This window comes from Methylophaga sp., assembly GCF_048266885.1.
Lineage (GTDB): Bacteria > Pseudomonadota > Gammaproteobacteria > Nitrosococcales > Methylophagaceae > Methylophaga.
In genome coordinates, this window is the sequence record NZ_JBLWYR010000010.1 from 1 (window position 1) to 56995 (window position 56995).

Here is a 56995-nt window from a genome sequence, read left to right on the forward strand (position 1 = left end):
TCCTGCGGAGTATAGCGACGACGACGCTGTTCGCCAGTAAAAATTTCAATACGTTCCATAGTCACTCCTTAAAGATAGGTCTAATCCTATCGCTTAATAATTGAGTGTCCGTTTTAAAAGGGGGCTATTACACTGATATTGGGTTGCCTTGCCTGGTGAGCAGTGTTTTGCCTGTCCAGATGGCACGCACCCCATCGTATTTTTCACTGACCAAATAGTTACTAATGTCACTGACATTATCCTGGTCATAAACGTTTGCCAGTTGAACCTGTGGTGGTGTCTCTGCCTCAACGACAAAAACTTGAACGGTGAGAAACAAAATCGCTAAAGATAAAAGAATCTGTTTTGACATAAATGCATCCTTGCTTGTCAGTTATGGTGGTAATCACTAGGTGAAAGATAATCGGTCGAGAGGACTTATTGCTCCTGCATAATGTTGGTCAATAATGTGTAAATAGATATTTGTTATGCCTGCATCGCGAATCCAGTTCAGCTTTTAATATAGCCTGATCATTGATCTCAATTCCGCAAATCATGTCTCATAGTTAGTCATTTCATCGCTGATAAAGCTGTCTTAGTTTCAAGAACATAATGTAACCAATGTGAGAGTTATCAGGCATCGCGATAAATAGCAGATGAATATTCTTGCGGATACACTAGGAAAGGTTAGGAGTGCTCATAAAGATGCCGATCACTCTAATTGAAGCGCCGCGAGATTGCGAAGAGTTGGTTTCAAATTTGATGCTTAACTAATATTCTGAGAGGGTAGTAAGCCTTGATATGCACGACCGCAGTATTTCATAACACTTCTCTAAAAAGCGCGTCATAATATTACAGGTCAGCATCTGGATTGGGCCCTGACCCTTAATTATCACGCTTTAATCATTGGAACATCGAATGAAACATATTGGATGGCTGCTTTTCGTCTTGTACAGTTCGAACGTGCTGTCTGCGGACGAAGTTGAAATCCCTTTGCTGGCTGAAACCGCTCATCTCCAGACTGCAATCAGTCGCGCCCTTGAATTTGATGAGAATGGCCAGAGCACCATTAGCAACGACCCATGCAATCGGATTGAGCTGTCCGATATGCTGGTGGTGACCGAGGATGCCCAATTATCTGTAGGCATGGCATTGACCGCCACGACCGGTGCCTATGTACTCGGAGCTTGCCGGGGGCCGAAACCATGGCAGGGCCGTCTTGCACTGAAACTGACTCCCCAGGTTATGGCATCGGGACAGGCCATAGAGTTTGTGCCTGATTCAATCGTATTGTTACGCCCAGATAGTAGCCCTGGCCTTTTGAGTAAACCCGTTCAGCTCATTGCCGATACGCTGATACTGCCGCGCATGAAGAGCGTGCAAATTGACCTGGCCGGGCCACTGAACGGCCTTGATGGATTGATCGTGCAAATGCTGGGTCAGAGTAGTGTGCAAGGTGGTGAGCCATCTCTGGTTCAGCGAACCCATATTACCCGCCTGCAAACTGAAGAAACAGGCGTCAGGGCCTGGCTGGCTTTCCAGGTTCGGGCTCCTGAACCTACAGATCAAGTGCCCGAACCCATTTTGGATGACAGCGAGTTTGCTCAATGGCAAACACTTGAAGATGAGTTAGACGGCTTTCTGACCACCATTATTTCGGCGCTGGCTTACTCGACGGAGTCCCGTGCCTTACGGCTTAAATTACTCGCCGTGCTGCTGGACGCCCGACACGCGATTGCTGAGGCGCTGACGGTCGATGATCCTGAATATGATCCGGTTCGAGAACTTTTTCTGTCGACGTGGGATAGCTTGCGGCCATTGATGAGCGAACTTGAACGTCTGAAGACTCCAGGTTTGGATGCTGATTTCAAGCTTGCTACGTTTATAGCAGGTGGTGACGCTTTGCGTGCGCTCGACGCCCTCGGGCCAGAGTATGGATTTGAAATCACCCGTGATGGGCTGCGTCGGCTTGCTCGATTGCTGCTCGCCGAATCGGTGCCTCCGAGTTTTACACCTTTGCCTTTGGAGGTCGATCCAGAGTTTCGTGATTTATTTGGGCTAAATGCCAAAGAAGAGGCCGTATTTACTCCTGTAGAACTGACGGGACAAATTTCCAGTTGGTTAGGGTCTTGGCTGTTGCCGGCCGCTCATGCTGACAGCATCTCACCAGCTGAGGCATTAAAGGGCTTATTTCCGCGAAAGGATAATCTTACTGACTACCTTGAGCTGGTCGATAGCTTACTGCAAGAACAGTCCAATGCCTGGCTGGCTAAAAATGATGGCATTCCGGACATGATGGCAGAGCGACTCGATCCTATGGTTCGTGCCACAGCATGGAAAGAATCCTGCTGGCGTCAGCTTGTAGATTCTAATGGCGAGCCCAAAGTTTTGCGTTCAGCTGGTGGAGCTGTTGGCATGATGCAGATCAACGGCCGAGTTTGGCGACAAGTCTACGATCTGGACCGCCTCGTTGACGAGGTCGATTACAATGTGAACGCCGGTATCGATATTCTGACCCATTACATGATTGACTATGCGATTCGGAAAGGCGAGCACGAACAGCCTGGCGGTGAAGACAATTTGGTAAAAGCAACCTATGCCGCTTATAACGGCGGTCCGGGACACTTGGCACGATACCGTCGTGAAGACACCCCCGCCCAATTAAAGGCCATCGACTATGAGTTCTGGAGGCACTACACCGCCATAAAGGAGGATAAATGGCCAGATATCTCAAGCTGCTACGCAGTTGGTGGTTAATTACCAAATAGTACCGAGAGTGTTCAATAAACTCCTGTTAAGCAATCAGGTTGATTCATCAATAAGCAAAAAGCCCTGTTAGAATGAACAGGGCTTTATGTCTTAGAATTTATCGATTAATTATTTCTGTCTAAAGCTATCAAAACGGGCAATATGTTCTTCAAGGTTTTGATTTAGCATTTCAGCATAACGTTGGGTGAAATATTCAATTGCGGCTTGTTTTTCGGCTTGTAGATTCTCTGCACTCTCAACAGAACGGGCAACGCTGAAAGCATTAAAGCGAGCGGCTGAAAATAGAATTGATGTATTGACGTCGTCTACACTGCTGTCTGCTGCTTGTTGATTCGCAACGGCAATGAATTCATCGACACGTTGTTGAAATGTTTTTGTTGGGGAATTTTCACTCATTCTTTCTCTCTCATTAATGTTATTGATTTGAAATTTGATAGCAGTCGTGATGAGGTTTTTATTGGCTATGTAAGCCGATTGAACGGAACATATAATATCAGAAAGAAAAACCTGAGCAGTTTTAGGTTAATCGAAGCCAGTAAAAATCGTCAGATTTTTTTGGGACTAGAGCTCATCAGTTAACTCAATCTGTTCTCCTTAAGAGTCCTTTATTAAATCATTAGACCGAATATGAACTATGCGTAAAACGGATAAAAATATTGATAACGAACTTCGGCAAAAATTGACCGATGTATGTGAGCAGGCATTAAAAGATATCGCTGGTTTTCAGTGGCTAACGCACTTGGTGAACTATGATGATTATCCAAATAGCTTAATGGTGGTTTGTGTATTTGATACCAACGAGAATTTGAAAAATTACCTCCAATCAGATGACAGCCAAGCATTGATATCCCTAATTGAAGCTGAATTTAAAATGATGGATATCAAGCTCAAACGCCTTGGTGATCATATCGCATACGATTCTGAAGAGAACTGTAATCAACATCACAATGGTAATTGGGCACTTAGATTGGGTTAAAGTAAACTTCAATTGTGCTTTGTAAAATATGCTTTCATCAGGCCTCGCCGTTCTAAACAATCGGCTGTAGTCTATACTGACCCGTATCTTTTACTGGATACGTCTGAGCGATAAAAATCGAACAATGAAAATACCAAAACAAATTCAGCCGCTTGTTGATGATGGCCTTGTAGATGAGGTGATTAGTCGCTTAATGAGTGGCAAAGAAGCCGATGTCTATGTCGTGAGATGTGGTGATGAAATACGCTGTGCCAAGGTCTATAAAGACGCCGTCAAGCGTAGCTTTAAAAAAGCCGTTCAATATCAGGAAGGACGAAAAGTACGTAATAGTCGCCGGGGCCGGGCGATGGAAAAAGGCTCCAAGTTTGGACGTCAGCAACAAGAAGAGACCTGGCAAAATGCCGAAGTCGATGCCCTGTATTTGCTTGCTAGTGCCGGTGTGAGAGTGCCTCAACCATACGATTGCATGAACGGCGTGTTATTGATGGAGTTGATTACGGATGAGGAGGGTGATGTCGCGCCTCGCCTCAATGATGTATCGATGTCTGCCGAGCAAGCCATCGAAGACCACATGATGGTAATGCATTCGGTGAAAAAAATGCTCTGTGCGGGTTTAGTCCATGGGGATTTATCAGAGTTTAATGTGCTGGTCGATGCGTATGGTCCCGTGATTATCGATCTGCCCCAGGCAGTCAATGCAGTGGCGAATAATAATGCACAAGCCATGTTAACTCGTGATGTGCAAAATATGACGCGTTACTATTCTCAGTTCGCTCCAGAATTACGTAAAACGCATTTTGAAAAAGAAATATGGTCGTTATTTGAGAATGGAGAACTACAACCTGATACAGAGCTCACTGGCCTATTTGAAGAAGACACGCAAGCCGCAGATGTGGATGCTGTGATGTTAGAAATTAAAGCGATCCTGGAAGAAGAACAAGAAAGGCAATTGTGGTTACGTGATAAGGATGATTAAGGTTTAACTATAATTAAGTTAAGAAACAATCAAGCTGAGCCCGACCAAGAGTAGTTGCTTTGTAGATCACGTTTTTTTACCCTTTAGAACAGCACTATAAATAAAGCTCATGTATTATTTTTTTGAATACATGCAGCATGCCGTAAGAATGGCCTGAATAACCTAAAGGGTAAAAAATATCATGGCGAGTTTGGATACTCAGCAATGGGTTATTGAAAACAGCAAGGTAACAATTGGACCATGTACCTATGGCTATGAGTACTTGGAGGTATTCGGCGCCGAGAGCGTTTCGTTGACGATAGGCAGTTTCTGTTCAATTGCGATGAAAACCACTATATTTCTTGGTTCAAATCATCGAACTGATTGGATCACTACCTTTCCATTTGGTCATCAAATGGCTGATGAGTTAGGAGGTCGGGAAATAAAAGGGCATCCGGCTAGTAATGGCGACGTCGTCATCGGCCATGATGTTTGGATTGGATATGGCTCAACTATTGTATCTGGCGTAACAATTGGAAGCGGAGCTGTAATTGCTGCCAACGCACACGTTGTAAAGGATGTTGCTCCCTATGAAATTGTCGGTGGAAATCCTGCAAAACACATTAGATACCGATTCGATGAGGAAATAAGAGAGTTACTTTTGGAGCTGAGATGGTGGGATTTGCCCATCAGCATAATAAAGGAGCTAAGCCAAACCTTTTCATCTGAGCCATCGTTGGATTTACTTAAGTCTCTGGTTGCTTCTTTTAGAGCCTGATAATGATTGATGGTCGGTACAACTTCAAAGCTGTCGTTCTAATATGACGTCGAGCCTGATTTGGTGGGAATAAAGGGGCAGCCAACATGATTCATGATTGTGTGATGTGAGTTTATTTCTTTATTAACTTCATTTATTGTTTACAGGGATAGGGAAGTAGCCGTCTCCATAATTCCCACCTCTGAATAAAGGCGTCAAAGGCGACGCTCATACCCCGCAAGTTTTATGCGGGCGTTATCAACCTCTATTAATAGAAGAGATCCTATGAGCAGCCTTAATGCCTTTCCTAATGTAATTCCAGTAGATGACCAAAACATCTTTGAAAGTATTTCCAGCCGAATGTCCGGCTTTTTGTATCGTTGCCGCATGGACGATGACTACACAATGCTTAACATGTTTGGCAATGTTGAAGAGCTTACTGGGTATAAACACCATGAGTTGATTGGTAACAAATTTACCTCATACGTAAACCTGATCCACCAAGATGATGGACAAGCTGTCGATGATGCCGTGGCGGCGGCTATCGAACAACACAAGAACTGGGATGTTGATTACCGCTTAAAATGCAAAATGGGAGAGCCTATCTGGGTTAATGAGAAGGGCGGCCCAGTATTTGACGAGAATCAGCAAGTGGTGTTTCTTGAAGGAGTGGTGACCACTATCCAAGCCCGGAAAATGCAGGAGTTGGAACGGCAATCTAGGATGGAAGAGGTCGAAGGCCATAGCTCAGACATCGTCAAACAAACCCAAACTATTTTGGATATGTTGAAAACCCTGCGCCTGCTTAGCTTGAATGCCAGTATTGAAGCCGCGCGGGCAGGGGACGCCGGTCGAGGTTTTGCTGTCGTTGCATCCGAGGTCAAAAAACTGGCCGAGAACACTGGTCATGCCACTACTGAAATTACCCGGTTAACAAAAGAACTGGACGCACTGCTCAAGTGATCCTTTATCTTACAATCATAAGTAGACCCCGATGGTGAGCGAACAAAAGGCAGTCAACGTAATTTAAGTTTGATTGAATAAAAGGGTAGCTCCCACTTTTACTTAGTTGGGTGTTCCTTTTGGCCCTTCTGAGCCTCTAAGTACTTTGCCTTTACTACTTTCCAAAGTATTGTTTCAGTTCGTCTTGTCCACCAATACGTTTTCCGTTGATAAATGTCTGGGGTGTCGTTTCTACATCATGCTGCTCTTGGAACGCGTCAGTTTGCTCGCGGGAAGTCAGCCATTTATCCTCCACCTCGAAACCTTCACTCTTAAGCAGTTCTAGAGATTCCTGGCCATAAGGACAGACCTGCTCGGCCATGACCATACGGTAAAGCGTTGCTTGTTTTGTTGACTCAGATGACATTGGTTTTTCTCCTAATTTATATTCAGGGCTTTGTCTTTTGGGTTCTGACACGCCTCATAAGTTCCTATAGATTAAGCCGATGCTGACCATAATTGATCACATCTATTGCAGCATGACGCTTGTCTTAAAAGTACCTGAACATCCAAAGTCCCATTACGATCATCATCAGGTTTTCGGTCAGCGATACAAATCCCAGTGGTACCTTGCTGCCACCCCCCACACATGCACATTTGAGTTCACGTTTATCTATATACACCGCTTTAAGTACTGACACCGCGCCAACCGTACCGATAAATAATGCTACTGGGATAGCCAGCCACAGCATTGCCCCAGCCACCATCAGCACACCCGCCAACAATTCACCAAAAGGATATACATAGGAGTAGGGCACGACGCGACGAGCCAGCAGGTCGTAGTTGAGAAACATGGTCGAAAAGCTTTCAACATCTTGCAATTTGAGCAGCGCCAAAATGCACATGCTGATGGCGATAAACAGTTCGGCAGTACGGATATTCAAGAGTCCTTCACCCAGCATCCAGCTTATCGCCAAGGCCAGTAGGGCGGCTACGCCAAATACCGCCAATACTGGCTGGTAACTGGTTTCGTCCTTGGCCTTTACATTCTTTCCGAAGTGCCGTCTAAGTTCATCATAGCCACCAATGCGTTTTTCGTTGATAAACGTTTGAGGTGTTGTTTCCACATTATGCTGCTGCTTAAATGCGTCGGTTTGCTCGCGGGAGGTCAGCCATTTATCCTCCACCTCGAAACCTTCACGCTTGAGCAGATCCAGAGATTTCAGACCAAACGGACAAACATGCTTGTCCATGACCATACGATAGAGCGTTGCGTGTTTTGCTGAATCAGATGACATCGAATCATTCTCCTTGTTTTTAGGCTGATGACTTTCTCTTGGGGCCGTGGCATGCCTTAGAAGTTCCTCTCGGTAATGATATGGCGTGACTTCACCCATTGGTCTTACACGAGCAGCAGTTGTACTTCATCATGGCAAATCACCTGCATTTATTTTTTTCCCCAAAGACAATAAAGAAATAGTAGTATTTGCAACATCGAGATGGCTGGTTAAGCCCTTGATTTGTTCACTCCCACAAACGTCACGTAAGGACACACTATGACTAAAAGAATCCTGTTGCTTATCGCCATCACCCTGTTAGCTGGCTGTGCATCAAATCCCATGGTAGTCGCACCTCAGCAAGAATTACTTAAACCACAAAATAATGAGTCACAAGTTGTTTTCATGCGCTCATCGTTTGTGGGAAGTGCTATCAGCGCATCGTTATACGAAGTGACCAATGGCGATATAGAGTTTATTGGGGTAATTGTTAATGGAACAAAAGTTTCCTACAAAACGACTCCAGGTAAGCATGTATTTATGGTCGTTTCCGAAGCAGCGGATTTTATGGAAGCAGATCTGAGTTCGGGTAAAAACTATTACAGTATCGCTACACCAAGAATGGGAGCTTGGGCTGCCAGATTTTCACTGTGGCCTATAAAAAATGATCCTAATGCCGATTTCCACACAGATATGCCCCAGTTTGATGGTTGGCTAAAGGATACTAAATTGGTTGAAAACACCGATAAGTCGTTGGCTTGGTACGAAGCGAATAAAGAAACTGTTAGGCAGAAATATGAAAAGTATTGGCCAGTATGGAAAACCAAGTCGGATGCCGATCTTTTAAAACGAACGCTAATGCCAGAAGATGGAATGTAATAAGCACGATAATGATGACGCCGGCAGGCTCTCGTCTATTACATAAGTAGAGTGAACTTGTTTGGATATCGATCGCCTCATTTCTTTACTGGTCCGACAGAGGACCAGTAAAGAAATCAACGCGGTAAGGTGGTAGCAAGATCGATTTCCAAAGTTACTCACTTAAAAAGAAGGCACCAAATTCGATTGAAAATGGTGCCTATTTTACGTGTTATTACACACTAAGCTGTTTGATAATGGCTTCTCCAACTGCGTGGGCACTAGCCGGGTTTTGACCGGTTATGACACGACCATCTTCAATGACAAAGACTTGCCAAGGTTGTACTTTGGTGAATTTTGCCGCTTTTCGGGTCAACGCCTCTTCTAGTAAAAAAGGGATATGCTCAATCGTCCCGTAGTCAATTTCTTCTTCACGTGTAAATCCCGTCACGGATTTACTGGCAAGCAAGGATTCACCTGATGACAGTTTAATCGGCAAAAGACCGGCGGGTCCATGGCATACTGCACCCAGAATTCCCCCATCCTCATAATGGGTTGCCGCCAGCTTGGCAAAACTCTCATTGGTGTTTAAATCGGATAACAGACCAAAACCACCGGGATAAAATATGGCATCGTAATCGGCAATGTTAAGTTGAGAAACCGGGATAGTGTTATTGATACGGTTTTGAAAATCTTCATTACCCAGCACATTGTTATTCACCGCATCATCTTCAATATCGGTACCATAGATGGGTGCCTTGCCGCCTTTAATGGAGGCAATATCATAATCTACGCCATGTTCGGTAAATACATGGATCGCATGGGTTATTTCGGGTGCATAAGTCCCATTTGCTTGGTCGGTATCGCCAAGCGTGGGATGGTTGGTTACTGGGATTAATATTTTTTTCATGATCATTCCTTTTTTAATGGATGGTTAGTGAATGTTTTTTTCCACGATGTCACTTTAAAATATTTCTATATAATTGATAATATGCTGTTTATGGTAAACACTATTGCTATATAGCAATAATAGGGTGCTGAATGGAGAGTTTTGAGGGAGTCATTGAGTTTGTCGCGGTTGCTGAATCTCGTGGCTTTTCAGCAGCAGCCAAGCAACTGGGATGCAGTACCAGTCATGTCAGTCGGCAAGTGGCCAGACTGGAAGAGCGATTGGGGTGTGCTTTGCTGGCGCGTTCGACTCGCCAAGTCAATTTAACGGAAAACGGCACGGACTATTACCATCAATGTAAAGAACTGGTGATTGGTTTACAGCAGGCGAATGAGCAGGTCAATCAGCAACAGTTACAGCTAAATGGAACATTGAGAGTAAGTGCTGCTGGTGGATTTGCAGAACATTTTGTTGCACCTGCACTAATGACATTTGCTCAACAACATCCTCAATTGACGGTTGAAATAGACTTTAATAGCAGAATGGTTAATTTTGTAGATGACGAAGTTGATTTTGCCGTGCGTTATGGTGAGTTAGCAGACTCCAGCCTTATTGCCCGTAAATTGATCAGCCGTCCGATGATGGCTGCCGCCAGTCCCGAGTATTTAAAGCAGTATGGCACCCCAACGCATCCAAACCAGTTAAAAAATCACAGCTGCATCATTTCCAATAATGATCATTGGTTATTTGCTGTTGATGGAAATCAGAAGAATATTCGGGTTAGAGGTCGCTGGCGAAGTAATAATGCCAATGTGGTCGCCAATGCCTGTGAACAAGGTTTGGGTATAGCGTATATGCCTAAAAGCACTTTTAACGAGGGCATTAAAAGCAACAAACTTGTCGCCATACTTGAGCCATTTTGGGGCAAAGGGGCAAGCAGCTGGATCGTTTACAAAAACCGCCATTTTCAGCCACTTCGTGCCCGCTTAGCGATTGATTTTCTGATAGAACATTTTTCCAATTGGGACGATGTTTAATTTTGAGGTAAATCATCAAACAGATCCACATCGACACACTTCAAGTTTAGCGATTTTGCCAAAAAATATATGCCAATCTTCCAGCACTATGTTATTAGTTTATCTAACGCGGATGACATTTTGGCAAGGCATTCATTTTTGCTCCCTTTATTGAGCGCAGCCATTGCATTATCCGATGAGTATGAATTATTGGCGCTATGTTATCGGAGAGCGATATGGAGTTTGTCGATAAATTATTAGATGGCAACTTTATGCCACATGGACATTGTCTCAAATGGCTTCCCGATCTCTTATTTCTTCATGTGATGGGTGATGTATTAACCGTCATAGCTTATTTTGTTATCCCCACCGCACTGATTTATTTAGTTAAAAAAAGGACTGATCTCGCTTTTAACTGGATATTTGTCATGTTTGCTGCATTCATTTTTCTCTGTGGCGTCACCCATTTAATTTCTTTAGTAAATATCTGGCAGGGATTTTATTACATTGAAGGCATCGCGAAATTTACTACGGGTCTTGTTTCCATTTTAACAGCCATCATGATCTGGCGATTGATCCCCAAGGCCCTCGCTATTCCGAATAATGAAGAGTTTCGCACTAAAAATGAGGCATTACTTCAGGCGAAACATGAGTTGTTAGAAGCCAATCAACTATTAGAACGTCGAGTACTGGACCGTACTAAAGAGCTTGAACATTTAGCCCATACTGATGCGCTCACAGGCGTAATGAATCGTGGCGGATTAATGGATGGTTTGGCTATAGAGATTGATCGAGCAGTTCGATATCAACATAAACTGAGCTTATTGATGGTCGACCTCGATCATTTTAAAGAGGTGAATGATAAGTTTGGGCATCTTTATGGTGATACCGTTTTAATTGAAGCTGCCACCATATTGTCAGATGCGTGTAGAAGCATGGATATATTAGGCCGCTATGGTGGTGAAGAATTTCTTTTATTATTACCAGAGACCAATAATGAGGAAGCAAGAAAGCTTGCAGAACGCATTAGGAAAAATATTGAGCAGCATCAATTCTGTAAAGAGGATGGATTTGAGATTTCTCTGACATGCAGTATTGGCGTCACCGAATTTGAATTAGATCAGACTCAGGCAAGCTTACTTCAAAGTGTGGATCGTATGCTCTATAGCGCTAAAGATTCAGGCCGGAATAGAGTTGTTGTAAATGAAAATTGAAAAGCTAATCATGAATTCCTAAGAAGATTTTCCTCCTTTATGAGGAGGGTGCTTAATTTTAAATTGACGATAAATTAGTTATATAGTTAAATTTAATTGTGAGCTAAGTCACAATTTATAAATTGCCAAACTTGATGTGAATCAGGGACGGAAAGCTTCAGATCTTCAGAGCTAGAAGATGGCTGAGTTGCAAAAATATGGAAATACATAATGAATCCTAAACATATTGCAACAACTCTATTTGGAGCCCTCTCACTGGTCTCAATATCAGCAAATGCAGCAACAATTGGTTGGACTGACTGGACAAAAACATCAAACAAAACAGCTACTGGAACGATGGCTTTTGGTGGTGATAATGTTGGTGTGGACTTCACCTCAAGTTCTGATACCTACTTCATTGAATCTGGTGCGGCAGATACTTGGTGGGGTAATGCATACACCAAAGGAACAGTTAGTAATTTACCTGACTCCCGTGAAATTATTGGTTTGGGTCTTGGCGGTACAGTCGAAATAAAATTTTCAGAAACTGTCTTAAATCCTTACATTGCGTTAGTTAGTTGGAATGCAAACAATGTAGATTTTGGCGATACAAAAATTAAATTTGATAGTATCGGTCTTGGTAAATATGGTTCAGGATCGCCGAGTATTTTCCCAGACGCTACAGGGTTTTCGACGACCACCTTTGCTGAGCTACATGGTGTAATTATCCTGGAAGGCTTGTTCGACTCATTCAGCTTCACTCATCTTTCAGAAGGTTGGCACGGCTTCACTGTTGGTGCATCGGCAATTGCTCCTCCATCAGAAGTACCCGTTCCAGCCGCTGTATTTATGTTTGCCCCAGCATTGTTTGGTTTGATGGCATTGCGTCGAAGAACAAAAAATATCACAGCTTAAAAAATTCATTTTTTTTTAATAAAAGCCCAAAGCCGAAATGATTTAGTTCATTTCGGCTTTTATTTTTTTATATACGACTTTATATAAATCAGGGATTAAAACATATTGACGCAATGCATATTTTTTTGACTATCCCGGAACTGTTGCATTCTCCCTGATATAGCGGGCTCTCAGAAGTTACTTGGTCGAATGTTGCAATGTCAGCTTGGTGAGTAGCAAAGCTGAAGCAGCCTTTCTTGTATCGTGTGACCTTTACACGATGACCCAGCACGATATCGACAACGTACGAGAGATTTCTCTAATAAGCTTAGCCATATGCAGATCCGGTGGGTCATAATTCCAAATCGCAGAGTGTGAGTGCAATGTAGCAATTGCTTAACGGCTAGACATTGTTGAAAAAACGGTGAAGTCGCAGGTGAGTGGTTTTTAGATAAGCTGGGTATGTTTAGCCAATTACATTTGTCAGTATGTTCATAACATCTCAATGCTGGAGCCGCTTCTCACAATTAAACTCGAAAGTAGTACTCATTAAGTCTGGTATCGGTCTTTAGACCTATACGGTAACCTATCATTTCACCCAAAATGCCCCCATAGCTTTATCCATCGATGGTTAAACGCTTTACTGCCTTTGAACTGTTTGGAGCAGACTCTATGATGCTGTTTTTCGGTCTGTTGACCGCGTTAAGTTTTGGAATAGCCGATTTTCTCGGTGGGTTGGTGGGGCGAAAATTGTCTCCAATGACTTTGACCTTGTACTCACAATCCATCGGATCGGTGGTCATTACTTTGTTGGCAGTTATGTTTGGAGGGATGCCAAATCTTACCGATCTCGCTTGGGGTGCGGCGGCAGGCGCCACGCTCGGTTCAGGCTTTATTCTCTATTATCGTGCCCTATCTAATGGAAGGATGGGGGTGGTGGCAGCTGTTACGGGTGTGTGGACAGCCATTATTCCTTTTGTGGTTGGTTATTGGCTGGGGGAGCGTCCTTCGACGATGGCAATATTAGGGATAATGTTAGTGGTTATGGCCATTGCCTTGGTCAGTAGCGGCGAAAAAAACACAACTGAAAACGCCTTCAAACAGGTAAAGCAACCGGCAATACTACCCAAATTTTATGCGTTGCAACGCGGATTTCTGGCTTATGATCGCAGCATTCTGCAAGCCACAGGCGCGGGTTTATGGTTTGGGCTTTTCTTTGTTTTTCTTGGGCAAGCCCAATCCAGTTCTCCGTTATGGCCAGCAGCGTCAGCGACTATTACATCAGCATTGATTGTCGCGGTTTTGATCCCGGTGCTGAAACCTGATTTGTTTTTTGATAGGAGCAATTTGCCGATAGTCGTGGTGGTTGGCCTGTTCCAAACTTTTGGCACCCTTACATTCGTTATTGCTGCCAATTTAGGCATGCTTTCCGTGGTAGGAGTTGCCGGTGCTTTATCTCCGATTCCCACAGCCATTCTCGCTTTTATAATACTCAAAGAGCGAGCAACTTGGGTTCAAATGACTGGGGTTGCTGCTGCGCTGGCCGGTATCGTGATGATGCAAATTTAACGGAAAATAATAAACCAGCGAATTTGATTTACAGACCGCTTGCTAGAATATATGATCCGTATACGTTTCGTATGTTTGGATAGGCAATGGGTATCGTTAAAATTAGTGAAGAGCTACACGAAGAAATTCGAAAGTCCAGCTCGGTTATGGTCCGCTCCATCAATGCTCAAGCGGAATATTGGATAAAAATAGGCATGCTGGCGGAGACTAACCCGAGCATGTCTTTCTCTGAAATTATCCGTGCACAAATGAAGCATGCCGATGTCGATATAAAGAAGATTGTTGGTGGCTAAGGTCACTTTGAAAACAACCGCGGAATTAACATTGATGCGCGAAGCCGGGCGGCTGCTGACAAAGGTTTTCAGTTATCTCGATAATCATTTGCAAGCTGGTATCTCTACAATGGAAATCAACCATCTGGCCGAGAGATATATTGTTGATCAGCTAATGGCTCGTCCAGCAAGTAAAGGGCAATATGGTTACCAGTATGTATTAAACACCTCAGTTAATCATGTTGTGTGTCATGGAGTTCCTTCCGACAGCCAGACACTAAAATCGGGCGATATTATCAATGTGGATATCACACTGGAAAAAGGGGGCTATATCGCTGACTCCAGTAAGATGTACATGATTGGTGAAGTCAGCCCATTAGCACGACGGTTAGTGAATAAAACCTATGAAACGATGTGGGAAGGAATTCGAGTCGTAAAACCTGGAGCAACATTAGGTGATATCGGTTATGCGATTCAGCACTTTGCCGAGAAGCATGGATATTCAGTTGTACGTGAATACTGTGGCCACGGCATCGGTCGGGAGATGCACGAAGAACCTACGGTTTTACATTTTGGTCAGCCGGGAAAAGGCTTGATGTTGCAAGAAGGGATGACCTTCACCATTGAACCAATGATTAATCAGGGTAAGGCAAAAGTGAAAGTAAAAAAGGATGGTTGGACAGTCGTCACCAGTGATAAAAAGTTATCTGCACAATGGGAGCACACCATTGCGGTGACTTCAAACGGTTATGAAGTGCTAACGCTTCGAGATGAAGAGCGGTAAATTTTGCTAAGACGGAACCGGTGCATTGTCCTCGATCAATCCTTGTCGTTTAGCTGCTTCCCAAAATTCGCTTGGTACGTTGGTGGAAAGCGAAGCCATATTTTCACGAATATGTTCAGGTTTGCTAGCACCGGGCAAGATGGCACTGACAACATCGGGTGTATTACAAAACTGCAAAGCCGCTGTGCGTAAGTCCACATCCATTTCTTTTGCTAGCTTTAGATATTGCTCACGCCTTTGATGGATGTGTTCGGGCGCACCTTTTTTATAGTTGTAATAATTGTTACCGGCTAAATAACCAGAGTTAAGCGGTGCGCCCAGCACAAACGACACATCACGTTGTTCGGCCAGTGGGAATAAACGATTCAGCGCATCATCATGCTTAAGCAACGAATATTGTGTCGCGAGAAGGATCACATCAGGATCGGATTGCTCAATGGCGGCTCGAGCGGGAGGAATCGTGTTAACACCCATACCCCAACCTTTAATCAGGCCTTCCTCACGCATTTTGTTCAGTTCTGGCATAGCGCCTTTTAGGGCTGTCTGAAAGTAGTCTTTCCAGTTCTCACCCATATCTTCGTTATCGGGCGATAAATCGTGAATAAACACCATATCCAGACTGGGCACACCCATACGTTGCAAACTATCTTCGATAGAGCGGCGAGTGCCGGAAGCGCTGTAATCATATTTGTAATTAAAATTGTTAACCCCTTTCCAACCCTCATGGTTGTAGCCAGGGTCCGGCTCTAGCAGGCGACCAATTTTAGAAGAGATCTCATACGAGCCTAATTCCTGAGCAGCAAGCAACATAGCGTGTCGGCGTTCACTGATGCCTAATCCATACCATGGCGAGGTGTCATAGTAGCGAATGCCTTCCTCCCAAGCAGTTTGTAACAGTTCAAACGCTTCTCTTTCAGTTAATACACGACGCATGTTGCCCAATCCAATCGCGCCGCCCAAACCAATACGGTATTTGGGACGATAGCGTTTGGACCCGCCACTATTCATGGGTAATGCTTCGGGTGCTCTTACTGAACCCGATTTCGCTTGTGCTACTGAAAGTAAGGGTGACAATGCCAGGCCAGTGCCTGCGATAGCCGTCAGAAAATCTCGTCTTTCCATGCTTTACCTCCGGTTGTGGAATGGTTCGCTCGGTGGGTTTTAAATAAGATAGTAATTTTGAATGTTCAGGATAAAAATAATTGGGTCATACCCAAACTTAAATGGGATATATTTGTTGTAATCTGATGGTAACACTACCTACATTTTGGATGAAGAATGAATCGACAACTTAGTAAAAAAGTCATTATTTCGCTGGTCATACTGTGTATTGCTGCTGCATGCATAGGTTTATATTTAGCGATATCCAACCAAGACTTGTGTGGCGTCAGTACGGATAACGTTATGGCGATGCTGTCTATTGGTTTGGGGCTGGGATGTATGCCGTTGATTCCAGGAACAGCTGGCGCGTTGGGTGGCGTTGTACTCAGTCTTTTGATCAGTCGACTTAGCATCACAAAACAATTTGTAGCCGTCGTTTTGCTAATTCTTGTCGCCATTCCGATAAGTGACAAAGGTGAAAATTACTTTGCTAGTAAAGATGCCTCAACTATTGTGGCAGATGAGTTACTGACCTTTCCGCTGGCAACGCTTGGTCTTCCCGTTCATCAATATCCTGTGATGCTGGCAGGTATTTTTATCACCAACCGAATTGTTGACTGGACCAAACCTCCACCGGCACGAGCAGCTGAATCCATCCCCGGAGGCGTGGGGATTGTGCTGGACGATGTGGTTGCCTCCTTATGGGCATTGCTGATATTTAGCATTGGCTGGCGATGGTATCGTCGAAAATTGAAGCAGAATTTAGTTGGTTGAAAACAAGAACAACTATTTTATTGGATTATTCTTATATAATTTGAAAGAAAAATAATCATCAAAACGATCAGAATTACGTTATAAGAAGGAACTTAAAAAGTGTTGAAGAACAAAATGATGTTGATGAGTCGCTCAAGTTATTCTCTGGTCTTTGTTGGTGTTTTAGGTGTTATGACCAGCGCTCAGGCCCAGACCCTTCAGAATTATGATTGGTCTGGACCATATATCGGGGGAAGTCTTGGGGTAGCCCATAGTCGTACCTCATTTGATGCGTCAACATCTGATGGTTTTCCGAGGTCTTATTTCACCACCCCTGATCCTGAGCAAATTGCCGGGGAGGCCGATAAAAGTGCTTCGCAATCACGTCTAAGTGCTGGTTTATATGGTGGCTATGGTCAGCAGTTTGATCAGTTATATCTCGGGATTGAGGCGGGCGTGAACAGTTTAAGCTTTGATGAATCCTCTTCATCAGCCGGCATCTACGAATCAAATCCAGCGAACTTTAACAATAAAATCTCTGTAAAGGCTGACTGGCAAGCATCACTTCGAGCTCGTTTAGGCTGGGCTGAGAAACGCTGGTTGGCGTACCTTACTGGTGGTGTAGCAGCAACAAAAATCAGAATGGATGCAACATTTTCAGATGACTTTTCTGGGGCAGGCGCATTTGGTCGTAATTCAGATAATGAAACCAAACTAGGCTGGGTAATTGGTCTGGGTGGTGAATATGCGCTTACCGATAGTTGGACCATTCGAGGAGAGTATCTCTACGCAGATTATGGAAAAGCCGACACCACAGCAGTTGTAACCAATCCAGCTTTTCCAACGCTTGCTAATGATCTGAAAAGTTCTGTTGATGTTAAAACCCAGATTCTTTCAGTTGGTGTTTCTTATCGTTTCTAATCATGGATCTTTTCAGTAGGAACTGCACGACAGTATCTACATAACTGTAAACCACGGGTATCACCAACAGACTGAGAAAGGTCGAGGTGATCAAGCCGCCAATAACAACAATGGCCATTGGCGCACGAAAGCTGGGATCACCGCCCATTCCCAATGCTATAGGTAGCATGCCTGCACCCATGGCAACGGTTGTCATCACAATTGGTCTGGCACGTTTGCGACAAGCGTCAATGATGGCATCATGACGTATAAGCTGGTGATCGCGGGTGGCAATGATGATGTAATCAATCAGCAGGATAGAGTTTTTGGTCGCAATTCCCATTAACATGATTAAGCCGATCATGGCAGGTAGAGAAAGTGTCGAATTCGTCAGAAACAATGCCAGAAAAGCGCCGGGTACCGATAAAATCAACGCGGTAAGAATGGTGACAGGCTGTATAAAATCTTTAAAGAGTAATACCAGCACCATATAAATACAGATAACGCCGGTGAGCATTGCTATGGCGAAGCCGGTGGCTAATTCCCCCATCATTTCCGCATCACCCAAAGTTGTTTGCGAAACGCCGGGAGGTAGTGTTTGCAGACTGGGTAAAGCCATTACAGCCTGCTCAACAACTCCCAATGGCTGATTATTTAATTCCACTTCGAAATTGATATTACGCATACGGTCAAACCGGGCTATTTCTGCCGGACCGCTGCCTATTTCAAGGCTGGCAACATTCTCCAATGCAACTGGTCCACGTGAGCCGGGCACTGGCAAACGTTTGAACGTCTCAAAATCTTCACGGGCGATATCACTCAGGCGAACCACTATCGGAACCTGACGTTCACTCAGATTCATTTTGGGCAGATCCTGATCATAGTCACCAACGGTAGCAACACGCAGCGTATCGGCAATGGCGGACGAGGTTACACCGAGATCGGTGGCGCGGGCAAAATCTGGCTTTATGATTAATTCTGGCCTAACCAGGCTGGCACTGGATGTCACCGCACCAATACCCGGAATAGTGCGAAGATCGCGTTCAACCTGAAGGGCATATTGCTGCAAAATTCGGCTGTCTTCGCCGGCAAGTACTAGCTGGTAGTTTTCACTTGAATCACCCATACCTACTTTAATTCTTGCGCCTGGTAAGACGCTCAGCGTTTCACGTAATTGCTGTTCAATCTTTTGTTTGCTTAACTCTGGACGTGCCTTGCGATGGGTAATAGTCAGGGTAAGCACTGCGGTACGAACATTTGTTGCTGCGCCACCCGGTTCTTCTGACTCACCAGTGCTACCACTGCCGATAGCAGTGTAAACCTGTTTTATATGCTCATTCTGCTGCACCATTATGCGAGCCTGTTCTGCCAAAGCGACGCTGTCTTCAAGTTTACTGCCGGGCTGCAGTGTCAGGGTAACCTGTGTTTGTTGATCATCATTTGCTGGTAGAAAGTCGCCGGGTAATATCATGGCCAGCATGATTCCGCCTGCAAAGAATAGGACAGCTGCGCTGATGGTGATGCCTTTGTAGTGTAAACACCAGTTCACCACATTCAGGTAATAGCGTATCCAGCCAGGTTCCGGCTTAACCAGATTTTTGGGTGAGCGCAGCAGATAGGCGGCCATCATTGGAGTAAGTATTCGGGCAACCAGCAGCGAAAACAGTACGGCAATAGCTGCTGTCCAGCCAAACTGGACGAAGAATTTGCCTACTACACCACTCATAAAGGCGGTGGGCAGAAATACCGCGATCAGCGTAAAAGTGGTGGCAACTACCGCCAAACCAATTTCATCAGCTGCTTCCATAGCTGCCTGAAAGGGTGTTTTACTCATCAATAAGTGACGCTCGATATTCTCTATTTCAACGATAGCATCATCGACCAGTACGCCAATGACCAGTGACAGCGACAACAGCGTGACCATATTCAGCGAAAAGCCCAGCATATGTATAACAGCGAAGGTAGGGATAATTGATAGTGGCAGTGCTACTGCGGAAATAAATGTGGCACGCCAGTCACGTAGAAACAGAAATACCACCAGCACTGCCAGCAGGGAACCTTCATACAGCAGCTGAATGGATCCATCATAATTCTCTGCTACCGGGTCAATAAGGTTAAAAACTTCAGTGATGCGGATATCCGGCCGCTGCATTTGCAGCTGTAGCAATGCTGTACGCACCCCTTCTGCAACTTCAATTTCGCCATAACCAATAGCGCGTGTTATTTCAAATCCTACCACTGGTTCACCATTAAGAAATGCTGCAGAACGTTGCTCTGCGACAGTATCGGTCACTGTTGCTATCTGATCTAAACGCAGATGACAGCCATCACTCAAAGTGATTTCCATATTGGCAATCTCTGCAGCAGATTGCACGGTAGCGATCGTCCGTACTGGCTGCTCCATGCCGCCAAAAAGAGCACGACCGCCAGCTGCTTCCTGCTGCACCAGCCGCAACTGCCTTGAAATATCAGCCGCTGTGGTATTGAATGCCAGCAGTTTGGCAAAATCTAGTTCAACCCTGATTTCACGATTAACACCACCCACCCTGCTGATCGCACCAACTCCTTTTACTGAGAGCAGTGCTTTACTCACATCATTGTCGACGAACCAGGACAGGGCTTCGTCGTCCATGCGTGGTGAGCTAAGGGTGTAAGTCAAAATAGGTGAGCCGGATAATTCCTCTTTTTTAATGACCGGATCGCGTAAGTCAGTTGGCAGATCAGCACGAATGCGTGATACCGCATCACGGACATCATCAAGTGCTTCCTGTACCGATCTTTCCAGCCGGAACTCAACCGAAATGGTGGCTTCGCCATCAGTAAGGTTGCTGTAAATATGCTTAACACCTTGAACTGTGGCTAAAGAACTTTCTATTTTGCGAACGACATCGGTTTCAAGTTGGGATGGGGAAGCGCCTGGCAGCGAAAGACTTATCGTTACGGTGGGAAGCTCTAGATCAGGTAGATCCTGAACTTTCATGGCCTGAAACCCCAAAATACCGGCAAAGGTCAGCAGGATGAAAAGCAAGATGGACGGTATAGGGTTGCGGATAGCCCAACTGGAGATATTATGATTCATCAGGATTCCTGTTTAGTTGGTCGTTTGTGGTGGTGTGCCAGGATTGTTCAGACTGCTGGCATTGGCAGTCGGCAGTGTTTCAACTACCCGCACCAGATCACCATCGCCAAGAAAGGCGCCACCGCTTTCCACCACCTGATCGGCAGGGGTAATGCCACTAATAATTTCGACCAACTCTGCTGTCCGCCGGCCTGTACTGACTTTGGTTTGCATGACTCTGGAATCGCTGTTTACCCTCAGCACATAGCTAAAACCATCTCGCAACAGCACGGCACTTTGAGGCAGCGTTAGTACTTCAGCAGCACCAAGTTTGAACTTGCCGCGGGCAAAGGTGCCTGCACGGAGGGTGTTATCAGCAGGAAGATCGATATAAGCCAAACCGTTGCGGGTTTGTGTATCCACGACAGGTGAGAGTATTCGCAGTGTTCCCGTGACAGTTTCACCACCCACCGGCATGACTTCTACCCGCTGGCCCGGTTTAAGTTTTGGCAGATCTTCAGCAGAGACTTCTGCCCGCCATTCCAACCGACTGCCTCTGATGAGACGAAACAGTTCTTCCCCGACAGGAGGGACGGAACCGACAGTGGCATTTCTGGCCGAAATAATGCCATTGTCCGGTGCCAAAACCTGAGTTTGCTCAAGCCGTAATTGTTGGGTGTCCAGATAGGCTTGTGCAGACTGAAGTCTGGCTTGTGCCGTTTTTTCAGCGGTGCTGTATTGCTGAATCTGTTGTGCTGAAAGTGCACCTGTCGCTTGTAATTCAATAGCACGCTTTACGTTGTCTCTGGTTTCAGCCAGAACTGCTTCTGCTTCAGTTAAGGCTGCCTGAGTTTGTGCCAGCTCAACCGTGACAGTTCGGGTAGAGAAGGTCGCCAGCAGTTGACCACGCTGAACAATATCACCAATATTCACTTTAACGTCATCCAGTTTTAAACCATTGGTTTCATTGCCAATGCTGGCTTCCTGCCATGCATTAATATTGCCATTGGCCGTTATGGTCATTGGCAACAGGGCAGTTTTGGGCGTGATGACGGTCACTGCCAGCGAGGGCCTATCCGTTGTTAACAGCATGTTTTCCGGTGGTGTGCCAGCACTATTAGCCGTGGCTATTAAGACAGTGATAGCTGTCATTATTAAAGCAATAAAAAATACCACCTGATGCGACCTTTTCATTAACGGGTTCCTTATTTTTCTCTTATTGCTCAGGCTCCGGCAGCCTTCGACTGTCGGTGAATCGTGTTCTGTGGGAAGTTTGTTATCTGTTGTAATTCAGAGGCGTTCCAACCCCCACCGACAGCACGGTAAAGTGCAATCCAAGAGGCAATACGCTCACGCTGCAATTCAATGGAAGTGGTTTTGGCGCTAATCAAGCTGCGACGGGCATCTTCAAGGTCGAATAGGCTGGCAATTCCAGCTTTATAGCTGGATTCAGTTGCCTGAAATGAACGTTCAAATCCGGTTTCGGCGATATCGGCATCCATGCTGCGTGTAGCAGTGCTTTGTAACGTTACCAGCGCGTTTTCCACTTCCTGGATGGCTTCACGCAGACGGGCAGCATAAATTGTTATCGCAACGTCATAACGAATACGGGCTGCTTCAGCATTGGCACGACGTGAACCTCCATCAAATAACGGCACAGTAACCGCGACGGGACCGATGCTCCAGGTAGAGCCATCGGTACTCACTCCAATGGTTTTCATGCTGCTGGCGCTGATATTTCCCGATAAGGTAATGCGTGGCCACCGTTGAGCCTGTGCCTCATTTGCATCAGCACTTGCAGCGGTGACCTCGCGAGCGGCGGCATAGATATCAGGACGTTGGCTGATGACTTCAGCCGGAACTGATGAAACTGTCAGTTTGGCCGCTTCCGGTAGCATGGCATTTGCGGCTGATAGCTCATGGCGTAAGGCTGTTTCGTCCTGTGCTGTTAAGGCGGTTAGTGCTTTTATCAGTAAATCGCACTGTGTCTGCTGCTGGACTAAAATCATTTTGCCTTGAGCCGCGCTGGCTGTTGCCAGATCAGCTGCTGCTGGTGGTCGAAAACCCGCCTTTACAGACAGTTTGGTCAGTCTTGATGTATTAACCCGGGATATTGCGTCCTGTTGATATTGTTGAACGTTAGCCTCACAGGCACGTAGATCGGTATAAGTGGTGGCCACTTCAGCGGCTACTAAAATTCGGGCATCATGCCAATCTGCCTGACTGGACGCTAGTCTTGCTGAGGTTGCGTCGGCAGCAGCGCTGTTTGCGCCGAAAATATCCAACTCCCAGCTTGCTTGTAATCCGGCGGATGTTAGGTTTATTGGCGAGGCCGAAATGTCTGAACGGGATCTCTCTGCATTCACACTGCCATCCAGTGATGGAAGCAAAGCTGCTCGGCTAGTGACAACTGCTGCCCGTGCATCGGCTATATTGGCAACGGCCTGTGCCAATGTCGGACTTACTTGCTGCGCGTCAGCAATAAGCTGAAGCATAAGTGGATCATCGAATTGAGCCCACCAGGTCTTAAGGTTGGCAAGCTCACCATGGTGAGGCAATGGCTCGTGCCAGTGGGCGGCCATTAAAGAATTAATATCGTCAGTTGCCTGCTCAGATAAAACTGATGCACAAGCTGACAACAACAGCACGCTGCTAATAACCAAGCCTTTAGGTATTGATGAATGGAAACTCTGATATAGCCTTATCAATACAAAACAGATTATGGGGGTGGAATGCATCTAAAACTCTTACCAGTAGCAGAACGTGGATTGCACTATCTGATAGGAAGCCTTTCAGGGAACTTACTGACAAAAAACAGCAAAAACCTTTTTTGGTAAGTTCTATGTAAGTCAGGAGATGGATGATGGAAGCTCTTACATCACCTGAAAGGACTTTATCAATGCAAACACTATTTACCGGCGGAGCCGCTTTACGGGGCATGGCTGCTACGCTAATGATTTCTAGCCTAGTTTCCCCTTTATCTGTAATTGCTGCAGATCAGCAGCCCGATATTGAATCGCCATCTTCGACCTGGGGGCTGGGGTTCGCAGTAATGAGCAAGCAAGACCCCTATACTGATATCGATCGTGAGACAGAGCTGTTGCCGATAGTGACATATGAGAACAAGTACATTGAACTATTGGGGCCGCAGCTGGAATTCAAATTACCCAGTTGGGAAATTAATGATTCAAATAAATTTGAATTCAGAGTTGTTGGTAAGTATGAGTTTATTGGTTACGAAGATAACGACGCCGATATTCTTGAGGGGATGGACGATCGTGATGGTGGATTCTGGATGGGGGCTAAGGTCGAGTGGGAAAACCCAGTGGCAGATATCAGTGCTGAGATAGTCACTGAAGTTTCTGGAGACAGTGAAGGTAGCAGTTTTAATCTCGGCTTAGAAAGAAGCTGGGATTTAAATGAACGCTTTACGCTTACCCCACGGGTGGTAGCCAGCTGGTCTGATAAGGATTATGTTGATTACTATTACGGTGTTCGCCAGGAAGAAGTGAATGCTAATCGGAGCTTTTATAAAGGAGATTCCACTGTCAATGTTGAAGCAGGGATTCGTGGAGATTATATGTTCAACGAAAAGCATTTTATGTTTCTGGATCTGAGCGTGACCAGTTTGGGATCGGAAATAGAAGATAGTCCATTGGTTGACAGTTCGACGCAAAGCAGTGTGTTTCTTGGCTATATCTACCTTTTTAAATGAGCCGCATACTGTTACTTGAAGACCACGAGCGTTTAGCCCGCTTGATATGCCAGGGCCTGGAATCTGCAGGTATCGTTGTGGATGTGTTCAGCCGCATGGACCATGCTTTGGTCGCTCTTCAGCAAATATCTTATCAGGCGCTGGTGATTGACCGGGGAGTGCCGGACGGCGATGGTTTGTCAATGTTACGGCATTTACGGGCTGAAAATAATGCCATTCCCTGTCTGGTGCTGACCGCCCGTAATGCATTGAATGATCGGGTTGAGGGGTTGGATGCGGGAGCAGATGATTACCTGGCAAAACCATTTGCTATGGAAGAAATGGTGGCACGGGTTCGAGCGTTGTTGCGTCGTCCGTCGATAGAAGTTCGCTCACTGGATCCGGGCTGTGGTGACATCATTTTGCGGCCGGGAGAAAGCCTAATCTGTTGTGGAAATAAAAGCGAAACTCTGGCGCAGGCGGAGATGCAGATTTTGCTAGTGCTGGTACACAAATATAAAGAGGTGGTGCGACATAGTGCATTGGAGGCCGCAGGCTGGGGCTTTAGCGATATTGTTACGCCTAACGCGTTGGATGTGGCTTTGCACCGAATCCGCCGTAAGTTACAGCTCATTGGTTCGCAGCTAAAGATAGTCAATATAAGAGGGATAGGCTATGCGCTTCAGGATAGCGAGCCGGTTGAATAGTATCAGTTTTAAAGTCTTGCTGGCTTTTGTTATTGGGATGGTGCTGAGTGTCAGCCTTATCACTTTGGTGTTGGTCACTGCTTGGTGGTTTAAAAACAATATTTATTCAGAACTGGAAGCCATAGATGCTTCTCAGGAACTGGCTGAAGCCCTGTCCTTTAATGCAGAAGGTATACCAGAAAAAATAGAGTTTGATACCGATTACAATTGGTTGTTCGAAAGTCTTTCTCAAGAGTTGGCTTATCGAGTAATCGACCAATCCGGCAAAGTGATTATGTATTCTGCGGGCGGTCCCTCATTTTGGTCTTCTATTGATATTCCGGATCATTTAAGTACAGGCACTTTTGAATTCCAGCGCGACGGCATTTGGTTGGATGCAGCTACTGGAATGGTAAAACATGAGGGGAAAAGCTGGTTTGTGCAAGTAGCTGTTAGCAGGCGCTTTATCTATTTTGCTCATGATGCTTTTGGTTTGGGTTTTTTAGAAACTGGGCTATGGGTACTGTCAGTCGTCTTGTTTGTCGTTTTTGGTGGCTGTGCACATTTTACGCTTAGGCATACACTCCGGCCGCTGCGAGAATTATCGGACTCGGCTTCAGCAATATCACCCCGCTCATTGCAGGCCAGATTACAGAACAACAATATACCAACGGAAATTGCACCGTTAGTAAACAGTTTCAATCAGGCTCTTGATCGGCTCGAACATGGTTATCGCGTACAGCAGGTATTTCTTTCCACCGCAGCCCATGAATTAAAGACACCACTATCATTGATTCGCGCTCAGCTGGAATTAATGCCGGAAACCGATGAGCGTAACTGGTTGTTGCATGATGTCCAGTATATGTCCCATCAAGTGCAGCAATTGCTGCTATTGGCAGAAGCAAGTGAACCCCAAAACTATAAATTTATTACAGTAGATTTACAGCAAGAAGTGGCCGAGGTTGTCGCTTATATGGAACGGGTGGCAGAGACGGCGAATGTTAAGCTTAATTTGGTATTTTATAGTGGTAACGTAACCTTACAAGCTGATAAAGGAGCATTGTTTACCTTACTGAAAAATTTGCTGGAAAATGCCATTCAGCATGCTCCACCAGCAGGTCAGGTATGGGTGGATGTTTTTTCAGACAAGATGGGGGTCTGGGATTGGGGGAAGGGTATTGATGAAGTTGATTTGCCTCGGCTGTTTGATCGTTTCTGGCGGGGCGAACATCGCCGTGATATTGGCGCCGGTCTCGGATTGACGATATGCCGCGAAATTGCTCTGGCACATGGTTGGTTACTAACGGCTCACAGAATGGAGCCGGGTTTGATGTTCCAACTGATGTTTAATGCTGAGGATGAAACGAAGGCTTAATGGTTCAGTAATTTACTTTATGTTGAGCATGCATGCCGCGCCAGTAATCTGCTTGCTAAAGTTTGATAGTGCTTACAACTACCATGGCACTTCTGAAGACAAATCGAAGAAGGCGAAACTCTCTGCATTGATTAACTGGGAAAGCCCTTTCCGAAAAATCAAAACGAACATGCCGGTACGCAAAAAGCTTAAGTAGTTGGCAAACGATTACTTATTGATCCTTTTGTTCATTCAAATCGTACTTTAATAAATGATAGTTCTTTTTGCTTCAGTGAAGTCGACGGGCATTATCTTATCTAGCGTTGCAGCGTTAGAACCTAGCTAATCAATACTCATGGATGCTGATTGTGCAAATGAAGACAATTCATTCTCTTAAACAGAATACCTCTCGAATTGATACGTTCGATCTGGCACGAGGCCTGGCGATTCTTTTTATGATGTTGGTGCATGTTCTGGATTTTTATGGGGAGCGTGATATTCGAACGAGCATTTTTGGTGATGTTATTACTTTTTTGGGTAGCCCCCCTGCCGCTCCAGTGTTCATGTTTATTATGGGATTATTTATTGCGTTCTCGAACCGGCTTAATATTGCTACTGGATTGAAGCGAGCAGTCGGGCTGTTTGTTATCGGTTACATCCTTAACTTGGTGCGGGGTTCAATCCCATTGTGGTTATCGCTGAAAATGGGGCTGGTTAGCTATGCTGAACTGGAGGCTGGAGGTATTTCACCTCTTAGCGAATTGCTAATTGTCGATATTCTGCAATTCGCTGGTCTTGCTTTTGCAATCTGTGTTTTATTCAAACACTACCTTCCAAATCCTAAATACTGGCTTGCGACAGGCGTTATGGTCATTTTAATTTCTCCAGCACTCTGGGATATTTCGAGTGGTTGGCTGGTTTTTGATGAAATATTGAAGTTACTGTGGGGAAACAAGGGGCAGGGGGCGATGTTTCCTTTATTTCCTTGGCTGGCCTATCCGCTGTTTGGTATGGCACTCGGTTATTGGTTTAAACAGGCTAAATGTCATGATCGTTTCTTTCGGCAGACTGCCTGGCTGGGATTGATTTTATTGATCATCGGTACCGTAGTGACGCTGACGAACGTTGACTTTCATTATGCTTATTTCCTGCGGAGCGGTCCTGGAGCAACTATCTGGATCACCGGTTTTGTGCTGGTCTGGTTATGGCTATGTCGATGGGTTATCGACAAGATGGCTGCCAATCGTGGTTTTAATCTACTGTTTTTTTGGAGTAAAAATGTCACCGCCATTTATATTCTGCAATGGATTATTATCGGGTGGGGGCTAATGTTGGTTGGGGTACAGCAACTCAATTTTATCGAAACGCTGTTGGCGATGTTTGTCGTTATTCTGCTTTCAGACCTGAGCTTACGAAGCTGGTTATGGTTTCGTAAATCACCAATGTTGTCTCGTTAATTACGATATATATTATCTAACAATATTTTCAATCTTGCCTGTAGCCAAATTTAGCGTTATTTATTTCAAAGGTAATCGCTATCAAGGAGAAAATCATGAATGAGATAACAGAACAAAGCGGCAGCTGTCTATGTGGTTCGGTTAGTTTAGTCGCAACACCCAAGCGTTATCATGTTGGCGCTTGTCATTGTGAAACCTGTCGAAAGTGGGGTGGTGGGCCACTTTTAGCTGTGGAGTGTGGTGGTGATGTCCGGTTTGATGGTGCCAAAAATATCTCGATTTACAATTCCTCGGAATGGGCCGAACGAGGCTTTTGCCAGCAGTGCGGCACACATCTTTTTTATCGCTTGAAGCAAGGCGAAATGTACGCCATCCCAGTTGGGTTGTTTGATGAGAATGAACATTGGCAACTTACCGAGCAGGTGTTTATTGAAAGTAAACCGGCTTTCTATTCATTTGCTGAGAAGACTACAAATCTCACTGGTGCAGAACTTTTTGCTCAATTTTCTGGTGAATAAATTAGTACAGATTTCAAGCTAATATTTTGCCGTGGATATGTAGTTACATAGCTGGTCGATGCTGTTCATCATCCATACTGGCGTTTTGTTATGCTGCAAATTAATTTTTATAAATTATATTATCGATCAAAACATAGATTGGGGTGCTGAGTGGCGAAAACTAGCCACACAACACGCTATTCCAATAAGCCTTATTGATAAAGTCGAATCCACTCTTCGATTGTTGTTATAACGAATTCTGCATCCGTTATCTTCAAAATATTTATATTTCAGCCACGGCTTCCATACACTCCGGTAGCGTTTGTCCGCCATCAACAACTATTTGTTGGCCGGTGATATAGGCGGCTTCATCGGAAGCAAAAAACAATGCCGCATTGGCGATATCTTCTACAGCACCAAGTCGTTTTAATGGAATCGCTGCGGCCATGCTGTTGAGATAATCTTCACCCAGACTGGCTAAACCTTCCGTGACAATATTGCCCGGCATAACGGCATTAATAGTGGTGTTATATCGTGCCAGTTCCATCGCTGCGGTTTTCATAAAGCCAAGTTGACCAGCTTTGGTCGCGCCATAATGCGCCCAGCCCGGGTAACCGGTAATGGGGCCTGTTATCGATGATGTGACCACAACGCGACCTTTACCCAGTTTTTCAAAATGAGGAATACAAGCTTTGACACATAGGAAAGTGCTTTTCAGGTTAGCCGACATAATATCGTCCCAATCTTCTGGAGTGAGGTCGACAATCTTCTTTTGTGGGAAGGTGCCAGCATTGGCGCAGAGGATATCAACCGGCCCGAAAGTGCTTGCTGTGTGTTCAACCAGTGCCTGAACCTGATCCCAGTTTGAGACATCACACAAATAATATTCAGCGGTGCCACCTGCTGCTTTGATTTCTTCGACAGCCTCTTTTGCTGCACTTTCGCCACGGGCAGCAATCATCACTTTGGCTCCCTGTTTAGCAAAGATGCTGGCAATACCTTTGCCAATCCCTTTTGAGCCACCAGTAACAATAACCGTCTTGTCTTGAATGGATGTGAGCATGAAACCTCCAGAAATTGAGTTAATAATTTAAAGGTATTTTTAGCATAAATCTTTTTCTTTGCAACAAAAATATTGCAAGTCGGACATTTTGACGTTATAAATTATTTCACTACTGTTTATCTGGGTTTAAGTTATGAGCGGTTTATATAACAACGATTATCTGCAGCAATTGACTGGGGAGGTCGAAAAATTACTGGGGCATTGGAATATTAATGAAAATGCCAAGATTGCATTATTGACAGTGTCTGAAAATGCCACATTTATGGTGATCGATGAGGAGAGCGATGAGCGCTTTATAATTCGTGTACATCGTCCCGAATATCATTCCAAAAATGAAATTATTTCTGAATTACGTTGGATACAATCGCTTCGTGAACAAATGCTACTCAATACCCCTGAACCGTTAACACTTCATGATGGCTCAATGGTGGCTTCATTCAATGATGATGGTGTTGAACGTTACGTTGTGGCGTTTGAGTTTCTGCCAGGCAACCAGCCAAATGAAGATGAGTCACTAATAGAAGGTTTTGAAATATTAGGTGCGACCTCAGCCAGATTGCATCAACAGGCAAAACAATGGACGTTGCCGGAAGGTTTTACCCGTAAAAAATGGAATTTTGACAGTGCTTTTGGGGCGAATCCGTTATGGGGTGACTGGCGTGAAGCGCCTGGGTTAGATGTAAAAGGTCAGGCGATATTAGAGCAATTATGCGACGTGTTGGAAGCAAAATTACATCACTATGGTGAGAGCCCTGATCGCTTTGGTCTGATACACGCCGATCTACGATTAGCAAACTTGCTGGTCGATGATAAACAGCTAAGTGTGATTGATTTTGATGACTGTGGTTTTAGCTGGTTCATTTATGACTTTGCTTCAGCAGTATCGTTTCTGGAAACTTCGCCTTTATTGCCTGATTTGGAACGTGCCTGGGTACGTGGATATAAGTCGATAGCGCCGCTTTCAGCCGAAGATGAAGCGATGATTTCAACTTTTGTGATGTTTAGGCGCATGTTGCTGACGGCCTGGGTGGCAAGTCATCCGGAAACAGAAACCGCGGCTGAAGCAGGTTTTGAAGCTTACACCCATGGCACCATTGAACTAGCAAAAAAATATCTGCAGCAACAGGCGCAAGAGAACAATGGATTAACTGAAAAACGTATTCTCGATATGAATGCTTTTGAAGCCAATCAGGGTGAACATCAGCAAAATGTGACACGACGTTTAAATAATCTGGGTGCTGCCTCAGTGTTGTTTTATCAGGAGCCTATTGAAATGGTTTCGGCACAAGGTGCCTGGATGCAGGCTGTTGATGGCAAGCGTTATCTCGATTTTTACAATAATGTACCTTGTCTGGGACATTGCCATCCCAATGTGGTTGAGGCCGTCTCAAAGCAAATTGCTACGCTAAATGTGCATACCCGTTATCTGGTCTCGGGGGTCGATGATTATCTAGAATCGTTAAAGGCCAAGTTGCCTGACTCTATTACCAATATTGTAATGACCTGCTCGGGCAGTGAGGCCAATGATCTGGCGATGCGACTGGCAAAACAGGCTTCCGGTGGTGAGGGTTTTATTGTTACTGAAGATGCCTATCATGGGAATACCAGTTTGGTCACAGAGGTCTCTCCATCAATTATCAAACAGGGCAACTTGCCGAAACATGTTGTGGCAATACCGGCCCCATCTGTTGAGGTCTATGGTGAAGATATAGAAGTCGGCTTTGCGGAAAAAGTCGCTGAAGCCATAGAGCTTTTACGAGAACGAGGATTTAGAGTCGCAGCTTTATTAGTCGATACCATTTTTTCATCAGACGGTATCTATACCGAGCCCAGAGGTTTTCTAAAAAAAGCAGTGGATGTAGTGCATAACGCAGGGGGCGTATTTATCGCCGATGAAGTACAGCCTGGTTTTGCCCGATTAGGTGAAGCATTCTGGGGTTTTGATTTCCACGGGGTTACACCGGATATTGTGACAATGGGAAAGCCGATGGGTAATGGTTTTCCAATGGCAGCGGTCGCAACAAAATCAGAATATCTGGACAGGTTTTGTGCTGATGTCGGTTATTTCAATACCTTTGGTGGTAATCCGGTTGCCGCTGCAGCGGGTCAGGCAGTCCTGAACACTATCAAGCAGGAAAACCTGCAGGATAATGCCCGGAAAATGGGGCTTTATTTAAAAACGCAGTTGAAGTCTATTGCGAAACAATCGGCTTACGTTAACGAGGTGAGAGGGCAGGGACTGTTTCTGGGAATTGATATTGGCAAACAAGACAATAAACATATCCCCGATCCGCTCAAAACCAAACAGGTGATTAACGGTTTAAAAGCGGCCGGTGTTTTGATTGGTGCTGCAGGACGGTTTGGAGCCACCTTGAAATTACGCCCATTATTAACCCTGACACAATCTGAAGCCGATTTCTTTTTAGAAGCATTTTCTCAGCAGGTTTAATGTAGGTCAGCAAGTTCAACTATTGGATGGGCGCTGTAATGATCTGAACTTGCTCATTGGCTAAAGCTTTTTTAAGTGGACCACTGGGTTTTTGATCAGTGATTAAATGGTCAATTTCATTCCACTTTGCATAGCGCGCCGTGGCCATGCGATCGAATTTGCTGTGATCAGCCACAATCATATTTTTTGTGCTTTGCCGAATCATCTGTTGATAGACATCTGCGGCATCAACAAGTGCATCTGTCGGTCCAGTTGGCGCTAACCCACTAGCCCCCAAAATCGCCCAGTCGGCAGTGTAATTTGCCAGAAACTGACAAGTCACCGAACCATGGGTAGCACCTTCTTCGGCATGATATATACCCGGCGCCATGATGACTTTGATTGTTGGATTAAATGATAAAACCGTGGCCACCCCAAAAGAATGGGTAATAACCGTGATGTTGCTCATTTCATAAGCAATACGTTTAGCAACTTCAACCGTTGTTACCCCTGAACCTATCATTACTACCTTGGCATCTTTCAGCAGTGGAGCCGCTTTCTTACCAATGGCAGCCCGTTCAGCCAGGTTGGCTTTATGTCGTTCATTAAGTACCGGTTCAACCGCCTGACGCAATAATGCTCCACCATAAGTGCGGCTGATCAGATTTTGTTCTGCCAGTTCTTCGAGGTCACGCCGAATGGTTTCTGTAGTAACTTTTAACGCTGAAGCCAACTCACTGACTCGCATCGATGGATGAATAGTCAGTTCATCAATAATCGATTTGTGGCGGGCCGTTTTTTTTCGTGACATGGTGCTGGACTCGTTGTTATTGGTTTGAAAGGTATCATATTCGTCAACGATTTCGCATATATCAGTTATCAGGCCGATTACCTGCCAATACTGCAATCAATGGTTTTTTCCTGCCATTTATTGTGCTTAATTCCGTATTCATCTTCTGTTGTAGAGGTTTATTCTGCACGTTCTTTACTGGCTAATAGCCGACTTTGAAAAATAAAAAAGCGAAACCTTTATGAGTGAGAGAGATCAGGCCTTTTTTGATAGAGCAGATGCATATATCAAATTGGCTAATGAGCAAATGGAGAAAAGCGTAGAGGCCGGTGAAGTGAGTGCATCATTTATGTATGGATTGGCCAGATACAGTGCTTGGTTTAGTGCATCTGGTTGGACAACTGCCAAGGATATGGCCGATGCACGAGATGAAACCGTCGATTTTTTTGTTAATGAATACCGACGGATGTTGGAACTGAATATGGATGATTATATTCAGAATTTCGACAATTATGTTCAGGCCTCTGAACAACTGCAAAACAAAGGGTAGGCGAAAGCTTACCCTTTTTTATAGCCATTGAAGGAACGCCCTTGTAAAGCGTTTTTCTGGTTTTAATAAGGACAATGAAGGTCCTTTGTCCATCTAAATCATTCATCGATTTATGCACCATTTTGTTATTTATATGCGTTAGTATTCAGCATAGAATAATTTGTGGTTATTAGTTCGTTGATACCATTATTCGAATGCGCTTACCTTACTTTTATACCCATATAAGGTGTAACCATGAAAATCCATTTATCACTCTTAACATCGTTGGTTTTATTGAGTGGTTGCAATGCTGGGGATCCGGTAATGGTTTATGAGAGCCGCAATGCGCTGCAATGTGAAACAACCGGAATATCGCCATCCGAGAGTGCGGCTAAATTATCAGCCGAAGATATTGAGGTAACCGAAACAGTTTGTGGGCGAAGAACCGGTGTTGCCTATCCAGCTGCTTGTGGAATGGGAACAGGCACTATCCTTATTCATAAGATAGCTGAGGCAGACCTAGCTGTGGCCAAAAAAATTGGCTTTCAGAAAGTTGCTGAACTGGTAGACCTTGATGCCGGCACCGGCTATGAATTCGTTGACTGTGAAAAAGAATAAACGCCAACCGGGCATTTGTTAACCGTTTTTGTCACAACTAAAAAGTTAATCGATGCCGAATCGAAATCCACTTACCTTTTATCTTTTATTGTTACTCATCATCTTTGTGGTGGGAGTCGTCATGCTGACGAAGTTTGTAGAAGCGCCGGATTCAGATTTGGAGCCATTTGTTGAAGATACAACTACACCAGAGGTGATTGAGCAGCCGACACCTATGCCGAATATCTATATCGATCAAATTATTATCTCTGCTACCGCTGAAAATCGCCGGGAATTGTATTCGGATTTACTGAATATCTGCCAGGAAGAGGGCGTTTCGATCAAGGCTCTGACAGAAACTGAAATGTCACAAATTGGTACGATTCGTCTGCAACGCTGGATTGATGAAAGCAGAACAGCCTATCGTCTGGAATCATGGGATTATCAGCTGGAAGAACCACAAGAACATCCGCATTGCCACTTTCAGCTGATCAGTAGTGGACGTCATGTATTGATTGATGCGGAGGGGCTGACCGGTATCAATCTGAATGATAATCAGCCTTATGCTATTGCCCCATTAACCAATATGGATGCTAGTTTGTTGTTACGGACACCAGCACGACAGGACAAAAAATCGTCGGGAAAAATGAACGACGTCGCGGGTCAGCCATGTGTCGAGTCCACCATTACGGGGTATGAGGATGCCGTAACCTGTACTTGGTCTGGAGGTGTTGAGTGGGGATTTGAGCCCCATTCTGATGGTGTCGAGTCGGTGGTGGATACAAATCATTATGTTTTTTTTAGATCGATTATTCTGCAGCAGGAGCCGGCTGGAAAGGCGTTGGATAAAATCAGCACGATTACTTTCAACATCGGTGACAAACTTGATGAAACGGCGATGCAACCTGCCCCTGCAACCGCTTTGCCTGCTCAGCAACCATAACCCCTAATTTTCTTGCTGTTAACGCTGTTTTAACATGGCGCTGCCATGATGTAATTATTTTGACAGATTGGGTGATTCAGTTATTTCGCTGCTGTTTTATGTTTAAATGCACTCGGTTTCAAACCTTGTCGAAAAATTACACTCTATAAAGACTATGCTTTCAAAAACCGTAGTGAAGGAAACGCAAGTGATGGAAAATCACATCATCGATGTGCGCAATGTCAGTAAAATTTATCCTTCTGGATTTCATGCATTAAAACAGGTCAATCTGCAAATCAATCGTGGTGAAATATTTGCCCTGTTAGGTCCGAATGGCGCAGGCAAGACCACTTTGATTAGCATGATTTGTGGCTTGGTTAATGTGGGGGAAGGGCAGGTTTTGGTAGGTGGTTATGATGTCGTCAAAGATTATCGGCAAGCTCGCAACCAAATTGGTCTAGTACCGCAAGAATTAGCCATTGATGTGTTTGCCTTTGTCTGGAATACCATGGTGTTCAGCCGAGGTGTATTTGGTTAACCACGTGATGATGCGTATTTGGAAGAGATTTTAAGGGCATTGTCGTTATGGGATAAGCGTCATGCCAAAATACAGTTCCTTTCTGGCGGCATGAAACGCCGGGTGTTGATTGCCAAAGCCTTGGCACATGAGCCGGAAGTATTGTTTCTGGATGAGCCGACCGCCGGTGTGGATGTTGAATTACGCCGTGATATGTGGCGTCTGGTGGAAAAGTTACGCCAGAGAGGCACCACTATTATCCTTACTACCCATTACATTGAAGAAGCCGAAGAAATCGCCGATCGGATTGGCATCATTAATCATGGTGAAATTCTGCTGGTGGAAAACAAGCGAGATTTAATGAAAAAGCTGGGACGCAAACAGCTTATCCTGCAGTTACACCAGCCGATTACCCAGCTACCCGAAGAACTGAAGGGCTTTGTAATGGAGATTGCTGAGGATGGGAAAACCTTGACCTATGATTATGTTGATAATCAATCCACCAATCATGTGACAGAGGTGCTGGCAGCTATTCATCGATCGGGGATTGAGCTCAGCGATGTTCAAACTAAACAAAGCACACTGGAACAGATTTTTGTCAGCCTGGTGGAGGAATCAAAATGAACTGGTATGCCATTAAAGCCATTTATTTATCCGAGCTTCACCGCAGCTGGCGAACCCCTTTGCAAAGTATTGCCTCACCGGTGTTATCTACTTCGCTTTATTTCATCGTATTTGGTTCAGCGATTGGTTCAGCAATGACTGAAATCGGCGGCGTGAGTTATGGCGCTTTTATTATTCCGGGTTTGATCATGTTGATGGTGTTAACTGAATCAACATCTAACGCCTCATTTGGCATTTATATGCCCAAGTGGTCCGGTGCAATCTATGAAGTGTTATCCGCACCGGTTTCAGCATTTGAAATTGTAGTCGGCTATGTGGGGGCAGCGGCGACAAAATCGATTATTTTGGCAATGTTGATTTTGCTCACCGCCAAATTATTTGTGGATTATTCGATTCTGCATCCACTGTGGATGATGCTATTTCTGGTATTGACCTGCGTTACCTTCAGTATGTTGGGTTTTATCCTGGGCGTGGTGGCCGATGGTTTTGAAAAATTACAGGTTATTCCATTGATGGTGGTCACCCCATTGGCTTTTCTGGGTGGCACCTTTTATTCGATCAGCATGTTGCCTGAGTTCTGGCAGAAAGTGACTTTGTTCAATCCTGTGGTCTATCTGGTCAGTGGTTTTCGCTGGAGTTTTTATGGCACGGCAGATGTGAGTCTGACGTTTAGTTTGGTGATGATTTCAACTTTTCTCTTAATATTTATGGTGTTTATCTGGTGGATATTTAAAACCGGTTATAAAGTGAAAGTTTAACAATTAGTTCAGTAAGGCTAAACAAAGACCGATCACTGCCATAGTTGTTCCAGGTGTTTGAAATGCCATTTTGATGGGTCTTCAGGGCCATCTATGGTTTCTTTGCAGCTTGGATGTTCGAGATCAATCACTTGTATTTGGATAGGGGTTTTTGAACGCAGCGAAAAAAACACTTTCACTTTAGGTTTTACGAGTGAAGTCAGCCCGGGTTCGATAACTACGGCCAGTCGTTGTGAGGTTAACCGCACTAATGAGCCAACTGGATAGATGCCGACCATTTTTACAAAGGCATTAAACAGTTGTTTATCAAAATGCCCTTCCCACTGAGCCATTTCGCGAATGGTACCAGCAGGATCCCAAGCCTGTTTGTAGGCTCGTTCAGAGGTCACGGCATCATAGACATCACAAATGGCAGCCATACGGGAAAACAGCGATATTTCATCACCCTGTAGTCGATTCGGGTAGCCCAAACCGTTAATTTTTTCATGATGATGTAAGGCAATATCGACGACCTCAGGTGCTGCTCCAGAGTTTTCTAATAATTTGGCACCGGCCGCAGGATGCTTTTTCATGATGTTGTATTCTGCGCCAGAGAGCTTACCTGGTTTGTTCAGAACTTCCAGCGGCATCAGAGATTTACCCAGATCGTGCATCAATCCACCTACACCTGCCAGCTTAACCTGCTCTTCATCAAGATTGAGCTGTCGCGCTAGTGAGATCATCAACGCACAAACTGCCAACGAATGCATGTAAGTGTAATCATCATGGGTTTTAAGGCGAGCTACACTGAGTATGGCGGCTGAGTTTCGCTGCACCATCAAATCAATTTCATTGACTAACGGTAAGGTTGTTTGTGGGTCAATGGCTTTACCGAGCCTGGCATCTTTATACATTGCCATCACTTGTGGTTTAGCATCATGGAAGAGTTTTCGTGCACGAACAATTTCTTCTTCCATAGAACTTTCAAGGACAGGTTTTTTCTCTTCAGGGGGGGGCTGGAGTAATTCGATGGGTTCTGATGAATTCTCAGCAGCTGTTTGCGTCGCTTCGGTTTCTATGTGCTCGCCTTTTTCATCATCGATCCATACTTCTTTAATACCGGCTTCGATAATACGTTTGATATCTTCGGCATCTTTTAACAAAAAGCTGCCGCGTAAAAACGGATGGGTCATCCACGAACCACCGAGCTTGTGTATAAACATGCCCAGTCGAAGTTCAGTTGAAGCAATAGGCTTAACCAATGTAGTTATTCCTTAAAACGGCAATCTACCTAAAAAATTTTGAAAATCTTAATCTTGTGAATGTGAAAAAAATGTGTTTTCACTATAAAAAGTAGGGGATTATACTTTAACGCATAAATTTCACTGATAACTAACTAACAAAATCATAAAAACATGCCTAATTTTTCTACAAGATAATAAGTCTATAAAATCATATTGAAGCATACCGTTCATTAACGACGGTAGGTGTTAAAGTGAATAGACCCCTTAATAATGGATGCAGCTATGCAAGATGATAATCAGCCAAACGACCAGAAAATGGAACTAGAAGAGCTATTAAATCAAGCGATCGCGGAGGGATTTGTCGAGGTACCTATTCTGCCAGAAATCGCAAACAAAGCATTTATGCTGGCTAATGATAAAGAGTCTGATGCTAGTCAAATGGCGCAACTTATTCAAAGTGATCCGTCCCTTGCTGCCCATGTGATGCGCATTGCGAACTCGGCGGCTTATACACCGATGGCCAATCTGACTTCACTACAACAGGCCATTGCTCGACTGGGTATGACAACTATCAGTGAAATTGCCATTAGCGCAGTATTGAATGCGAAATTATTTAATACTCCGGGATATGAAAGCTATGCAGATGCCACATGGCAGCAGGCGTTGGCGACATCACTATGGGCTAAGGAGATTGCTAGTCATTGCAACGTGAATGTCGAAGTCGCTTTTCTGGCGGGATTAATTTATTCAATTGGCCGCCCAGCGGTGTTGCAAACGCTGATTGATGTTGCCGCACAGCGAACGTTGCCTTTGGATGATGAAATTGTTCATCAGCTGGAAGATAAATATTGGCTGACAGTTTCGCAGATGATCGTTATTCGCTGGCGTATGCCGGCTCTGGTTATTGAAACAATCCAGCATCTTGAAACGCCGTCGACAGACAAGGAGGCGGGTCAATTAGCAGCAGTAATAAATATGGCTAGGTATGCGGCTGCAGCCATGCTCAATGATGAGTTGGCAGATAATTTTCCTCAGTCATGCATCGAGATTGTTGAATTCGAATCAACTGATATTGAGAAACTCTTAACTAAGAAGGGGCCGATCAGCGAACGACTCAAACAGCTGGCGGCTTAGTCTTCCTTATTCAGATAGTGGTTTTTTAACTTCACATAATTCTGACAAGCATAGTGAAAATAATTCAGTTCGGCCTCCGTTAGCGGCCGAACTTGTTTCACTGGCGAGCCAAGATACAGATAACCGGATTCAAGCTTTTTGCCTGGTGGAACCAATGATCCGGCACCGATAACCACATTATCTTCCACCACCACACCATCCAAAATGGTTGAAGACATACCAACCAACACCTGATTGCCGATCGTGCAACCATGCAGCATCACCATATGACCTACCGTGACATCATCACCGATGGTTAAAGGATGACCTTCCGGATTAAACTCACTGGCATGGGTAATATGCAAACACGAGTTATCCTGAATGCTGGTGCGGGCACCAATCCGGATTTGATGCATATCGCCACGAATGGATACCAATGGCCAGACGGAACTGTCATCATCGATTTCAACATCACCAATAATGACGGCACTATCATCTACCCAAACCCGTTCGCCTAATTTGGGCTGTTTACCTCGAAAAGATCTTATCACTGCGTTTCTCTCTGATGAGGAGTGTTATGAAAATTCTATTTCAAACCGACTGCGATTGTCTGCTAGAAAAAAATGGGCTTATGAATTCAATGTGAAAGTAATCGTGATTTCTTTGCTTTTGTTTGAAAAAGTCTATGATTCACGATAACTGGATTATCAAAACTAGGAATCTGATATGGCAAGCAGTTTAGCGTTACATCGCGGTATGGTGGTATCCATTGACGATCCGTTACAACAAGGACGGGTACAAATTCAAAACATTGCTTCGGGTGAACAGTTATGGGCTATGGTGAACACTATTTCGCTGGGGACAATGGAAGTCAAAGCTATTTATCTGATAGGTGATGAAGTGATGTACTTAGCCGATGATTCAAATACTGACGCGCTGCTGATGCATCGGCAAAAGTCCGCGACATGCGATGCCGAACAGCAGAATAGTTCATTAAAAATCGCCTTAAATACTGAAACTGAGATCACACTCGCATTGGAGGATAATTCGTTAACACTTGCTACCAACTTTGGACAACAAGTGACTTTCACTGCAGATGGCGGAATCAGTATTTCAGCTAGCAAAATATCGCTGCAAGCCAGTCGGTTAAGTTTGGCTGCATCTAATCTCACAGTAGATACCTCATTAGCTGATGTTTCCGGTGTTTTGAAATGTGACACGCTTATTGCCAATAGTGTGGTTTCTGCGAAGTACAGTCCAGGTGCAGGCAATGTTAACTAAGCGAATTTAGCTAAACAGTTCAAAGCCGCACATTAGCAATAAGGCTACATTGGCCAACAGGCCGATCATAAAAAACACGGTTCTTGGGCTGGGGTTCTTTTCGGTAGCAATGCTGTAATACAAAGCCATATGCACTATTCGGACAATGGCAAAAATCCAGACAAACACACCGGTCCATAATGCATTGCTGCCAATTAAGATGGCCATAAAGATCGTGCCCAACATCAGTGGCAAATTTTCCAATGAGTTCATAAAAGTACGGTGAGCTCGAAAAACAAACGAATCATGACTAAGGTTTTCAGCAATCTTGCCAGGTATGGCACCGGCTTGTGAGGCTTTGGTTTTGCTGGCAACAAACCATTGCACCAGCAGCGTCAGCAAGATGATAAATAAGCCGGAAAATGCCAGATGATAGATATTTGCGAGTGTCATTTTTTAGTCTCTTCAACGTATAGTTTAGTGCTAGGGGCTATGAAAGATAAACAGCCCCTAGCTTAGCATTGATTTTTGGCGCAAGGCGTTAACTCTGAATAGCTTTCAAGATATTGTCTGCTTGGAGATGTCACTCTTTAATCATATGGATATCAGCTCCTTCAAGGCGTGCCCGAGTGAATAAAGCTTGAGCTTCCACAGTATCCAAGCGAACCCCAAAAGCGGCGTAAGGAAAATCCATTAGTGGAGCACGATTTTCATTAAAAAAAGACCATTGCTTATTTTTACGATAAAAGGTTTCGACAAAGCTGGTTAAGGCGATCACGCCTTGTTGATCGTTGTGAAGGTTCACTATCCAGGGGCCACCTGAATCACCTCGGGTCGGCATTGGTAAATCGAATTGATAGCGCTCATTTTGTACTCGACTGACAGCAAGTAGAGCTGAGGGCGAGCTAATCATCGCGTGTTTAGATAAGAACTGAGCACGAAATTGCAGATGTAATAGCGGATCCAGTTGTTCATAGATTTGTGGGACAAACTGATAAAAGTCTTCTTCTGCGGATAACAGCGTTTTGACAGCACAACTTGGATTATCGTTATCAATATCATCAACCCCCCGACCATAGCCGCATAACAAAGCTTGTGAAGCACTCAGCGAATTAACAACCGGAATCGCTTCAATCCCCTCAGGTGCATCACCATCAAATATCAAAACAGCAAGATCTGTCGCGAGATTGTTTTCAACTTCATTAAATCGATTGTATAAGGCGGCTCTTATAACGGGCACAGGCCGGCCCAGAAAGATTTTGACAATAGGGGTTCGGGTAACTGGATTTATTTTTGAGTCGCGTAAACAATGAGCAACCGTTAACACGGTAAGCGGATGAGTGCCCACCACCACAGAGCTACATTCATCTTGAGTGGTCACCTGAGTGTTCGTGCCACCATACCATTTGAGTTGCTCAACATGAAGTTGGCCGGTTGAAACCCGCTCAATGGGCATAGAATCACCATGAATAACGCCATGAGCAGGCATCATGATGATGCAGCCAAACAATATAGACAGTAAATTCCACATTCAACCACCCTCCTAAAGCCGGAAAGCTGGTATTCAGATAGCTATTTATGGAAGGCATTTTTTTTTGCTAAAAGTTCAACGGGTGCAATTAATTAATTCATCAACAACAAACCACCCCATTTACATGTCGAAAATGGGGTGTTGCCAAACTTTCAGGGTGAAATGAGAGGAAAGTAGCGGGACTGTTATTTTGTCGAGCTATGAATTAAGGTGAACATTCACCAATTCGTTCGCCCTGGTAGTCGGTCTTCATCACCATTGGGCCAAGTGGGGAATTCATATCACTGGTCATTTTGCCTTCTAATCGGTTACCGTGAAAATTCGCATAACCTTTAAACATCATTGTCATACCTTCCATATTGCACGACGCAGCGTAATCTACACGGTCACGTTTAATATCGGCCTGGGTGACATTGCAACTTTCATGGATATTCAACACATCAATACCTTTATCCAATTTTTCCTGTGTCAGGCATTCCTGATTGCTGTTAGTTTGAGGTGGCATGTTCATTGGACCTTCAATCGACGTCTTGCTGGTATATGCCCATAGTCCTGGTTGCAAATTTGGGGTCTCAGCCAAGGTGGATGCACTAAATAACGCTATGCCGGTAAAAAACAGGGATGAACGAAAAACGTGTTGCATGGTTAAGATTCCTTAATGTTGTGCGTAGACTAGCGTATGCCGTCAGTGTGATGAAACTTGCCGGTAAGTTCAATAGACAATAATTTGATGGAAAAAGTATGGTTTTGCAAATAAGTGGTGGAAAGTGAGAAAGTTAACTTGAATCAGTTAAAACTTAACGAAATGATCTGGCAGGTAGTGGCGTTAATACCTAAAGGAAAAGTCGCTAGCTATGGTCAAATTGCCAAGCTTTGTGGATATCCGAACCATGCGCGTTATGTTGGAATGACTTTAAAACAGCTTCCCGATGATTCTGAATTGCCCTGGCATCGCGTGATTAACGCTAAAGGTGAAATCGCTTTCCCTGAGGGCAGTGCCGCTTTTCTAAAACAAAAAACCTTATTAGTGAAAGAAGGTATTACGTTTAATGGCAATAAAATAAAACTATCGCAGTATCGTTGGTAAGGGACGTTTTTCAGTTTATTTCTACTGCTTGTTTTTCCACTGTTTGATGGACTGTTCGGCCTGATGGATTTCGTTTTCGGTCATTTTTTTGATTAATGCCGCTTTGATATGTTGAAGCTCTTCAACACCATTTTGTTCAGCTAAAGACCACCACATATAAGCCATTTGATAATCCTGCATCACCGCTAAACCCTGATAGTACATATTACCGAGATTGCTTTGTGCTTCAGCGTAACCTTGATTGGCGGCCAGTTGCATCCACTTAATAGATTCAGTGTGGTTTTGTTCCACACCTTGGCCAAGTTTGTACATGATGGCGAGATTAAATTGTGCTGGTGCATAGTGGTTATCTGCAGCATGACGGAACCATTTAGCGGCTTGCTGATAATCCTGATCAACACTTTGACCGTTTAGGTAAAGAAACCCCAGCGTATTTTGGGCAATGGCATTGCCTTTGCTGGCGGCACTTTTACATTTTTCCAGATATTCCTGTTGAGATAGTTCTGTGGTTTTAGTCAAAGTTTTTTCCGGTTAACAATTGAGGTGGCAGTCTTTTAAAACTGTTGAACATTAATATGAATTGTGGACATGATACCAGTTCAATGTTTCAACTGAAGCAATCTCAACGACGTACCTTCACTGCTTGCCAGTAATTTCGAGACCAGTAGGTGTTTTTCAGACTGGAAATCATCACGCCACGAGTGGTGGAGGCATGCAGAAATTTATGATCTTCTAAATAAATCCCCACGTGACGCCCGTTACGAAAAAACACCAGATCACCGGATTGCAACTGTGCACGGTGAATAGGCTGACCAACACGTAATTGCTGTTCGGTGGTTCGTGGCAAATCCATGCCAAACAAATCTCGGAAAGTAACCTGCACAAAACCTGAACAATCGATACCCGAACGGCTTATTCCACCAATACGATACGGCGTGCCATGCCATGCCTCGTGTTGTTGATAAAGCATTAGCATGGCTTGAATTTCATCATAATAGTTGGCCTCATCTGTTTTAGAGGAGGGATACACATCTACCGTCTTTGTTGGCTGGCTCGGAGTCGTTCCACAGCCAGAAAGCATGGCAATCACTGACAGCAATAATAAGCCAAAGCGATATTGTGAAGTAATTGAAAATACATAATTAATTCTGATCATCGGATGTATGGTTTTAATTTCTCAACTATTCAAACAAATTAAAATCGATATAGTTCTACTGGTAAAGTTTATTTTCGAGATTAATGGTAATAATATTGCCACGAACTTTCAGTAAATTATTAACTACCAATATTCTATCTGCCGTTCAGAGACCATTACCCTGGTAATGAATAATTTGATTAAAGGTAATTAAATGACAGATCAACTTTCTGAATTAGTCTTAATCCTCCTCCTTGTTGGAGCTGCCTTGGTATTATTTTCAAACAATAGTCGTTGGCGGTTTTTAGATAATAATCAACAGGATAATGAAATAATCGTGCTCTCGATTATTACGCTGGTGAGTATGGTTAGCCTTCCTTTAATTGATGCGACGTTACCGTGGCTGGAATTTGCCGATCTGCGTTATTTCGATGAAATTGCATGGCTTGGTGTGTTCAATGGCAGCTTGGCTGTATGGCTGCTTTATAGAGCTGTTCGTGATTACAGCGGCCCCGGTCAGCGTCAGAAAAAATTTGTTGCTAAGGGTATTTACCGTTATATACGTTATCCATTTTATTCAGCGCTGTTAGTTTTGGCTTTAGCCCAGTTATTGTTAACCCAGAATTGGTTAGCTGGTTTGGCCGGTTTAATTACATTTGCGCTGGTTTATTGTTTGAGAGTGCCACGTGAAGAGGAAGATGGACTCGAGAAATATGGACATTATTATCTCGATTATATGACTCAGACTGGGGATATATGGCCACGGCTTGCTTTAAAATGCCAGGATTGAACATCGTTATGGAAAACACCAATGCTTAATATTCGTCCACTTTCTCGTGAAAAGTTAGCCGCCATGATGGAAAGGGCTACAGTAATCGAGCAGGACAAAAAAGGTCTGAAAGTAGCTGAACTCGCTGATGGCCAATTTTTAAAGTTTTTTTATCGTAAACGTTTTTTCAACAGAGAATTGCTTGCGCCGGCAGCAGTTAAATTTGCCCGGAATGCTCATCAATTAGAACGGCTTGATATCCCAACGCTGAAGGTACAGGCACTACATCGCATCATTGGTGAATCACATACCGTTGCTGTTTATTCACCTTTAGCGGGACGTACTTTACGAGACATTGTTAATTCCAATGAAGCTGATGAAAATCTGATGTACCGTTTGGGAGTATTTCTGGCACTGGTACAGCGGCGTGGAATTTATTTTAGGTCAATCCATCCAGGCAACATCATTGTCAACGACATGGAATTTGGACTTATTGATATTCTTGATATGCGTTTCCAGTCATGGTCTTTAAGTCGTTGGGCGAGACGACGTAACTGGCGGCATTTTTTTCGCTATCCTCAGGAGTGGATAAATCACGGAGATTTGATCCAGGCGCTTATCAAAGGCTATCGACATTCTGCAGATTTGCCACTGCGTGAACTGAGTTGGATCGAACGTATTATCGGTAAAGTCATCTCCACCTGATTTTTAGCCCTAGTCTTTGCCTGACAACTTATCGGTCAGATAGGGCATTTTTGGGTAAAATGCCCGCACATGACGACCTCAAATAAAACTTCCAACCAATACGATGTAATCATTATCGGCGCCGGTGCGGCCGGATTGATGTGCGCCATAGCGGCAGGCCAACGTGGTAGAAAAGTGTTGGTGCTCGATCATGCTAATAAGATCGGTAAAAAGATCCTGATGTCCGGTGGTGGGCGTTGTAACTTCACCAATATGTATTCCGGGCCGGAAAACTTTATTTGCAGCAATCCGCATTTTGTTAAATCTGCTTTAAGTCGATATACACCCTGGCATTTTATCGAGATGGTGGAACGTCATCAGATTGCCTATCACGAAAAAAAGCTGGGGCAACTATTTTGTGATGAGTCTTCGAAAGATATCGTGCAGATGTTAGTCACTGAGTGTGAGTGGGCCGGGGTTACTATCAGGATCGATACGCCGGTTAAAGTACTGGAAACCGCCGGCCAAAAGTTGATTGAAACGCCAGAAGGCAATTTGCAGTGTGACTCACTGGTGATTGCGACGGGAGGCTTATCAATCCCTAAAATGGGTGCAACAGGATTTGGTTTTGAGCTGGCCCGAAAGCTGAATATTCCGGTACTGCCTACTCGAGCGGGGTTAGTCCCTGTGGTATTGGATGATCACAAACTCAAACCGCTTGCAGATTTAAGTGGTATTTCGTTAGATAGCATTACCGAAACGGATACCTGTTCATTTCGCGAAAATATTCTGTTTACACATCGCGGTTTGAGTGGTCCGGCCATCCTTCAGGCGTCCAGTTATTGGCAGCCAGGTGAATCGCTGAAAATTGATATGTTTCCCGGAATTGATCTCACTGTATATTTAGCAGAAATACGCCGTGAAAAACCCAAGACGGCTCTGAAAACCATACTGGCCGAAAAACTGATTCGGCGGGTTGCACAGCTTTGGTGTGAGCAATGGATTGAAGACAAGCCTGTCGGTCAGCTTTCCGATAGCGATATTGAGCAGATTGTTTCCCAATGCCAGCCTTGGACAGTCAAACCTTCGGGTACCGAAGGTTATCGGACCGCCGAGGTGACTTTAGGTGGTATTGATACCAATGCCTTATCTTCCAAAACCATGGAAAGCAAGGAGCATCCGGGCTTGTATTTTATTGGGGAAGTAGTGGATGTGACTGGCCATTTGGGCGGACATAATTTTCAATGGGCTTGGGCTTCCGGTCATGCTGCTGGACAGTTTGTCTGAAGAAATATTGCCAGAAGTTTGAGGCTGTCACTAAAACCCGATAACGTCGCATGAACAATCGTTCAATTGCAGGAGTTCGTCATTGCAGGAATTAATAACTGATTCTCAGTTTATTACCGTATTAGTAACTGCCCTGGTGGTCGGACTGGTTGTGGTTTTTCATTATGAGATCATTCAACAATTAAATCGTTGGAGTCCAAGGCATCCGTCCCCAAAACATCGTCACAGACCGATTATTTTGGCCACAATGTTTGCATTATTATTTGCTCATATTATTGAAATCTGGTTATTTGGCGTCGCCTTTTGGGGCTTATTAAGTCAACCAGGTTACGGCGTCATCAGCGGTTACGATCATATTAGCTTGTTGGATAGCGTATATTTTTCTGCCGCCACCTATACCACCGTTGGTTGGGGTGATCTGGCCGCTGCTGGTCATATTCGGTTTCTCGCCGGTACAGAAGCCTTAGTGGGATTTATGATGATTACCTGGTCTGCCTCCTTCAGCTATCTGATTATGGCGCGGGCCTGGGGTAGTGAAAACGATTGAAACTAACAAGAAAAATTAAGCATGGGATTTCAACTATTCCGAATAATATTAATTTTTAAGGTGGTCGAGCTCTTTACCAACATAATTCGATTTGCTTACGCAGGAAAGCTTCAGCAAGCCGATTTATTTGTAAGTGAAAAAAGTAAGGCTGTTTTGTTTGGATAATGACGGGTGACCTTAGATAAGATTCTGTTCCGATTGATAATTTAGAATACGGCAAAGATAAATTAAGGCTTGCGATACGCTTAAAACTGTGAAATATTTCACAAAAAAGTTTTAAGGATGCGACTGATGCGTATCGAACTTTTCCTTTCAGATGTTGCTGGACCCTGATGGTTCATAACACATCATTTTGGCTGAACAGCCTGCTTTCAACGCATTGGCTATGCCGTTACACACCCATTTCCCCCGATTGTCTGTCAGGACAATTCATCTCTTGCGGTTTTTCCCTGTTCTTTGAAAAGGAGTTCTATAAATGAATCCTAGAAAGCTCTGCGTGATTCTGATGCTGGCGGGTATGGCATTGCTGTTGTTATCACTGGTGTGGTTTTTTGTAGCCTATGCTTCCCCTTTAGATACGATGAGCCGTTATGGTGATAAGGATGTCACTTTACAGTTGATGGCTTGCATCTATTCCACACCGCCAATTTGTCAGGGAGCGGCATTTTTAGGTGATGGGCCGTCTTATAGTCCCATGTTGTTTTGGCTGGGACTGCTGTTGTTTATTGCTGGAGTGATTGTATTTTTTGCGTTGAATAAACAGATAAACCAAACGTCTTTTGACCCTAAAACTGGGCCAAGCATTACCAGTGACAAACTCTTGGGATTTATCGCGAGAGAAAAATACACCTACTACACTTATATTCTTTTTCTGGTGGGGGCCGGTGGCGGATTGTTATTACCGCCTCTGGCCATAGCGGCATTGCTGGGATTTGTATTGGCAGTATTAGGGTATTTTCTCTATCCACAACAGTTAACCAGTTTGGATAAAAACCATCTAGCCGCGCTAAGTGTGGTGTATCTCGCATCGACCCTGTTGCTTTTCCTAACCATTGGCAGTGCTTTATTTATTCTGATCGCGCTGGCACAACTTGTTTTGTATTACATCGGTTTTAATAGTTATCGGCTTGGCCATATTATCAATATGAATAACCTTAAAGAAGAAGCCATCCTTGCATTTAAACCGATACGCGAGCGTTTTTCCTCTGGCGAGAAAGGCTAATTTTGTCGTTTTCAACGAGTAATTATTCGAGGTAGGTGTAATGAAAATTTTAAAAAGCTTATTGCAACCGTTCAATCCCGCACGTTTAATCCCTCTGTTCTTGGCGATAACACTCACGGCTTGCGGTGCTGATTTTCAAGAAGGTGCTTATGTCGATCCAAAATATGGCACAGGCTATGAATTTAATACGGAAGGTCAGGGCCAGTTGATTGGTGGCGTTCCGGGTTCATATAGCTTTACTTATAAAGTGGATAGCGATGAAGTAGTGACATCCGGTGATATCAACCTCACCTTTAAACGCATTGATGATAAAACGCTGGAACGACCTGATGGCACTCTGCTGATCTTGAGAGAAGAATAAGCCTAGAGGTTTGCTGGTTTGAATTTGGTTTTTTCTTCAAATCGTTGGATCCGCCAGACAAAGAAAATACCGGTGATCATCACTGCCGCTGCCATCCACAATGCTGAAAGATAATTGCCCGTCAGCGTGGATAAATAACCCGCCAAAGCGGGAGCTATAAGTTGAGCGATGCCATAACTTATCGTCAGTTTGGCCATGGCTTTGGCAGGGTTATGAGGAAATTTATGGCCGACATAGACCAACATAAGGCTGACTATTCCGGCAAAGGTGGCGCCAAATAACAACGCGCCAATCACATTAAACAGCAATGATTCACTGAATAAGGGAATCAGGATAGAAAGCAATATAATCGAATAGGCAGTGATGATGGCCCTTGTCTCACCAATGCGCTCAGTCACTTTGTCCCAAATAATGCAGGATGGGATGGCCGCAACACCCAACATCACCCAGATGAGATTGCCATGGCCGGACAAGCTGGGCATTTCTTCAAGAATCGCTACGATAAATGTCGCACTGATCACATAACCCACCCCGGCACAGGCGTAAGCAGCAATCATTAACCGCATCCATTTATTGTTGGGCGCTGCAAAATCAGCAGTGGGAGCCTGTTGTGCTGCAGGTGCTGGCATCAGATACCAGGCCGGCAGGAAAAATAAAATACCGAAAATCCCCATAACCAGCCATTGCTCAGCCCAATTGAAATAAGGTGTTATCAAAACAATGACCAGTCCTGGTATCGCAATACCGAATCCCAAACCGGAAAAATGGATACCTAATGCTGATTTGTAACCATTTTGTTTCAGCCAGCCCATTACAAATCCGGCAGCGAGAATGATGCCTGCGGTGCTAGAAAGTCCACCGATAAAGCGCAAAATACTCCATACAACGATATCAGTGGTAACAGCCATTAATAGGGTGCTTAACACCGCCAAAATCAGGTTGATTCGGTAGAACAGAAACTTGGTTTTGAGGCTGGTTAAAAATGAGATCAACACTACGCCTGAAAGATAACCAATGTAATTAAACGTGGCCAGCCAGCCTCCGCTTAATGTATCCAGTGAGGTTTCATTTAACATGATGGGTAAAAAAGGCGTGTAGGCAAAACGGGCAATGCCGACGGTTAAAATCAAAGCACAGATCCCAGCCAGAATGACCTGATGTCGAGGAGAAAGTGGAAATCGATTTGTGATCATAACCAGAATATTACCTGAAGTATTTTAACGCTCTACCTTTTACCACAAGTCTTTATTGGGTGTGTTGTCGTGATAATTCCAAATAGCGATGTATAAATACGATGTATAAATACAGAGCATTTTTAATGGAAAGATTGTCATCTGCTCTATTAATCCCCACTTAATCCTTTTGAGTTACAGTCTCAACGCAAATGCCTTCCGGAGTTATTAATGAAGAAAATTATCGTCCCTGTAGTGTTATTGGTTATCGGATTTGGCAGTTATTTTGCACTAGCAGAGCAACAGGAACCTGAGGTTATTAGCTACATCAAACAACAGGGCGTGACCATCGTTGATAGCTTTGAAACCCCTGCGGGATTGACTGGTTATGCCGCCAGTGTAGAAGGGCAGCCGCTGAGTATTTATCTGACAGAAGATAAAAAATATGCGGTGATTGGCAACCTGATCAATGCTCAAGGAGACGATTTGGGTCAGGAAGCACTTTATGAACTGGTCAGTGCTCCTCAGAATGAAAAGATTTGGCAGAAGCTCGAATCAGCTAAATGGGTTCTTGATGGAGATAAAGATGCGAAACAAATTATTTATACCTTTACCGATCCCTATTGTCCTTATTGCCAAAAATTACGTGAAATCGCTGATCCCTACATTGCTAAAGGCGAGGTGCAGTTGCGCCACATTATGGTCGGTATTCTGCAGGAAGATAGCATCCAAAAAGCCGCAGCAATTTTAGGGGCTGACTCCCCAGAACAGGCTTTGCAACAACATATTCAACATGCAGATAACAACTCAACCGATCTGAATGATGAAGCGCTAATCAACGGTACGTTACTGGTAGAGGAAAACAATCAGTTAATGGAACAGCTGGGGTTTATGGCGACACCGACGAGTATTTACAAGGATGAAAAAGGTCATGTTAGGCTGATTGAAGGTATGCCAATGCGAGACGATGTCAGCAAGCTGTTTGGACCATGATGTCGATTAATATCGGCCCGTTTGCTTTGCCTCTCGAACCTTTACTTTTGTTTGGCAGTGGGTTGCTGGGAATTTTGGTCGCAGCCATTCTGGCCAGAAAAAAAACAGGTTCGGTCACCGATCCGTTGTTAATGATGCTGTTATTCGGGCTGGTGATTGGGCGAATCGTGTTTGTCATTAAATTTGCTGATCAATACGACTCTTTCTGGCAGATGCTCGATTTTCGGGATCGAGGTGTTGATTGGGTGTATGGCATGATAGCCATGGCGTTATTTTTGTTCTGGCAAATCAAACGCCTGCCCCAGCAACGTATTGCCTTATTCGGTGGGGCTTTATCCATTTTGCTGTTCTTCTCGGTGACCTCCATATTATTGAATTCGGGTCGTGAGCAAGCTGTGATAACGGATATAACGCTAGAACAATTAGATGGTGAGCGAGTTTCGTTGGTTCAGCTTGCTGAAAATCATATTACCGTAGTGAATTTATGGGCAAGCTGGTGTCCACCTTGTCAGCGTGAAATGCCTGCTTTTGAGAAAGCGCAGCAACAGTATTCCGATATTCGTGTTGTGATGCTAAATCAACAAGAGTCTGCGGAAAAAATTGAAGATTTTCTGGCTGCTAACAAGCTGACCTTTAATCATGTGCTGCTCGATAAATCTGGCAAAGTCGCAGATGCATTTGGTGCTTACGGTTTGCCGGTTACATTGTTTTTTGATCAGCAAGGCAACTTGGTTGAAAGTCATATGGGCGAAGTTTCGGCTGCTTCGTTAAGTGCAAGCTTAAAAAGGCTTTCACCGTAATTAGTCAGACATGAATATCGGGTTTAATTGACTTTCCAAAAGGAGTTTTTATGGATCTGCAACTGAACAATAAAACAGCTTTTATAAGTGGCAGCACGGCGGGCATTGGCTTTTCCATTGCCAAAGCGCTGGCCGATGAAGGAGCGAATGTTATCGTCAATGGTCGTTCTGAAGCTTCAGTTAAACAGGCTATTGAATCCCTTAAATCTACAGCTAAAGGCAGCGTAGATGGATTTGCAGGAGATCTTTCGATAGCGGCTGAAACCGAGAAACTGACAAAGCAATTCCCCGAAGTCGATATCCTGATTAATAATCTGGGTATCTTCGAGCCAGTGCCGTTTGAAGATATAGCGGATGAAGACTGGCTACGTTTTTTTGATGTAAATGTGCTCAGTGGCGTGCGGTTAACGAGAGCGTATCTGCCCGCAATGAAACAACAAAACTGGGGCCGGGTGATTTTCATCTCCAGTGAAAGCGGGGTGCAGATCCCCCATGAAATGATTCATTACGGTATGACTAAAGCTGCTCAGATTGCTATTGCACGCGGTCTGGCAGAACAAGTTGCCGGTACTAATATCACTGTTAATTCTGTATTGCCCGGACCGACCAGTTCACGAGGGGTCGAAACCTTTGTCAACGAGCTAGCCACCAAAGAAGGCCAAAGCATCGAAGCATTTGAAAAAGACTTTTTTGAACATGTCAGACCAACTTCTCTGATTAAACGTTTTGCGACCACTGAAGAAGTGGCCTCAATGGTCTGTTATCTCTCCAGCCCATTAGCCTCAGCAACCACGGGTGCAGCTGTTCGCGTAGATGGTGGTGTGATTAAAAGTGCTTTTTAAGCATGTTTCGAATTCGTAATTCCAGAAATTTTTGAGTTTTATTCTTTTAAATGAGATTTTTATGACAGCATTGTTTACTGAGTTTTCACTGAAAGATGTGACGTTACGCAATCGTATTGCGGTTCCACCTATGTGCCAATACAGTGCCGATGACGGCCATACCAATGATTGGCATCTGGCGCATTACACTCAATTAGCACGCGGTGGTGCGGGTCTGGTAATTGTGGAAGCCACGGCAGTCAGCCCTGAAGGAAGAATTACCCCAGGTTGTACTGGGATCTGGAATGACGCCCAGGCGGAAGGCATGGCAAAAATTGCTTCGGCCATAAAAAAAGCGGGTGCCCGTGCCGGTATTCAAATTGCACATGCTGGACGTAAAGCCAGCGCTAATCGTCCATGGGAAGGCGATGATCATCTTGCTGACAGTGATCCACATAGTTGGCAAACCATAGCGCCTTCTGCTGTGGCATTTGGTGCCAATTTACCGAAAGTACCTCAGGCTATGACCCTTGAAGATATTGAACGGGTTAAGGCTGACTTTGTCGCCGCTGCCAAACGCGCCAAAGCGGCTGGATTTGAATGGCTTGAATTGCATTTTGCGCATGGCTATCTGGCACAAAGCTTTTTTTCAATTCACTCTAATAAGCGAGACGATCAATATGGTGGCGATTTAGCTGGTCGTAGTCGATTCTTACTGGAAACGTTACAAGCCGTGCGCGAAGTCTGGCCAGAAAATCTGCCATTAACCGCTCGCTTTGGCGTGATTGAATATGATGGTCGTGATGAAGAAACCTTAAGTGAGTCCATTCATTTGACCCAACAATTTAAACAATCCGGTCTGGATTTGCTCAGTGTCAGTATGGGGTTTTCGACTCCCAATGCGGACATTCCTTGGGGACCAGCTTTGTTAGCGCCAATTGCTGAACGTGTGCGTCGGGAAGCTGAAATTCCAGTCGCGTCTGCCTGGGGAATTGATGAACCTAACACGGTGAACCAGGTTATTACTGATCAACAAATGGATTTGGTTATGGTGGGACGTGCTCATTTAGCCAATCCACACTGGCCTTACCATGCAGCTAAAGCCTTAAAAATTGCTGATCCTGCCTGGGTATTACCTGCACCTTATGCACATTGGCTATCGCGTTATCATGCTCCAGATAGCTGAACATTAAACAATAACCAGCAATGCAATGATCACTAAAATAGGAAAAACTCAAATTCAGCCACACCACAAAGGCTGTTGCCATTGTGGTGAGGTTGAATTTGTCGTGCATTTGCCAAACGGTATAAAAGATCCTCGTCGCTGTGATTGTTCTATGTGCCGAAGAAAGGGCGCCATTGCGGCTTATGTTCCGCTTTCTAGCCTGCAAATCACCAAAGGAGCCGATAAGCTTACGCTTTATCAGTTCAATACCATGACGGCGAAACATTATTTTTGTTCAATTTGTGGGATTTATACGCATCATCAAACCAGAGCGAATCCTGAACTTTATGGCTTTAATCTGGCCTGTCTGGATGGTGTGAATCCTTTTGATTTGGGTGACGTAAGAGTGAATGATGGTATTAATCATCCATCAGATCGAGGCACTTCAGAGTAAACCAATCCTGTTCTGTAAATTGGGTTAACGACGACTTTACCCGTCGCTCAAAGTTTGTTTTGCCAAATCAGCTAAGTAGGCGTAATTTGCTGCTACTTATTATCAATCCCTCCAAATGTAACCAGGATTTATCTTGTTAAGCTACCGCCATTCATTTCATGCCGGCAATTTTGCCGATGTGCTTAAACATATCGTGCTGATTGAGATTTTGCAGCACCTTGTTAAAAAAGATAAAGCCTTTGATTACATAGACACCCATGCAGGTGCGGGGCTTTACCATCTGGCTTCAGCTCATGCGGAAAAACTGCAGGAATATCAAAATGGTATTGCTAAATTAACGCGTTCTGACTGGCCTGAACTGACAGCTTATTTTGCTGTGATTGATGCCGTTAACTCAGGCAAAACGCTGGAGTATTATCCTGGTTCTCCGTTCATTGCTCTGCATTGTATGCGACGTCAGGATAGGGCGTGGTTGTATGAGTTACATCCAGAAGATGCGAGCTTGTTATTACAAAATACCCAGAAGGTTAAGCGGGCCAGAGTCATGCGTGAAGATGGTTTAAAAGGCCTGTTGTCGTTATTACCACCTGTATCAAGACGTGGGCTGGTGTTGATTGATCCATCTTATGAAATCAAATCAGATTACGATTTAGTGTTTCAGACCGTCGAAAAAGCGCATGCAAAATTCCCTACCGGTACTTATGCAATTTGGTATCCCGTAGTGGAGCGCAGCCGAATTGTACGAATGGAAAAGCAGTTCATCAAGAGTGGCATTAAAAATATTCAACGCTTTGAGTTAGCGATTACAGCTGATTCGGATGAGCGTGGTATGACCTCTTCCGGCATGATCGTTATTAATCCGCCCTGGCAATTAATCGACACCATGAACCAATTACTGCCCAAACTGATTAACGCACTGGCAGTTGATGCGAGCGCCTTTTATAAATCTGAAGTGCTGGTGGCCCAATAGTTGATCGGCCAATGGATAGGCAGAGATAATCTGCATTAAAGTCAAAGACCTTATTCTCATGACATGATAGCGCTGGATTTAGTTTTCCGGACGTTAAACCATCATGAGCAATCCGATCATTTATAGAAAACCTCACGGTAAAAGCTTTACCTATCTTTATGCCAATGGCAAAACCGTTAAAAATGCGGCCTTAAAACGCTGGATAAAAAGTCTAGCCATTCCGCCGGCATGGCTGGAAGTTGAAATTCAACAGGATCGAGATGCCAAAGTGTTGGTGACCGGGCGGGATAAACAAGGTCGTAAGCAATATATCTATAATCCGCATTGGGTCGAAACGGGTAGCGAGCAGAAATTCACCCGCATATTACGTTTTGCCGAACAATTGGAAACCATGCGACGGGTGACCGGCCAACATATTCAACGAAGACCAATAGATCAAACGACCGTTCTCGCCTGTATGACACGCATGTTAGATGATGCTTTTTTCCGTCCCGGCAGTGCCAGCTATACTCGGCAAAACCACACTTACGGCCTGACAACGTTACGAGCTAAACATATGACCATCAAAGATGATCGTGTCGAATTCGAATATGTGGGCAAGAGTCATCAGCAGCAATTTCGCACAGTGAATGATGAACAAGTGCGTGAGGTGCTGATAGCGCTGGAAAATATGTCCGGTTATGAATTGTTTGATATCACGTTGCCGGATAAAAGCCGTAAACACCTCACTGCACAGGATTTGAACCAGTACATCTCTGATGTAATGGGGGAGGACTTCAGTGCCAAGGATTTTCGTACTTGGGCAGGAACAGTGTTGATGGCCGTAGCCCTGGATAAATTGGGACCGGCTGAAAATGAAAAACTCAGCAAAAGTAATATTGTCGAGGCAGTGAAAAACGTGGCTGAAAGGCTAGGAAATACGCCAGCCGTGTGTCGTAGTAATTACATCCATCCCCAAGTCATACTGCAGTATGAAAGTGGGCGCACCCTGGATTATTTCCGCCGTCAGTTCAAACGCTATCGGGGTAAATATCTCAGTTTGGATGAGAAAGCGACAATGAAACTCTTAACCGTATTAATCAATAATGAAAAACGATCCTGATCCTGCTAATTGATGAAGTGAGGAGGTGTCCGGTTGGCTAGGTATTTTGGTTGTTTTACTGATAACATCCCTTGAGTTCTTTATTAAGAACGATTCGCAAGATTGTAACGTTTTCAATTAATAAAATAATCGTTTGCAATCAAATATTGACCAAAGAAGTCAGTTAACAAGGAGAGATAAATGGAAAACTTTTTTATATCGTGGCAGCCACGTGTGTTGAGTATCCTACGCATCGTCACAGCCTTTATGTTTATGCAACATGGTGGTCAAAAATTATTGGGTTATCCTGCCCCACAGCGTAATGAGTTTGATTTGTTTACCCTGTCTGGTGTGGCCGGCGTGCTTGAGCTTGTCGGTGGTTTTTTAATCCTTATTGGTTTGTTCACTAGGCCGGTAGCCTTTATTCTATCGGGCCAGATGGCGGTAGCGTATTTTATCGCT

Annotated in this window: 60 protein-coding genes, 1 pseudogene and 1 riboswitch (1 of these 62 cut by a window edge); of the genes and pseudogenes, 42 read left to right on the forward strand and 19 right to left on the reverse strand. The window is 44.4% G+C overall.

The annotated features are described in order from the left end of the window. Nucleotides 1–127: 127 nt before the first annotated feature. Nucleotides 128–352: a hypothetical protein gene (locus tag ACN0V2_RS06330; protein ID WP_417549954.1), complete on the reverse strand. Its 225-nt coding sequence runs from the start codon at nt 350–352 to the stop codon at nt 128–130. A gap of 545 nt (nt 353–897) precedes the next feature. Here ACN0V2_RS06330 and ACN0V2_RS06335 point away from each other — a divergent pair. Then, nucleotides 898–2736: a lytic transglycosylase domain-containing protein gene (locus ACN0V2_RS06335; protein WP_417549955.1), complete on the forward strand. Its 1839-nt coding sequence runs from the start codon at nt 898–900 to the stop codon at nt 2734–2736. A 120-nt stretch (nt 2737–2856) separates the two neighbouring features. On the opposite strand, the gene ACN0V2_RS06340 is transcribed toward ACN0V2_RS06335, so the two are convergent. Beyond that, on the reverse strand, nt 2857–3240 hold the full coding sequence (locus ACN0V2_RS06340; protein WP_417550059.1) for a DUF3144 domain-containing protein: 384 nt from the start codon (nt 3238–3240) through the stop codon (nt 2857–2859). Between the two features lie 142 nt (nt 3241–3382). Between ACN0V2_RS06340 and ACN0V2_RS06345 the strand changes: the two genes are divergently transcribed. From ACN0V2_RS06345 to ACN0V2_RS06360, 4 genes are all read left to right on the forward strand, one after another. After that, nucleotides 3383–3724, forward strand: coding sequence for a Fis family transcriptional regulator (locus ACN0V2_RS06345; protein ID WP_417549956.1), 342 nt, complete (start codon nt 3383–3385; stop codon nt 3722–3724). 124 nt (nt 3725–3848) lie between these two features. After that, nucleotides 3849–4700, forward strand: a complete 852-nt coding sequence (locus tag ACN0V2_RS06350; protein ID WP_417549957.1) for a PA4780 family RIO1-like protein kinase — start codon at nt 3849–3851, stop codon at nt 4698–4700. Between the two features lie 181 nt (nt 4701–4881). Further along, nucleotides 4882–5457, forward strand: a complete 576-nt coding sequence (locus tag ACN0V2_RS06355; protein WP_417549958.1) for a CatB-related O-acetyltransferase — start codon at nt 4882–4884, stop codon at nt 5455–5457. A 264-nt stretch (nt 5458–5721) separates the two neighbouring features. Further along, a complete protein-coding gene (locus ACN0V2_RS06360; RefSeq protein ID WP_417549959.1) occupies nt 5722–6399 on the forward strand; it encodes a methyl-accepting chemotaxis protein in 678 nt (225 codons plus the stop codon). A gap of 154 nt (nt 6400–6553) precedes the next feature. On the opposite strand, the gene ACN0V2_RS06365 is transcribed toward ACN0V2_RS06360, so the two are convergent. Together ACN0V2_RS06365 and ACN0V2_RS06370 are read right to left on the reverse strand one after the other, a co-directional pair. Further along, complete coding sequence (locus ACN0V2_RS06365; RefSeq protein ID WP_417549960.1) at nt 6554–6805, reverse strand: glutaredoxin; 252 nt, start codon at nt 6803–6805, stop codon at nt 6554–6556. A 124-nt stretch (nt 6806–6929) separates the two neighbouring features. Continuing rightward, nucleotides 6930–7676, reverse strand: a complete 747-nt coding sequence (locus tag ACN0V2_RS06370) for a MauE/DoxX family redox-associated membrane protein (RefSeq protein ID WP_417549961.1) — start codon at nt 7674–7676, stop codon at nt 6930–6932. Between the two features lie 258 nt (nt 7677–7934). Here ACN0V2_RS06370 and ACN0V2_RS06375 point away from each other — a divergent pair, with 258 nt between their 5' ends. Continuing rightward, nucleotides 7935–8534, forward strand: a complete 600-nt coding sequence (locus ACN0V2_RS06375; protein WP_417549962.1) for a hypothetical protein — start codon at nt 7935–7937, stop codon at nt 8532–8534. Between the two features lie 214 nt (nt 8535–8748). Here ACN0V2_RS06375 and ACN0V2_RS06380 read toward each other — a convergent pair whose 3' ends face one another. Further along, complete coding sequence (locus tag ACN0V2_RS06380) at nt 8749–9423, reverse strand: type 1 glutamine amidotransferase domain-containing protein (RefSeq protein WP_417549963.1); 675 nt, start codon at nt 9421–9423, stop codon at nt 8749–8751. A gap of 131 nt (nt 9424–9554) precedes the next feature. Here ACN0V2_RS06380 and ACN0V2_RS06385 point away from each other — a divergent pair, with 131 nt between their 5' ends. The 6 genes from ACN0V2_RS06385 to map all read left to right on the forward strand — a co-directional run bounded on the left by ACN0V2_RS06385 (nt 9555) and on the right by map (nt 15130). After that, complete coding sequence (locus ACN0V2_RS06385) at nt 9555–10439, forward strand: LysR family transcriptional regulator (RefSeq protein ID WP_417549964.1); 885 nt, start codon at nt 9555–9557, stop codon at nt 10437–10439. Nucleotides 10440–10654: 215 nt separating this feature from the next. After that, nucleotides 10655–11632, forward strand: coding sequence for a GGDEF domain-containing protein (locus ACN0V2_RS06390; protein WP_417549965.1), 978 nt, complete (start codon nt 10655–10657; stop codon nt 11630–11632). Nucleotides 11633–11746: 114 nt separating this feature from the next. After that, a riboswitch (cyclic di-GMP riboswitch) is annotated at nt 11747–11827 on the forward strand. A 15-nt stretch (nt 11828–11842) separates the two neighbouring features. After that, the gene (locus ACN0V2_RS06395; protein WP_417549966.1) at nt 11843–12526 is read left to right on the forward strand and encodes a VPLPA-CTERM sorting domain-containing protein; all 684 of its coding nucleotides are present in this window, start codon (nt 11843–11845) and stop codon (nt 12524–12526) included. Nucleotides 12527–13177: 651 nt separating this feature from the next. Next, a complete protein-coding gene (locus ACN0V2_RS06400) occupies nt 13178–14074 on the forward strand; it encodes an EamA family transporter (protein ID WP_417549967.1) in 897 nt (298 codons plus the stop codon). An 86-nt stretch (nt 14075–14160) separates the two neighbouring features. Beyond that, a complete protein-coding gene (locus ACN0V2_RS06405) occupies nt 14161–14367 on the forward strand; it encodes a ParD-like family protein (protein WP_417549969.1) in 207 nt (68 codons plus the stop codon). After that, nucleotides 14360–15130, forward strand: coding sequence for a type I methionyl aminopeptidase (map, locus tag ACN0V2_RS06410; protein WP_417549970.1), 771 nt, complete (start codon nt 14360–14362; stop codon nt 15128–15130). Before ACN0V2_RS06405 ends, map begins: the two co-directional genes overlap by 8 nt. A 6-nt stretch (nt 15131–15136) precedes the next feature. Here map and ACN0V2_RS06415 read toward each other — a convergent pair whose 3' ends face one another. Continuing rightward, complete coding sequence (locus tag ACN0V2_RS06415) at nt 15137–16252, reverse strand: aldo/keto reductase (protein ID WP_417549971.1); 1116 nt, start codon at nt 16250–16252, stop codon at nt 15137–15139. A 156-nt stretch (nt 16253–16408) separates the two neighbouring features. On the opposite strand from ACN0V2_RS06415, the gene ACN0V2_RS06420 reads away from it, so the two are divergent. Both ACN0V2_RS06420 and ACN0V2_RS06425 read left to right on the forward strand, forming a co-directional pair. Continuing rightward, nucleotides 16409–17005 (forward strand): phosphatidylglycerophosphatase A, encoded by a 597-nt coding sequence (locus tag ACN0V2_RS06420; RefSeq protein WP_417549972.1) that lies wholly within the window; start codon nt 16409–16411, stop codon nt 17003–17005. A 99-nt stretch (nt 17006–17104) separates the two neighbouring features. Continuing rightward, nucleotides 17105–17905, forward strand: a complete 801-nt coding sequence (locus ACN0V2_RS06425) for an outer membrane protein (RefSeq protein WP_417549973.1) — start codon at nt 17105–17107, stop codon at nt 17903–17905. Here the strand turns inward: ACN0V2_RS06425 and ACN0V2_RS06430 are convergent. The 3 genes from ACN0V2_RS06430 to ACN0V2_RS06440 are packed head-to-tail and all read right to left on the reverse strand — an operon-like array spanning nt 17862 to nt 23680. Next, the gene (locus ACN0V2_RS06430; protein WP_417549974.1) at nt 17862–20963 is read right to left on the reverse strand and encodes an efflux RND transporter permease subunit; all 3102 of its coding nucleotides are present in this window, start codon (nt 20961–20963) and stop codon (nt 17862–17864) included. The genes ACN0V2_RS06425 and ACN0V2_RS06430 overlap by 44 nt on opposite strands. Nucleotides 20964–20975: 12 nt before the next feature. Then, nucleotides 20976–22136, reverse strand: coding sequence for an efflux RND transporter periplasmic adaptor subunit (locus ACN0V2_RS06435; protein WP_417549975.1), 1161 nt, complete (start codon nt 22134–22136; stop codon nt 20976–20978). A gap of 29 nt (nt 22137–22165) precedes the next feature. Then, on the reverse strand, nt 22166–23680 hold the full coding sequence (locus tag ACN0V2_RS06440) for an efflux transporter outer membrane subunit (RefSeq protein ID WP_417549976.1): 1515 nt from the start codon (nt 23678–23680) through the stop codon (nt 22166–22168). Between the two features lie 161 nt (nt 23681–23841). Here ACN0V2_RS06440 and ACN0V2_RS06445 point away from each other — a divergent pair, with 161 nt between their 5' ends. The 5 genes from ACN0V2_RS06445 to ACN0V2_RS06465 all read left to right on the forward strand — a co-directional run bounded on the left by ACN0V2_RS06445 (nt 23842) and on the right by ACN0V2_RS06465 (nt 28651). Beyond that, nucleotides 23842–24657 (forward strand): MipA/OmpV family protein, encoded by an 816-nt coding sequence (locus ACN0V2_RS06445; RefSeq protein ID WP_417549977.1) that lies wholly within the window; start codon nt 23842–23844, stop codon nt 24655–24657. Then, nucleotides 24654–25343, forward strand: a complete 690-nt coding sequence (locus ACN0V2_RS06450; RefSeq protein WP_417549978.1) for a response regulator transcription factor — start codon at nt 24654–24656, stop codon at nt 25341–25343. The genes ACN0V2_RS06445 and ACN0V2_RS06450 overlap by 4 nt, the downstream gene beginning before the upstream one ends. Continuing rightward, the gene (locus ACN0V2_RS06455) at nt 25336–26697 is read left to right on the forward strand and encodes a HAMP domain-containing sensor histidine kinase (protein WP_417549979.1); all 1362 of its coding nucleotides are present in this window, start codon (nt 25336–25338) and stop codon (nt 26695–26697) included. The genes ACN0V2_RS06450 and ACN0V2_RS06455 overlap by 8 nt, the downstream gene beginning before the upstream one ends. Nucleotides 26698–27050: 353 nt before the next feature. After that, entirely contained in the window at nt 27051–28133 is a 1083-nt protein-coding gene (locus ACN0V2_RS06460; protein ID WP_417550060.1) for a heparan-alpha-glucosaminide N-acetyltransferase domain-containing protein, read from the forward strand. A gap of 95 nt (nt 28134–28228) precedes the next feature. Continuing rightward, nucleotides 28229–28651, forward strand: coding sequence for a GFA family protein (locus ACN0V2_RS06465; RefSeq protein WP_417549980.1), 423 nt, complete (start codon nt 28229–28231; stop codon nt 28649–28651). 262 nt (nt 28652–28913) lie between these two features. Here ACN0V2_RS06465 and fabG read toward each other — a convergent pair whose 3' ends face one another. Beyond that, entirely contained in the window at nt 28914–29693 is a 780-nt protein-coding gene (gene fabG / locus ACN0V2_RS06470; protein ID WP_417549981.1) for a 3-oxoacyl-ACP reductase FabG, read from the reverse strand. A gap of 133 nt (nt 29694–29826) precedes the next feature. On the opposite strand from fabG, the gene ACN0V2_RS06475 reads away from it, so the two are divergent. Beyond that, complete coding sequence (locus ACN0V2_RS06475; protein WP_417549982.1) at nt 29827–32142, forward strand: aminotransferase class III-fold pyridoxal phosphate-dependent enzyme; 2316 nt, start codon at nt 29827–29829, stop codon at nt 32140–32142. Between the two features lie 19 nt (nt 32143–32161). Here ACN0V2_RS06475 and ACN0V2_RS06480 read toward each other — a convergent pair whose 3' ends face one another. Next, entirely contained in the window at nt 32162–32932 is a 771-nt protein-coding gene (locus tag ACN0V2_RS06480; RefSeq protein ID WP_417549983.1) for a DeoR/GlpR family DNA-binding transcription regulator, read from the reverse strand. A 220-nt stretch (nt 32933–33152) separates the two neighbouring features. Here ACN0V2_RS06480 and ACN0V2_RS06485 point away from each other — a divergent pair, with 220 nt between their 5' ends. The 5 genes and pseudogenes from ACN0V2_RS06485 (at nt 33153) to ACN0V2_RS06505 (ending at nt 36858) form a co-directional block, all read left to right on the forward strand. After that, a complete protein-coding gene (locus tag ACN0V2_RS06485) occupies nt 33153–33461 on the forward strand; it encodes a DUF3144 domain-containing protein (RefSeq protein ID WP_417549984.1) in 309 nt (102 codons plus the stop codon). 234 nt (nt 33462–33695) lie between these two features. Then, entirely contained in the window at nt 33696–34058 is a 363-nt protein-coding gene (locus ACN0V2_RS06490; RefSeq protein ID WP_417549985.1) for a hypothetical protein, read from the forward strand. A gap of 121 nt (nt 34059–34179) precedes the next feature. Continuing rightward, a complete protein-coding gene (locus tag ACN0V2_RS06495) occupies nt 34180–34980 on the forward strand; it encodes a hypothetical protein (RefSeq protein WP_417549986.1) in 801 nt (266 codons plus the stop codon). A gap of 190 nt (nt 34981–35170) precedes the next feature. Then, nucleotides 35171–36100 (forward strand): annotated as a pseudogene (locus ACN0V2_RS06500) (ABC transporter ATP-binding protein). Further along, nucleotides 36097–36858 carry an ABC transporter permease gene (locus ACN0V2_RS06505; RefSeq protein ID WP_417549987.1) on the forward strand — a complete coding sequence of 254 codons (762 nt, stop codon included), beginning with the start codon at nt 36097–36099 and terminating at the stop codon, nt 36856–36858. Before ACN0V2_RS06500 ends, ACN0V2_RS06505 begins: the two are co-directional and overlap by 4 nt. 32 nt (nt 36859–36890) lie before the next feature. On the opposite strand, the gene ACN0V2_RS06510 is transcribed toward ACN0V2_RS06505, so the two are convergent. Then, nucleotides 36891–38099, reverse strand: coding sequence for an HD-GYP domain-containing protein (locus tag ACN0V2_RS06510; protein ID WP_417549988.1), 1209 nt, complete (start codon nt 38097–38099; stop codon nt 36891–36893). A 264-nt stretch (nt 38100–38363) separates the two neighbouring features. Between ACN0V2_RS06510 and ACN0V2_RS06515 the strand changes: the two genes are divergently transcribed. After that, a complete protein-coding gene (locus tag ACN0V2_RS06515) occupies nt 38364–39215 on the forward strand; it encodes an HDOD domain-containing protein (RefSeq protein ID WP_417549989.1) in 852 nt (283 codons plus the stop codon). Here ACN0V2_RS06515 and ACN0V2_RS06520 read toward each other — a convergent pair. Then, nucleotides 39212–39745, reverse strand: coding sequence for a gamma carbonic anhydrase family protein (locus tag ACN0V2_RS06520; protein ID WP_417549990.1), 534 nt, complete (start codon nt 39743–39745; stop codon nt 39212–39214). The genes ACN0V2_RS06515 and ACN0V2_RS06520 overlap by 4 nt on opposite strands. Nucleotides 39746–39920: 175 nt before the next feature. Between ACN0V2_RS06520 and ACN0V2_RS06525 the strand changes: the two genes are divergently transcribed. Further along, nucleotides 39921–40475 carry a hypothetical protein gene (locus ACN0V2_RS06525; protein WP_417549991.1) on the forward strand — a complete coding sequence of 185 codons (555 nt, stop codon included), beginning with the start codon at nt 39921–39923 and terminating at the stop codon, nt 40473–40475. A gap of 6 nt (nt 40476–40481) precedes the next feature. Here the strand turns inward: ACN0V2_RS06525 and ACN0V2_RS06530 are convergent, their stop codons facing one another. From ACN0V2_RS06530 to ACN0V2_RS06540, 3 genes are all read right to left on the reverse strand, one after another. Beyond that, nucleotides 40482–40907: an MAPEG family protein gene (locus tag ACN0V2_RS06530; RefSeq protein ID WP_417549992.1), complete on the reverse strand. Its 426-nt coding sequence runs from the start codon at nt 40905–40907 to the stop codon at nt 40482–40484. A gap of 130 nt (nt 40908–41037) precedes the next feature. Beyond that, nucleotides 41038–41985 (reverse strand): trypsin, encoded by a 948-nt coding sequence (locus ACN0V2_RS06535; RefSeq protein ID WP_417549993.1) that lies wholly within the window; start codon nt 41983–41985, stop codon nt 41038–41040. Between the two features lie 205 nt (nt 41986–42190). Then, nucleotides 42191–42628, reverse strand: coding sequence for a DUF3617 domain-containing protein (locus ACN0V2_RS06540; RefSeq protein ID WP_417549994.1), 438 nt, complete (start codon nt 42626–42628; stop codon nt 42191–42193). 138 nt (nt 42629–42766) lie between these two features. On the opposite strand from ACN0V2_RS06540, the gene ACN0V2_RS06545 reads away from it, so the two are divergent. Then, the gene (locus ACN0V2_RS06545) at nt 42767–43072 is read left to right on the forward strand and encodes an MGMT family protein (RefSeq protein ID WP_417549995.1); all 306 of its coding nucleotides are present in this window, start codon (nt 42767–42769) and stop codon (nt 43070–43072) included. A 21-nt stretch (nt 43073–43093) separates the two neighbouring features. Here ACN0V2_RS06545 and ACN0V2_RS06550 read toward each other — a convergent pair whose 3' ends face one another. Both ACN0V2_RS06550 and ACN0V2_RS06555 read right to left on the reverse strand, forming a co-directional pair. Continuing rightward, nucleotides 43094–43591, reverse strand: a complete 498-nt coding sequence (locus ACN0V2_RS06550; protein WP_417549996.1) for a tetratricopeptide repeat protein — start codon at nt 43589–43591, stop codon at nt 43094–43096. Between the two features lie 103 nt (nt 43592–43694). Continuing rightward, nucleotides 43695–44228, reverse strand: a complete 534-nt coding sequence (locus ACN0V2_RS06555) for an NlpC/P60 family protein (RefSeq protein ID WP_417549997.1) — start codon at nt 44226–44228, stop codon at nt 43695–43697. A 193-nt stretch (nt 44229–44421) separates the two neighbouring features. On the opposite strand from ACN0V2_RS06555, the gene ACN0V2_RS06560 reads away from it, so the two are divergent. The 6 genes from ACN0V2_RS06560 (at nt 44422) to ACN0V2_RS06585 (ending at nt 49077) form a co-directional block, all read left to right on the forward strand. Continuing rightward, nucleotides 44422–44997, forward strand: coding sequence for an isoprenylcysteine carboxylmethyltransferase family protein (locus tag ACN0V2_RS06560; RefSeq protein WP_417549998.1), 576 nt, complete (start codon nt 44422–44424; stop codon nt 44995–44997). A 21-nt stretch (nt 44998–45018) separates the two neighbouring features. After that, a complete protein-coding gene (locus ACN0V2_RS06565; RefSeq protein WP_417549999.1) occupies nt 45019–45681 on the forward strand; it encodes a toluene tolerance protein in 663 nt (220 codons plus the stop codon). Nucleotides 45682–45750: 69 nt separating this feature from the next. Then, a complete protein-coding gene (locus tag ACN0V2_RS06570) occupies nt 45751–46947 on the forward strand; it encodes an NAD(P)/FAD-dependent oxidoreductase (RefSeq protein ID WP_417550000.1) in 1197 nt (398 codons plus the stop codon). An 82-nt stretch (nt 46948–47029) separates the two neighbouring features. After that, on the forward strand, nt 47030–47494 hold the full coding sequence (locus ACN0V2_RS06575; RefSeq protein WP_417550001.1) for an ion channel: 465 nt from the start codon (nt 47030–47032) through the stop codon (nt 47492–47494). Between the two features lie 475 nt (nt 47495–47969). After that, on the forward strand, nt 47970–48716 hold the full coding sequence (locus ACN0V2_RS06580) for a hypothetical protein (RefSeq protein ID WP_417550002.1): 747 nt from the start codon (nt 47970–47972) through the stop codon (nt 48714–48716). Nucleotides 48717–48756: 40 nt separating this feature from the next. Then, complete coding sequence (locus ACN0V2_RS06585; protein WP_417550003.1) at nt 48757–49077, forward strand: hypothetical protein; 321 nt, start codon at nt 48757–48759, stop codon at nt 49075–49077. 2 nt (nt 49078–49079) lie between these two features. On the opposite strand, the gene ACN0V2_RS06590 is transcribed toward ACN0V2_RS06585, so the two are convergent. Further along, on the reverse strand, nt 49080–50270 hold the full coding sequence (locus ACN0V2_RS06590) for a YbfB/YjiJ family MFS transporter (RefSeq protein WP_417550004.1): 1191 nt from the start codon (nt 50268–50270) through the stop codon (nt 49080–49082). Between the two features lie 210 nt (nt 50271–50480). On the opposite strand from ACN0V2_RS06590, the gene dsbG reads away from it, so the two are divergent. The 8 genes from dsbG to ACN0V2_RS06630 form a co-directional block, all read left to right on the forward strand. Then, on the forward strand, nt 50481–51242 hold the full coding sequence (gene dsbG, locus ACN0V2_RS06595) for a thiol:disulfide interchange protein DsbG (RefSeq protein WP_417550005.1): 762 nt from the start codon (nt 50481–50483) through the stop codon (nt 51240–51242). Next, nucleotides 51239–52042, forward strand: a complete 804-nt coding sequence (locus ACN0V2_RS06600) for a TlpA family protein disulfide reductase (RefSeq protein ID WP_417550006.1) — start codon at nt 51239–51241, stop codon at nt 52040–52042. The genes dsbG and ACN0V2_RS06600 overlap by 4 nt, the downstream gene beginning before the upstream one ends. Nucleotides 52043–52092: 50 nt before the next feature. Beyond that, on the forward strand, nt 52093–52884 hold the full coding sequence (locus ACN0V2_RS06605; RefSeq protein ID WP_417550007.1) for an SDR family NAD(P)-dependent oxidoreductase: 792 nt from the start codon (nt 52093–52095) through the stop codon (nt 52882–52884). Nucleotides 52885–52945: 61 nt separating this feature from the next. After that, a complete protein-coding gene (locus tag ACN0V2_RS06610) occupies nt 52946–54049 on the forward strand; it encodes an NADH:flavin oxidoreductase/NADH oxidase (RefSeq protein WP_417550008.1) in 1104 nt (367 codons plus the stop codon). Nucleotides 54050–54074: 25 nt separating this feature from the next. Beyond that, complete coding sequence (locus ACN0V2_RS06615) at nt 54075–54482, forward strand: GFA family protein (RefSeq protein WP_417550009.1); 408 nt, start codon at nt 54075–54077, stop codon at nt 54480–54482. A 133-nt stretch (nt 54483–54615) separates the two neighbouring features. Further along, nucleotides 54616–55452 carry a 23S rRNA (adenine(2030)-N(6))-methyltransferase RlmJ gene (locus tag ACN0V2_RS06620; protein WP_417550010.1) on the forward strand — a complete coding sequence of 279 codons (837 nt, stop codon included), beginning with the start codon at nt 54616–54618 and terminating at the stop codon, nt 55450–55452. 103 nt (nt 55453–55555) lie between these two features. Then, nucleotides 55556–56554: a DNA topoisomerase IB gene (locus ACN0V2_RS06625; RefSeq protein ID WP_417550011.1), complete on the forward strand. Its 999-nt coding sequence runs from the start codon at nt 55556–55558 to the stop codon at nt 56552–56554. A 180-nt stretch (nt 56555–56734) separates the two neighbouring features. Then, nucleotides 56735–56995 carry the 5' portion of a DoxX family protein gene (locus ACN0V2_RS06630; protein ID WP_417550012.1) on the forward strand. 135 nt of this gene lie beyond the right edge of the window, so 261 of the gene's 396 nt are visible here — the first part of the coding sequence; it begins with the start codon at nt 56735–56737; the stop codon falls past the right edge of the window.

Bases quoted from the DNA above. Each gene is read 5' to 3' on its own strand.
- ACN0V2_RS06330 (WP_417549954.1), bottom strand. From the start codon at position 352: ATGTCAAAACAGATTCTTTTATCTTTAGCGATTTTGTTTCTCACCGTT.
- ACN0V2_RS06335 (WP_417549955.1), top strand. From the start codon at position 898: ATGAAACATATTGGATGGCTGCTTTTCGTCTTGTACAGTTCGAACGTG.
- ACN0V2_RS06345 (WP_417549956.1), top strand. From the start codon at position 3,383: ATGCGTAAAACGGATAAAAATATTGATAACGAACTTCGGCAAAAATTG.
- ACN0V2_RS06350 (WP_417549957.1), top strand. From the start codon at position 3,849: ATGAAAATACCAAAACAAATTCAGCCGCTTGTTGATGATGGCCTTGTA.
- ACN0V2_RS06355 (WP_417549958.1), top strand. From the start codon at position 4,882: ATGGCGAGTTTGGATACTCAGCAATGGGTTATTGAAAACAGCAAGGTA.
- ACN0V2_RS06360 (WP_417549959.1), top strand. From the start codon at position 5,722: ATGAGCAGCCTTAATGCCTTTCCTAATGTAATTCCAGTAGATGACCAA.
- ACN0V2_RS06365 (WP_417549960.1), bottom strand. From the start codon at position 6,805: ATGTCATCTGAGTCAACAAAACAAGCAACGCTTTACCGTATGGTCATG.
- ACN0V2_RS06370 (WP_417549961.1), bottom strand. From the start codon at position 7,676: ATGTCATCTGATTCAGCAAAACACGCAACGCTCTATCGTATGGTCATG.
- ACN0V2_RS06375 (WP_417549962.1), top strand. From the start codon at position 7,935: ATGACTAAAAGAATCCTGTTGCTTATCGCCATCACCCTGTTAGCTGGC.
- ACN0V2_RS06380 (WP_417549963.1), bottom strand. From the start codon at position 9,423: ATGAAAAAAATATTAATCCCAGTAACCAACCATCCCACGCTTGGCGAT.
- ACN0V2_RS06385 (WP_417549964.1), top strand. From the start codon at position 9,555: ATGGAGAGTTTTGAGGGAGTCATTGAGTTTGTCGCGGTTGCTGAATCT.
- ACN0V2_RS06390 (WP_417549965.1), top strand. From the start codon at position 10,655: ATGGAGTTTGTCGATAAATTATTAGATGGCAACTTTATGCCACATGGA.
- ACN0V2_RS06395 (WP_417549966.1), top strand. From the start codon at position 11,843: ATGAATCCTAAACATATTGCAACAACTCTATTTGGAGCCCTCTCACTG.
- ACN0V2_RS06400 (WP_417549967.1), top strand. From the start codon at position 13,178: ATGATGCTGTTTTTCGGTCTGTTGACCGCGTTAAGTTTTGGAATAGCC.
- ACN0V2_RS06405 (WP_417549969.1), top strand. From the start codon at position 14,161: ATGGGTATCGTTAAAATTAGTGAAGAGCTACACGAAGAAATTCGAAAG.
- ACN0V2_RS06415 (WP_417549971.1), bottom strand. From the start codon at position 16,252: ATGGAAAGACGAGATTTTCTGACGGCTATCGCAGGCACTGGCCTGGCA.
- ACN0V2_RS06420 (WP_417549972.1), top strand. From the start codon at position 16,409: ATGAATCGACAACTTAGTAAAAAAGTCATTATTTCGCTGGTCATACTG.
- ACN0V2_RS06430 (WP_417549974.1), bottom strand. From the start codon at position 20,963: ATGAATCATAATATCTCCAGTTGGGCTATCCGCAACCCTATACCGTCC.
- ACN0V2_RS06435 (WP_417549975.1), bottom strand. From the start codon at position 22,136: ATGAAAAGGTCGCATCAGGTGGTATTTTTTATTGCTTTAATAATGACA.
- ACN0V2_RS06440 (WP_417549976.1), bottom strand. From the start codon at position 23,680: ATGCATTCCACCCCCATAATCTGTTTTGTATTGATAAGGCTATATCAG.
- ACN0V2_RS06445 (WP_417549977.1), top strand. From the start codon at position 23,842: ATGCAAACACTATTTACCGGCGGAGCCGCTTTACGGGGCATGGCTGCT.
- ACN0V2_RS06450 (WP_417549978.1), top strand. From the start codon at position 24,654: ATGAGCCGCATACTGTTACTTGAAGACCACGAGCGTTTAGCCCGCTTG.
- ACN0V2_RS06460 (WP_417550060.1), top strand. From the start codon at position 27,051: ATGAAGACAATTCATTCTCTTAAACAGAATACCTCTCGAATTGATACG.
- ACN0V2_RS06465 (WP_417549980.1), top strand. From the start codon at position 28,229: ATGAATGAGATAACAGAACAAAGCGGCAGCTGTCTATGTGGTTCGGTT.
- fabG (WP_417549981.1), bottom strand. From the start codon at position 29,693: ATGCTCACATCCATTCAAGACAAGACGGTTATTGTTACTGGTGGCTCA.
- ACN0V2_RS06475 (WP_417549982.1), top strand. From the start codon at position 29,827: ATGAGCGGTTTATATAACAACGATTATCTGCAGCAATTGACTGGGGAG.
- ACN0V2_RS06480 (WP_417549983.1), bottom strand. From the start codon at position 32,932: ATGTCACGAAAAAAAACGGCCCGCCACAAATCGATTATTGATGAACTG.
- ACN0V2_RS06485 (WP_417549984.1), top strand. From the start codon at position 33,153: ATGAGTGAGAGAGATCAGGCCTTTTTTGATAGAGCAGATGCATATATC.
- ACN0V2_RS06490 (WP_417549985.1), top strand. From the start codon at position 33,696: ATGAAAATCCATTTATCACTCTTAACATCGTTGGTTTTATTGAGTGGT.
- ACN0V2_RS06495 (WP_417549986.1), top strand. From the start codon at position 34,180: ATGCTGACGAAGTTTGTAGAAGCGCCGGATTCAGATTTGGAGCCATTT.
- ACN0V2_RS06505 (WP_417549987.1), top strand. From the start codon at position 36,097: ATGAACTGGTATGCCATTAAAGCCATTTATTTATCCGAGCTTCACCGC.
- ACN0V2_RS06515 (WP_417549989.1), top strand. From the start codon at position 38,364: ATGCAAGATGATAATCAGCCAAACGACCAGAAAATGGAACTAGAAGAG.
- ACN0V2_RS06525 (WP_417549991.1), top strand. From the start codon at position 39,921: ATGGCAAGCAGTTTAGCGTTACATCGCGGTATGGTGGTATCCATTGAC.
- ACN0V2_RS06530 (WP_417549992.1), bottom strand. From the start codon at position 40,907: ATGACACTCGCAAATATCTATCATCTGGCATTTTCCGGCTTATTTATC.
- ACN0V2_RS06535 (WP_417549993.1), bottom strand. From the start codon at position 41,985: ATGTGGAATTTACTGTCTATATTGTTTGGCTGCATCATCATGATGCCT.
- ACN0V2_RS06540 (WP_417549994.1), bottom strand. From the start codon at position 42,628: ATGCAACACGTTTTTCGTTCATCCCTGTTTTTTACCGGCATAGCGTTA.
- ACN0V2_RS06555 (WP_417549997.1), bottom strand. From the start codon at position 44,228: ATGATCAGAATTAATTATGTATTTTCAATTACTTCACAATATCGCTTT.
- ACN0V2_RS06560 (WP_417549998.1), top strand. From the start codon at position 44,422: ATGACAGATCAACTTTCTGAATTAGTCTTAATCCTCCTCCTTGTTGGA.
- ACN0V2_RS06565 (WP_417549999.1), top strand. From the start codon at position 45,019: ATGCTTAATATTCGTCCACTTTCTCGTGAAAAGTTAGCCGCCATGATG.
- ACN0V2_RS06570 (WP_417550000.1), top strand. From the start codon at position 45,751: ATGACGACCTCAAATAAAACTTCCAACCAATACGATGTAATCATTATC.
- ACN0V2_RS06580 (WP_417550002.1), top strand. From the start codon at position 47,970: ATGAATCCTAGAAAGCTCTGCGTGATTCTGATGCTGGCGGGTATGGCA.
- ACN0V2_RS06585 (WP_417550003.1), top strand. From the start codon at position 48,757: ATGAAAATTTTAAAAAGCTTATTGCAACCGTTCAATCCCGCACGTTTA.
- ACN0V2_RS06590 (WP_417550004.1), bottom strand. From the start codon at position 50,270: ATGATCACAAATCGATTTCCACTTTCTCCTCGACATCAGGTCATTCTG.
- dsbG (WP_417550005.1), top strand. From the start codon at position 50,481: ATGAAGAAAATTATCGTCCCTGTAGTGTTATTGGTTATCGGATTTGGC.
- ACN0V2_RS06600 (WP_417550006.1), top strand. From the start codon at position 51,239: ATGATGTCGATTAATATCGGCCCGTTTGCTTTGCCTCTCGAACCTTTA.
- ACN0V2_RS06605 (WP_417550007.1), top strand. From the start codon at position 52,093: ATGGATCTGCAACTGAACAATAAAACAGCTTTTATAAGTGGCAGCACG.
- ACN0V2_RS06610 (WP_417550008.1), top strand. From the start codon at position 52,946: ATGACAGCATTGTTTACTGAGTTTTCACTGAAAGATGTGACGTTACGC.
- ACN0V2_RS06615 (WP_417550009.1), top strand. From the start codon at position 54,075: ATGATCACTAAAATAGGAAAAACTCAAATTCAGCCACACCACAAAGGC.
- ACN0V2_RS06625 (WP_417550011.1), top strand. From the start codon at position 55,556: ATGAGCAATCCGATCATTTATAGAAAACCTCACGGTAAAAGCTTTACC.